The 57,360-nt window shown below is 52.6% G+C and carries 61 protein-coding genes and 1 tRNA gene (2 of these 62 running past the window's edge); 41 read left to right on the top strand and 21 right to left on the bottom strand.

Going from position 1 to position 57,360, the window contains the following annotated elements:
* Positions 1-585: the start of a WD40 repeat domain-containing protein gene (locus tag RCI_RS01435; protein WP_231845000.1), read on the bottom strand. The gene continues 627 nt to the left of window position 1, outside the view; the window shows 585 of its 1,212 coding nt (coding positions 1-585); the start codon lies at positions 583-585; its stop codon lies off the left edge, out of view.
* Positions 586-855: 270 nt separating this feature from the next.
* On the opposite strand from RCI_RS01435, the gene RCI_RS01430 reads away from it, so the two are divergent.
* The 17 genes from RCI_RS01430 (at position 856) to RCI_RS01355 (ending at position 19,255) form a co-directional block, all read left to right on the top strand.
* Positions 856-1,914 carry an aminopeptidase gene (locus RCI_RS01430; RefSeq protein ID WP_012034605.1) on the top strand — a complete coding sequence of 353 codons (1,059 nt, stop codon included), beginning with the start codon at positions 856-858 and terminating at the stop codon, positions 1,912-1,914.
* 354 nt (positions 1,915-2,268) lie between these two features.
* Positions 2,269-4,326: a formate dehydrogenase subunit alpha gene (gene fdhF, locus RCI_RS01425; RefSeq protein WP_012034604.1), complete on the top strand. Its 2,058-nt coding sequence runs from the start codon at positions 2,269-2,271 to the stop codon at positions 4,324-4,326.
* Positions 4,327-4,331: 5 nt separating this feature from the next.
* Positions 4,332-5,576, top strand: coding sequence for a Coenzyme F420 hydrogenase/dehydrogenase, beta subunit C-terminal domain (locus RCI_RS01420; RefSeq protein ID WP_012034603.1), 1,245 nt, complete (start codon positions 4,332-4,334; stop codon positions 5,574-5,576).
* A 15-nt stretch (positions 5,577-5,591) separates the two neighbouring features.
* Positions 5,592-5,825, top strand: coding sequence for a 4Fe-4S binding protein (locus RCI_RS16055; RefSeq protein ID WP_012034602.1), 234 nt, complete (start codon positions 5,592-5,594; stop codon positions 5,823-5,825).
* Positions 5,826-5,847: 22 nt separating this feature from the next.
* Complete coding sequence (locus tag RCI_RS01415) at positions 5,848-6,939, top strand: 4Fe-4S binding protein (protein WP_012034601.1); 1,092 nt, start codon at positions 5,848-5,850, stop codon at positions 6,937-6,939.
* Between the two features lie 2 nt (positions 6,940-6,941).
* Positions 6,942-7,484, top strand: a complete 543-nt coding sequence (gene hdrC / locus RCI_RS01410; RefSeq protein ID WP_012034600.1) for a CoB--CoM heterodisulfide reductase subunit C — start codon at positions 6,942-6,944, stop codon at positions 7,482-7,484.
* The gene (gene hdrB / locus RCI_RS01405) at positions 7,481-8,392 is read left to right on the top strand and encodes a CoB--CoM heterodisulfide reductase subunit B (RefSeq protein WP_012034599.1); all 912 of its coding nucleotides are present in this window, start codon (positions 7,481-7,483) and stop codon (positions 8,390-8,392) included. Before hdrC ends, hdrB begins: the two co-directional genes overlap by 4 nt.
* Before the next feature lie 11 nt (positions 8,393-8,403).
* Positions 8,404-10,377 carry a CoB--CoM heterodisulfide reductase iron-sulfur subunit A family protein gene (locus RCI_RS01400; protein WP_012034598.1) on the top strand — a complete coding sequence of 658 codons (1,974 nt, stop codon included), beginning with the start codon at positions 8,404-8,406 and terminating at the stop codon, positions 10,375-10,377.
* Positions 10,377-10,919, top strand: a complete 543-nt coding sequence (locus tag RCI_RS01395) for a hydrogenase iron-sulfur subunit (protein WP_012034597.1) — start codon at positions 10,377-10,379, stop codon at positions 10,917-10,919. Before RCI_RS01400 ends, RCI_RS01395 begins: the two co-directional genes overlap by 1 nt.
* Positions 10,920-10,942: 23 nt before the next feature.
* A complete protein-coding gene (locus RCI_RS01390) occupies positions 10,943-11,356 on the top strand; it encodes a molybdopterin dinucleotide binding domain-containing protein (RefSeq protein WP_012034596.1) in 414 nt (137 codons plus the stop codon).
* 3 nt (positions 11,357-11,359) lie between these two features.
* Entirely contained in the window at positions 11,360-12,724 is a 1,365-nt protein-coding gene (locus tag RCI_RS01385; RefSeq protein ID WP_231844898.1) for a formylmethanofuran dehydrogenase subunit B, read from the top strand.
* A 12-nt stretch (positions 12,725-12,736) separates the two neighbouring features.
* A complete protein-coding gene (fwdA, locus tag RCI_RS01380) occupies positions 12,737-14,488 on the top strand; it encodes a tungsten-dependent formylmethanofuran dehydrogenase subunit FwdA (protein ID WP_012034594.1) in 1,752 nt (583 codons plus the stop codon).
* A 2-nt stretch (positions 14,489-14,490) separates the two neighbouring features.
* Positions 14,491-15,291, top strand: a complete 801-nt coding sequence (locus tag RCI_RS01375) for a formylmethanofuran dehydrogenase subunit C (protein ID WP_012034593.1) — start codon at positions 14,491-14,493, stop codon at positions 15,289-15,291.
* Between the two features lie 203 nt (positions 15,292-15,494).
* On the top strand, positions 15,495-16,751 hold the full coding sequence (locus tag RCI_RS01370; RefSeq protein ID WP_012034592.1) for a 3-isopropylmalate dehydratase large subunit: 1,257 nt from the start codon (positions 15,495-15,497) through the stop codon (positions 16,749-16,751).
* Between the two features lies 1 nt (position 16,752).
* On the top strand, positions 16,753-17,274 hold the full coding sequence (locus tag RCI_RS01365; RefSeq protein ID WP_012034591.1) for a LeuD/DmdB family oxidoreductase small subunit: 522 nt from the start codon (positions 16,753-16,755) through the stop codon (positions 17,272-17,274).
* A gap of 51 nt (positions 17,275-17,325) precedes the next feature.
* Positions 17,326-17,811: a PH domain-containing protein gene (locus tag RCI_RS01360; protein ID WP_012034590.1), complete on the top strand. Its 486-nt coding sequence runs from the start codon at positions 17,326-17,328 to the stop codon at positions 17,809-17,811.
* Entirely contained in the window at positions 17,801-19,255 is a 1,455-nt protein-coding gene (locus tag RCI_RS01355; protein ID WP_012034589.1) for a PH domain-containing protein, read from the top strand. Before RCI_RS01360 ends, RCI_RS01355 begins: the two co-directional genes overlap by 11 nt.
* Here RCI_RS01355 and RCI_RS16840 read toward each other — a convergent pair.
* The 3 genes from RCI_RS16840 to sepS form a co-directional block, all read right to left on the bottom strand.
* A complete protein-coding gene (locus RCI_RS16840) occupies positions 19,239-20,003 on the bottom strand; it encodes a hypothetical protein (protein WP_158308843.1) in 765 nt (254 codons plus the stop codon). The genes RCI_RS01355 and RCI_RS16840 overlap by 17 nt on opposite strands.
* An 85-nt stretch (positions 20,004-20,088) precedes the next feature.
* On the bottom strand, positions 20,089-20,709 hold the full coding sequence (locus RCI_RS01345) for an endonuclease V (RefSeq protein ID WP_012034587.1): 621 nt from the start codon (positions 20,707-20,709) through the stop codon (positions 20,089-20,091).
* Positions 20,710-20,833: 124 nt separating this feature from the next.
* On the bottom strand, positions 20,834-22,432 hold the full coding sequence (sepS, locus tag RCI_RS01340) for an O-phosphoserine--tRNA ligase (protein WP_012034586.1): 1,599 nt from the start codon (positions 22,430-22,432) through the stop codon (positions 20,834-20,836).
* 158 nt (positions 22,433-22,590) lie between these two features.
* On the opposite strand from sepS, the gene crcB reads away from it, so the two are divergent.
* From crcB to RCI_RS01320, 4 genes are all read left to right on the top strand, one after another.
* On the top strand, positions 22,591-22,968 hold the full coding sequence (gene crcB, locus RCI_RS01335) for a fluoride efflux transporter CrcB (RefSeq protein ID WP_012034585.1): 378 nt from the start codon (positions 22,591-22,593) through the stop codon (positions 22,966-22,968).
* Positions 22,956-23,309, top strand: a complete 354-nt coding sequence (locus tag RCI_RS01330; protein ID WP_012034584.1) for a fluoride efflux transporter FluC — start codon at positions 22,956-22,958, stop codon at positions 23,307-23,309. The genes crcB and RCI_RS01330 overlap by 13 nt, the downstream gene beginning before the upstream one ends.
* Before the next feature lie 44 nt (positions 23,310-23,353).
* On the top strand, positions 23,354-23,677 hold the full coding sequence (locus RCI_RS16050) for a DUF190 domain-containing protein (RefSeq protein ID WP_012034583.1): 324 nt from the start codon (positions 23,354-23,356) through the stop codon (positions 23,675-23,677).
* 428 nt (positions 23,678-24,105) lie between these two features.
* Complete coding sequence (locus tag RCI_RS01320; RefSeq protein ID WP_048197802.1) at positions 24,106-25,302, top strand: WD40 repeat domain-containing protein; 1,197 nt, start codon at positions 24,106-24,108, stop codon at positions 25,300-25,302.
* Positions 25,303-25,336: 34 nt separating this feature from the next.
* Here the strand turns inward: RCI_RS01320 and RCI_RS01315 are convergent, their stop codons facing one another.
* The 5 genes from RCI_RS01315 to RCI_RS01295 form a co-directional block, all read right to left on the bottom strand.
* Complete coding sequence (locus RCI_RS01315) at positions 25,337-26,191, bottom strand: hypothetical protein (protein WP_012034581.1); 855 nt, start codon at positions 26,189-26,191, stop codon at positions 25,337-25,339.
* A 104-nt stretch (positions 26,192-26,295) separates the two neighbouring features.
* Positions 26,296-26,922, bottom strand: a complete 627-nt coding sequence (locus tag RCI_RS01310) for a hypothetical protein (RefSeq protein ID WP_012034580.1) — start codon at positions 26,920-26,922, stop codon at positions 26,296-26,298.
* A gap of 49 nt (positions 26,923-26,971) precedes the next feature.
* A complete protein-coding gene (locus RCI_RS01305; protein WP_012034579.1) occupies positions 26,972-28,009 on the bottom strand; it encodes a hypothetical protein in 1,038 nt (345 codons plus the stop codon).
* 297 nt (positions 28,010-28,306) lie between these two features.
* A complete protein-coding gene (gene gltA / locus RCI_RS01300) occupies positions 28,307-29,707 on the bottom strand; it encodes an NADPH-dependent glutamate synthase (protein ID WP_012034578.1) in 1,401 nt (466 codons plus the stop codon).
* Positions 29,689-30,546: a sulfide/dihydroorotate dehydrogenase-like FAD/NAD-binding protein gene (locus RCI_RS01295; RefSeq protein WP_012034577.1), complete on the bottom strand. Its 858-nt coding sequence runs from the start codon at positions 30,544-30,546 to the stop codon at positions 29,689-29,691. The genes gltA and RCI_RS01295 overlap by 19 nt, the downstream gene beginning before the upstream one ends.
* A 346-nt stretch (positions 30,547-30,892) precedes the next feature.
* Here RCI_RS01295 and RCI_RS01290 point away from each other — a divergent pair, with 346 nt between their 5' ends.
* From RCI_RS01290 to RCI_RS01275, 5 genes are all read left to right on the top strand, one after another.
* On the top strand, positions 30,893-31,927 hold the full coding sequence (locus RCI_RS01290; protein WP_231844897.1) for a CorA family divalent cation transporter: 1,035 nt from the start codon (positions 30,893-30,895) through the stop codon (positions 31,925-31,927).
* Positions 31,928-32,018: 91 nt separating this feature from the next.
* On the top strand, positions 32,019-32,888 hold the full coding sequence (locus tag RCI_RS01285) for a M48 family metalloprotease (RefSeq protein ID WP_012034575.1): 870 nt from the start codon (positions 32,019-32,021) through the stop codon (positions 32,886-32,888).
* A 142-nt stretch (positions 32,889-33,030) separates the two neighbouring features.
* Entirely contained in the window at positions 33,031-34,473 is a 1,443-nt protein-coding gene (locus tag RCI_RS01280; protein ID WP_012034574.1) for a PAS domain-containing protein, read from the top strand.
* Positions 34,474-34,539: 66 nt separating this feature from the next.
* Positions 34,540-34,704: a hypothetical protein gene (locus RCI_RS16835; protein WP_158308842.1), complete on the top strand. Its 165-nt coding sequence runs from the start codon at positions 34,540-34,542 to the stop codon at positions 34,702-34,704.
* A gap of 17 nt (positions 34,705-34,721) precedes the next feature.
* On the top strand, positions 34,722-34,991 hold the full coding sequence (locus tag RCI_RS01275) for a hypothetical protein (protein WP_048197795.1): 270 nt from the start codon (positions 34,722-34,724) through the stop codon (positions 34,989-34,991).
* Here the strand turns inward: RCI_RS01275 and RCI_RS01270 are convergent.
* Positions 34,969-35,784, bottom strand: coding sequence for an HRDC domain-containing protein (locus RCI_RS01270; RefSeq protein ID WP_048197794.1), 816 nt, complete (start codon positions 35,782-35,784; stop codon positions 34,969-34,971). The two genes, RCI_RS01275 and RCI_RS01270, sit on opposite strands and share 23 nt — an antisense overlap.
* A gap of 142 nt (positions 35,785-35,926) precedes the next feature.
* On the opposite strand from RCI_RS01270, the gene RCI_RS01265 reads away from it, so the two are divergent.
* The 7 genes from RCI_RS01265 (at position 35,927) to RCI_RS01235 (ending at position 40,723) form a co-directional block, all read left to right on the top strand.
* A complete protein-coding gene (locus RCI_RS01265; RefSeq protein ID WP_012034572.1) occupies positions 35,927-36,487 on the top strand; it encodes an NADPH-dependent FMN reductase in 561 nt (186 codons plus the stop codon).
* Positions 36,460-38,700, top strand: coding sequence for an amylo-alpha-1,6-glucosidase (locus RCI_RS01260; protein WP_231844896.1), 2,241 nt, complete (start codon positions 36,460-36,462; stop codon positions 38,698-38,700). The genes RCI_RS01265 and RCI_RS01260 overlap by 28 nt, the downstream gene beginning before the upstream one ends.
* A gap of 91 nt (positions 38,701-38,791) precedes the next feature.
* Positions 38,792-39,106 carry a Rieske (2Fe-2S) protein gene (locus tag RCI_RS01255; protein WP_331436983.1) on the top strand — a complete coding sequence of 105 codons (315 nt, stop codon included), beginning with the start codon at positions 38,792-38,794 and terminating at the stop codon, positions 39,104-39,106.
* 10 nt (positions 39,107-39,116) lie between these two features.
* Positions 39,117-39,389, top strand: coding sequence for a glutaredoxin family protein (locus RCI_RS01250; protein ID WP_012034569.1), 273 nt, complete (start codon positions 39,117-39,119; stop codon positions 39,387-39,389).
* Positions 39,390-39,392: 3 nt separating this feature from the next.
* Complete coding sequence (locus tag RCI_RS01245; RefSeq protein WP_048198866.1) at positions 39,393-39,746, top strand: ferredoxin-thioredoxin reductase catalytic domain-containing protein; 354 nt, start codon at positions 39,393-39,395, stop codon at positions 39,744-39,746.
* A 1-nt stretch (position 39,747) separates the two neighbouring features.
* Positions 39,748-40,131, top strand: a complete 384-nt coding sequence (locus RCI_RS01240) for a Rieske (2Fe-2S) protein (RefSeq protein ID WP_331436982.1) — start codon at positions 39,748-39,750, stop codon at positions 40,129-40,131.
* A 259-nt stretch (positions 40,132-40,390) separates the two neighbouring features.
* Positions 40,391-40,723, top strand: coding sequence for a winged helix-turn-helix transcriptional regulator (locus RCI_RS01235; protein ID WP_231844895.1), 333 nt, complete (start codon positions 40,391-40,393; stop codon positions 40,721-40,723).
* A 60-nt stretch (positions 40,724-40,783) separates the two neighbouring features.
* Here the strand turns inward: RCI_RS01235 and RCI_RS01230 are convergent, their stop codons facing one another.
* Positions 40,784-41,254, bottom strand: a complete 471-nt coding sequence (locus RCI_RS01230) for a GNAT family N-acetyltransferase (protein ID WP_012034565.1) — start codon at positions 41,252-41,254, stop codon at positions 40,784-40,786.
* A 74-nt stretch (positions 41,255-41,328) separates the two neighbouring features.
* Between RCI_RS01230 and RCI_RS01225 the strand changes: the two genes are divergently transcribed.
* Positions 41,329-41,565, top strand: a complete 237-nt coding sequence (locus tag RCI_RS01225; RefSeq protein WP_012034564.1) for a DUF2164 domain-containing protein — start codon at positions 41,329-41,331, stop codon at positions 41,563-41,565.
* 81 nt (positions 41,566-41,646) lie between these two features.
* On the opposite strand, the gene RCI_RS01220 is transcribed toward RCI_RS01225, so the two are convergent.
* Positions 41,647-41,731, bottom strand: a tRNA-Leu gene (locus tag RCI_RS01220).
* A 388-nt stretch (positions 41,732-42,119) separates the two neighbouring features.
* On the opposite strand from RCI_RS01220, the gene RCI_RS01215 reads away from it, so the two are divergent.
* The 5 genes from RCI_RS01215 to RCI_RS01195 all read left to right on the top strand — a co-directional run bounded on the left by RCI_RS01215 (position 42,120) and on the right by RCI_RS01195 (position 48,148).
* On the top strand, positions 42,120-43,166 hold the full coding sequence (locus tag RCI_RS01215) for a FecCD family ABC transporter permease (protein WP_012034563.1): 1,047 nt from the start codon (positions 42,120-42,122) through the stop codon (positions 43,164-43,166).
* A gap of 6 nt (positions 43,167-43,172) precedes the next feature.
* A complete protein-coding gene (locus RCI_RS01210; protein ID WP_012034562.1) occupies positions 43,173-44,414 on the top strand; it encodes a heme ABC transporter ATP-binding protein in 1,242 nt (413 codons plus the stop codon).
* 77 nt (positions 44,415-44,491) lie between these two features.
* Positions 44,492-45,289, top strand: a complete 798-nt coding sequence (locus tag RCI_RS01205; protein ID WP_012034561.1) for a TIM barrel protein — start codon at positions 44,492-44,494, stop codon at positions 45,287-45,289.
* A 107-nt stretch (positions 45,290-45,396) separates the two neighbouring features.
* On the top strand, positions 45,397-46,569 hold the full coding sequence (locus RCI_RS01200) for a cation:proton antiporter (protein WP_148266472.1): 1,173 nt from the start codon (positions 45,397-45,399) through the stop codon (positions 46,567-46,569).
* 604 nt (positions 46,570-47,173) lie between these two features.
* On the top strand, positions 47,174-48,148 hold the full coding sequence (locus RCI_RS01195; RefSeq protein ID WP_048198606.1) for a transposase: 975 nt from the start codon (positions 47,174-47,176) through the stop codon (positions 48,146-48,148).
* A gap of 417 nt (positions 48,149-48,565) precedes the next feature.
* On the opposite strand, the gene RCI_RS01190 is transcribed toward RCI_RS01195, so the two are convergent.
* The 8 genes from RCI_RS01190 to RCI_RS01155 all read right to left on the bottom strand — a co-directional run bounded on the left by RCI_RS01190 (position 48,566) and on the right by RCI_RS01155 (position 53,596).
* Complete coding sequence (locus RCI_RS01190; protein WP_012034557.1) at positions 48,566-48,829, bottom strand: hypothetical protein; 264 nt, start codon at positions 48,827-48,829, stop codon at positions 48,566-48,568.
* 252 nt (positions 48,830-49,081) lie between these two features.
* Positions 49,082-49,318, bottom strand: coding sequence for a hypothetical protein (locus tag RCI_RS01185; protein ID WP_012034556.1), 237 nt, complete (start codon positions 49,316-49,318; stop codon positions 49,082-49,084).
* A gap of 252 nt (positions 49,319-49,570) precedes the next feature.
* Complete coding sequence (locus RCI_RS01180) at positions 49,571-50,185, bottom strand: hypothetical protein (protein WP_012034555.1); 615 nt, start codon at positions 50,183-50,185, stop codon at positions 49,571-49,573.
* A 107-nt stretch (positions 50,186-50,292) separates the two neighbouring features.
* Positions 50,293-50,598: a translation initiation factor gene (gene yciH / locus RCI_RS01175; protein ID WP_012034554.1), complete on the bottom strand. Its 306-nt coding sequence runs from the start codon at positions 50,596-50,598 to the stop codon at positions 50,293-50,295.
* A gap of 59 nt (positions 50,599-50,657) precedes the next feature.
* Complete coding sequence (locus RCI_RS01170; RefSeq protein ID WP_012034553.1) at positions 50,658-50,999, bottom strand: YkgJ family cysteine cluster protein; 342 nt, start codon at positions 50,997-50,999, stop codon at positions 50,658-50,660.
* Positions 50,996-51,466 carry a DUF5788 family protein gene (locus RCI_RS01165; protein WP_012034552.1) on the bottom strand — a complete coding sequence of 157 codons (471 nt, stop codon included), beginning with the start codon at positions 51,464-51,466 and terminating at the stop codon, positions 50,996-50,998. The genes RCI_RS01170 and RCI_RS01165 overlap by 4 nt, the downstream gene beginning before the upstream one ends.
* 56 nt (positions 51,467-51,522) lie before the next feature.
* Positions 51,523-52,998, bottom strand: a complete 1,476-nt coding sequence (locus tag RCI_RS01160; protein ID WP_048197791.1) for a HesA/MoeB/ThiF family protein — start codon at positions 52,996-52,998, stop codon at positions 51,523-51,525.
* Entirely contained in the window at positions 52,979-53,596 is a 618-nt protein-coding gene (locus RCI_RS01155) for an E2/UBC family protein (protein WP_012034550.1), read from the bottom strand. Before RCI_RS01155 ends, RCI_RS01160 begins: the two co-directional genes overlap by 20 nt.
* A gap of 335 nt (positions 53,597-53,931) precedes the next feature.
* On the opposite strand from RCI_RS01155, the gene RCI_RS01150 reads away from it, so the two are divergent.
* The gene (locus RCI_RS01150) at positions 53,932-55,503 is read left to right on the top strand and encodes an L-lactate permease (protein WP_012034549.1); all 1,572 of its coding nucleotides are present in this window, start codon (positions 53,932-53,934) and stop codon (positions 55,501-55,503) included.
* 46 nt (positions 55,504-55,549) lie between these two features.
* On the opposite strand, the gene RCI_RS01145 is transcribed toward RCI_RS01150, so the two are convergent.
* Positions 55,550-56,479 carry an NAD(P)/FAD-dependent oxidoreductase gene (locus tag RCI_RS01145; protein ID WP_231844893.1) on the bottom strand — a complete coding sequence of 310 codons (930 nt, stop codon included), beginning with the start codon at positions 56,477-56,479 and terminating at the stop codon, positions 55,550-55,552.
* Positions 56,480-56,613: 134 nt separating this feature from the next.
* Here RCI_RS01145 and argB point away from each other — a divergent pair, with 134 nt between their 5' ends.
* A protein-coding gene (gene argB / locus RCI_RS01140; RefSeq protein WP_048197789.1) for an acetylglutamate kinase crosses the window boundary here: on the top strand, positions 56,614-57,360 show its 5' portion. It continues 126 nt past the right edge of the window; only the first 747 of its 873 coding nucleotides appear in the window; it begins with the start codon at positions 56,614-56,616; its stop codon lies off the right edge, out of view.

Raw genomic sequence — 57,360 nt, 5'->3', positions numbered from 1 at the left:
GGCAGAGACGGGTGATATGAGCTCGTGAGCCCACAGCTGGTTGCCCATTCTGTCCCGGGCTGTGACCGCCCCGTTTCTTCCGCCGGCAACGATCGTGTTTCCGTCCCCTGAAATGGCGACAGCGCTTATCTGATCTTCCGTTTTAGAGTACCAGGTTCCTGTGCCGAAACGGCTGATCAGGTAGACATAGCTGTTCCAGCTGCCGGCCGCAATGTCGTTGCCATTGTCGGATATTGCAATGCCGCTGATGTAATCGTTGACCGGGTAGTCGCCGAGCTCTGAGCCCTCCCTGTCAAAGGTAACCACGTGGCCTCCCCAGAGGTTAGCCGCTACCACTGTGCCATCCGCAGATACAACCACGTTCACAGGTATGTCACTCACGCTTTTCTCCCAGAGCCTGGTTCCGGTGCTGTTGAATGCGATCACTTTGTTATCCCCGGTACCAAGGACGACCAGATCACCCAGGGCCGAAACAGCCACCGATTTAACTTCCACGCCTGCTGCATACGTCCATGCCGGCGATGTGGCCGCGGGAGCTGAAAGTACGGGGGATGTGAAAAGGAATGCCTGGGCTGCCAGGATCATTGCTACCACAACGATGCATTTTACCGGTTTAGCTTCAATACCCTTCGAAATTTTCGTGATTATCACCAGCTGGCGACTATATACCAGACACCTGGCGTATAATTGGCGTTTAAATAAAAAAGATTTTCCGGCCAGCAGAGTCCATACATAGTCAGGACTGTGTGCTTCCGCATAATATGTCTTGATCTGATTATTAATACAGGCAACGTCATATGGTGGTGGATATTATACCATCTATATCGGTGATCCGATTTTTACAGAGGCATAAAGATGAGCAAACTCTCTGATGCGGCCAACGCCGCCATGAAAGAAGTATTCGGCCTGCGCGAAGGCGAGGAAGTGCTGATCATCACCAACCCGGGAGGGGACTGGTTCGAGGTATCTCAGGCTCTGTATGACGCGACGAAAGCGCTCGGCGGCAAGCCGGTGATCATGGTACAGGATAAGCGAGCCCGGATTGAGTTCACCGAGCGGCTGGTGCTGGAAGCGATCCGGGCAAAGCCGGACATCACCATCTCCTGCGGAGAAGCGCATTATGGTTCCGATCCCTTCGGCGTCAACATCGGCTACGTAGGCAGGGATGGCAAGAAGCACGACAACGCTTTCAGAATGCTGATCTACGGCGATCGCCGGATGCGGGGAGTCCTCACTGGCCGGCCGGGCATCAAGGACATCTTCGAGCGGTGCATGAACATCGATTATGCGGCCATGAGAGAAAGGATCAAAGCCCTCTCTGACGTGCTCGACAAAGGCAACGAAATACGGGTGACATCCCCCGGCGGCACCGATGTGACGCTTTCCATCAAAGGCAGAAAAGCTCATGCTGATGACGGCGATCTCCGGCACGCAGGCCTCTTCGGAAACCTGCCCTGCGGTGAAGTCTTCCTGTCTCCTGTAGTGGGAAAATGCAACGGCATCATGGTCTTCGACAGCACGATCACGCTCGACAACGCCTCGGTCCTGCCCGACAAGCCCGTCCAGGTCACAGTAATGGACGGCCTGGTCACAGACGTGCAGGGCGGCGAGACTGCCAGGGCGCTGCTAAACGTTATCAGGAAGGGCGAGCAGATGGCCAGGGACAAAGGCCTGAAAGAGCACGAGAAGAACGCAAGGCACATCGGCGAACTAGGCATCGGCATGAACCCGATGGCAGGCCCGTCGACGAATCTCCTGGAAGCCGAAAAAGCCCTGAAGACCATCCACTTCGCCATAGGGGAGAACTTCGATCACGATGCGCCTGCGCTTATCCACCAGGACTGCCTGATTTTGCGGCCGTCCATGTGGGTGGACGAGAGGCAGATCATGAAGAACGGGGATCTACGGCTTTAATTTTTTTTTTATAAAACCCATTCGGCGGTATGCAACTTCATTTCTTTACGATAATTACCTCTGCGTGCCGCAACCAATTGTAATTACTACATATTATTATAAAAATCTATTTTGATTATCCTTGACGAATTATTGATCCAAATATTACGAAATTTTGAAATTTACTGTGGCATACTATATATACAGTAGCGCTGTTCTCCGATAAATTTTTAGGTTTTTTTGAAATACAAAATAATAGATACTTATAATAATTACTTATTTTTATTATATTTACAGCAAGCGATTGACATATATTTAAGCTAACCTGGTTTTAATCATTTATTTATTAATCGATAAGTATCCGAGGCTTATATAATGGAACTAAAAATAGTTTCCACAACTTGCCCGTACTGTGGTACGGGGTGTGGATTGAACCTTGTCGTGCGTGACGAGAAAGTCGTCAGTGTGGCAGCATGGCAGCGTCATCCTGTGAACGAAGGAAAGCTCTGTCCAAAGGGACGCTATGCCCACGAGTTCATCCACCGGAAAGACCGGCTGACTAAACCGCTCATAAAAAAGGACGGCAAACTGGTCGAGGCATCCTGGGACGAGGCGTACGAGCTGATTGCCACTAAACTCAAGACTTATAAACCTGAGGAAATGGCCTGTCTCGCTTCGGCACGCGTATCCAACGAGGAAAACTACCTGATGCAAAAGTTTGCACGGGCTGTGCTAAAGACTCCCAATGTTGATCACTGCGCCCGTCTGTGCCACTCTTCGACAGTCGCCGGCCTTGCTGCTTCCTTCGGGTCCGGCGCTATGACAAACAACATCCAGGACATCGCCGAATCGAAGTGTGTTTTCGTCCTGGGCAGCAATACCTTTGAGCAGCACCCGCTCATCGGCCGCAGCATCGTCAGGGCGAAGCAGAAGGGTGCCAGGGTCATCGTCTTCGACCCGAGGTACACCCCGACGGCAAAACAGGCCGATCTGTATAAGTCGTTTTACTCCGGCACGGACGTAGCGATTCTCAACGCCATGATGCAGCACATCATAAAGAATGGCTGGGAAGCGAAGGAGTACATCGAGAACCGCACAAAAGACTACGAGAAGCTGAAAGCAGTCGTGATGAAGCCCGAGTACAGCCTGGAGAACGTCTCCGGCATCAGCGGCATACCTGCCAAAGATATCGCGATGGCGGCCGAATGGTTTGCGACGGCACCTTCAGCATGCCTTCTCTACTCTATGGGCATCACTCAGCACACTACCGGCGTGGACAACGTGAAGTCGGTTGCCAACTTGCTGATGCTCACCGGCAACATCGGGAAAGTCGGCGGAGGCGTGAACGCTCTCAGAGGCCAGAACAACGTGCAGGGCGCCTGCGACATGGGTTGCCTGCCCAACGTGTATAGCGGTTACCAGAAAGTGATCGATGAGCCGGCTGTCAAGAAGATGAAGGAGGCCTGGGGCTGTGATGTCGCCGGTGGCAAGATCGGGTACACGGTTACGGAAATGATGGACGTGCTGACCGAGAACCCGCCTAAACTCAAGGCTATCTACATCATGGGAGAGAACCCGATGATCTCCGACCCGGACCTCAAACACGTAGAGCATGCCCTGAAGAACCTGGAATTCCTCGTGGTACAGGACATCTTCCTGACCGAGACGGCACAGCTTGCAGACGTCGTTCTGCCGGCAGCCTGCTATGCGGAGAAGGACGGGACGCAAACCAGCACCGAGCGCAGAGTCCAGAGATGGCATAAGGCCGTAAACCCGCCCGGAGAAGCGAAGGCTGACTGGGAGATACTCTGTGAGCTCGGGCGCAAGATGGGCTTCGAGAAACAGTTCTCGTTCAAGAGCCCGGAGGAAATTTTCAACGAGGTCGCCAGAGTCACCCCATCTTACGGCGGTATGAGCTACAAGCGCCTTGAGCCGGAAGGCCTGCACTGGCCCTGTCCGGCCGCCGACCACCCGGGAACCCCAATTCTGCATACCCAGAAGTTCGCTAACCCCGACGGGCTCGGCGTCTTTACTCCCATCGAGTACAAGCCGCCTGCCGAGGTCACGGATGCGGAGTATCCGTTCATCCTGACGACCGGGCGGTGCATCTGGCAGTGGCACACCGGGTCTATGACCAGGAGATCGGAATCCCTTGAGAGGGAGGCTCCTACAGGCTGGATCGAGATAAACACCGAGGACGCGAAGGCGCTCGGTATCAGGAACAATGAGATGGTACGGGCGATCACCCGCCGCGGAGAAGTGCAGGTAGCTGCCAGAGTGACCGGGGATATCAGGAAGAACGTCATGTTCATGCCTTTCCACTATGCGGAATGCCCCGCCAACGTCCTCACGAACAACGCCCTCGACCCGATCGCCAAGATACCTGAATACAAGGTATGTGCGGTGAGAGTAGAGAAGATCAAGGAGGCGTGATGCAGATGGTTACAAAAGGCGAGTTACTATACACCCAGGCAACTGACAAGGCCGTCCAGGAGCGGGGCGAAACAGGAGGCACCGTTACAGCACTCTTAAAGTATCTCCTGGAGAGCCACATGGTCGACGCGGTCTACGCGATGAAGAAAGGTGCTGACATCTACGATGCCCAGCCCACTCTCATCACCGACCCGAAAGACGTCATCCAGACTGCCGGCTCTCTGCATTGCGGCACCTTACTGGTCCCCAAGCAGCTCAGCAAAACTGTGCTCAACGCAGACCCGAACCTGAAAATCGCTGTCGTGGCAAAGGGCTGCGATACGATGGCCCTGTACGAGATGGCGAAGAGAGGCCAGATCAACCTGGACAACATCCTTATGATCGGAGTCAACTGCGGCGGTACCGTCAGGCCCGCTATGGCCCGAAAGATGATCCGGGAAAAGTTCGGGGTCAACCCGGACACCGTAGTAAAGGAAGAGATCGATAAAGGCCAGTTTATTATTCTAACTGCTGATGGCCAGCACAAGGGTATCTCCATCGACGAGCTTGAAGAACAGGGCTACGGCCGCAGAGAAAACTGCCGCCGGTGCAAGACGAAGATCCCAAGACAGGCCGACCTGGCCTGCGGTAACTGGGGTATCGTCGGGGACAAGGCCGGAAAAGCCACTTTCGTGGAAGTCTGCAGCGATAAAGGTGCGCAGGCACTGAACAAGGCGGTAGAAGCTGGTGTAATCGAAGTCTCTGCAGCGCCTCAGAAAGGGGTTGAAATCCGGGGCAAGGTTGAGCAGGCGATGCTCAAGCTGGCCGACAAGTGGCGTGCAAAGGACTTTGCCAAAGGCGGCAACGGTACCGAGCGCCTACAGGCTATTATGAAAGAGACTTCCCGGTGCATCAGGTGCTACGCGTGCATCGAGAACTGCCCTATCTGCTACTGTACAGAGTGCAGCACTAAGAAACCTTACCTGGTCACGCCCGGCGAGGTACCGCCCAACTTCATGTTCCACATGATCCGGTTCATGCACGTCTCCGACTCCTGCATCAACTGCGGCCAGTGCGAGGAGCTCTGCCCGATGGACATCGAGAACTCCCGCCTGATGCACTCGATACAGGCCGACCTCGAAGCGATGTTTGGCTATAAGCCCGGCGTCGACATGACCCTGCCAGTGCTGGCTCTGGTCAAGGAGCCCGAGGAAAGGGAGAGGCTGGCAGCTACAGGGACCGACCAGATCTTCAACATATTCAAGGACTGAAGGGCTGGTGCAAACGTGACGACAATATCATTAGATATCCAGAACAGGACCTGTACTGGTTGCAATAATTGCGTTGTCGCCTGCCCGGTCAATGCGCTGGAGTTGACGGTTGCCAACCCGGTAACCAAAAAGAAGACTTACAACGTCTTGAACGGCAAGGCTGTCGTAATCGACGACGAGGTCTGCAATGGTTGCGGCATTTGCCTTGAGGTCTGTCCGCAGCGTGCAATCACGCTCACGACAGCGTAGGAGTTATCAGGAGTAAGAAATCATGTTTCCCAGTTATTCGAAGAAAACAGAGAACAATAAGCAGGTAATCGAACAGAGGCTGCTGACCCAGAAGTTAAATCTGGCTGTGGACCTGGATCGGTGTACCGGTTGCGGAGTCTGTATTGACGCCTGTCCGGAAGAGGCAATTACCGAGGGCCCGATCGGCGCAGTAAGCCGTGGCAAGGCTAAGGTATCCAAGGTCGATGTCGACCCGAAGAAGTGCTCTTTCTGCGGTGTATGCAACATCCTTTGCCCGTTCAACGCCATCAAGCTGTCCGTAGACGGCGTAGAGAAACTCCCCATTCTGGAGCAGCAGGGCTTCCCGGTGCTTGAGAAGAAAGCGAAGATCGACGATGAGAAGTGCTCTCGCTGTGTGCTGTGCGAAGAGGTCTGCCCGAGGGACGCCATCAGGAGAGACGTCGCCAAGGTTGACCAGGGCCACAAGGCTGCTTCGACCATGAAGTACGCGATCGACTACAAGCTCGACGATGCGAAGTGCACCAAGTGCGGCATCTGCGCAGAGGCCTGCGACGCATTCAAGATCGAATACAAAGAGCCGACTCCACTGACAGTAAAGAGGATCGGCGAGGTCAAGTTCGACGAGAAGAAGTGCGACGCCTGCAAAGTCTGCGTAGAGATCTGCCCCGAGGATGCAATCTCCATCGAGCGCAAGATCATCGAAGAGCCCAAGCTCAGCGGCAAGGTCGCCATCGACACTAACGAGTGCGTCACCTGTACGTGGTGTCAGGTCATCTGCCCGAAGGATGCGGCGAAGGTTGAGAAGGTCTTCGAAGGCGAACTCACCATTAACACCGCCAACTGCCCGGCCGGCTGCTCTACCTGCGTAGACGTCTGCCCGTGCAACGCACTGTACCTGCCCGTAGTCGAGGAAGCAGGCCACAAGCCCGGCAAGCTCGCCTACAACAAGGACTTCTGCATCTACTGCGGCGCCTGCATCAACGCCTGCCCGGCTGACAGCACGATCACCATGAAGAGGAACAAGATCAACGTCACCGGCGAGAAGACCAACCTGTACAACAAGATCGAGGCCAAGCTCTTCGCAGAGAAGACCCCGAAGATCAAGGAGGCCTAAAAATGGCTGCATTAGAATCACAGGTAATAAACCTCAACAAGGGTTTAATCAACTTCACCCACGAGGTAGAGAAACAGGGCGGAGAGAACATCGGCGTCTGCTACCAGTGCGGTACCTGCACCGGCAGCTGCCCCCAGGGCAGAAGGAACGCCCTCAGGACCAGGAAGATCATGAGGATGGTTGCCCTTGGTATGAAGGATCAGCTCCTCCGGGATGATTCCATCTGGTACTGCTCGACCTGCTACACCTGCACTGACAGGTGTCCCAGGCATGTCAAGCCCACTGATGTTATCATCGCGCTGAGGAATATGGCCACCAGGGAATTGCTGGTACCGAAGAATTTCGTGCAGAACATGACGTTCATCTCGCAGACCGGCCATGCTGTGCCGAACAATGACGCTAACAGGGCTCTGAGAGTTAAGCTCGGCCTGACGGCAGAGCCGCCGACGACAGCCACGCACCCCGAGTACATCCCGGGCATCATGAAGATCATGGAGGCTACCGGTCTCATGGCTATCAAGGCTCAACTGGAGGCTAAGAAATGAGTCACTCAGCATCTAACAAGACATCCTTATACTTAGGCTGTATCGCTCCGAACCGGTACCCCGGCATCGAGGCTGCAACCTTGAAGACCGCTAAGAATCTGGGCCTGGAGTTCGCTGACCTCGTCGGCGCATCCTGCTGCCCCGCCCCCGGCGCGTTCGGCAGCATGGACGTCCTCACCTGGGAAGCCCTCGCAGCAAGAAACATCTGCCTGTCTGAACAGATGGGCCTCGACTGCACCGTCGTATGCAACGGGTGCTACAAGTCCCTGTACGACGTGAACGAGAAGCTCAAGGAGAACCCTGCTGAGAAGGCCAAGGTCAACGAGCTGCTGAAGCTTGCGGACATGGAATTCAAGGGCACAATCGAGGTACGCCACTTAGCAGAGCAGCTCTACAAGGATGTAGGGATCAAGAAGATCAAGGACTCGGTTGTCACGCCCCTGAACGGCATCAAGGTCGGCGTCCACTACGGCTGCCACATGCTCAAGCCCGCCAGGGAAAGAAGATTCGGAAGCCCCGCGTTCTCCACGGAAAGGCCCACCTTCCTCGATGAGATGGTCGAGGCACTCGGCGCCACCTCGGTGGACTACAGGGAGAAGATGATGTGCTGCGGTGCCGGTGGCGGTGTCCGTGGCTACAAGAAGGACTACGCGCTGGACATGACCAACGAGAAGCTGAGGAACATGCAGGAAGTCGGCGTCGACGTCATCGTAGATGTCTGCCCGTTCTGCCACCTGCAATTCGACCTCGGCCAGGTAGAAATCAAGGAGAAGTTCGGCGACAGCTACGGTATTCCTGTACTGCATTTCTCCCAGTTGTTAGGCCTCGCCCAGGGCATGAGTCCCGAGGAACTCGGCCTGAGCGCGCACCAGATCAAGGTTGACAAGTTACTCGACAGGATTGTGTGAGGGGATAAGATATGGCAAACGGTAAAGAAAACAGAGTAGGAGTCTTCATCTGTCACTGCGGTACCAACATCGCCGGCACCGTCAACGTGAAGGCTATCGCCGAATACGCGAAGACCCTTCCGGGCGTTGTCATCGCTAACGATTACCCGTACATGTGCTCGACCCCCGGTCAGGAAAAGATCAAGGCGGCCGTAAAAGATCATAAGCTTGATGCAATCGTGGTTGCAGCTTGTTCGCCCCGTCTGCATGAGCCGACCTTCAGGAAGGCAACCGAGCTGGCAGGCTTAAACCCGTTCGTCTTTGAGATGGCGAACATCCGTGAGCAGTCCTCGTGGATCCACATGAAGGAGCCTGAGAGAGCAACCGAGAAGGCAAAGGACATCGTCCGCATGGCAGTCGCCAAAGCCAGGCTGCTTGAGCCTTTGCAGACAAAATCTGTACCCTGCGAAAAGACCGCAATGGTCATCGGCGCAGGCATCGGCGGTATCGAAGCAGCCATGAAGCTCGCAGACTCGGGTATTCTCACCTATCTGATTGAGAAGGAACCGACTATTGGCGGCTACATGTCCCGGCTGGACAAGACGTTCCCGACCCTCGACTGCTCCCAGTGTATTCTATCCCCGAAGATGGCAGAAGCTGGCAGGCACCCCAACATCAAGCTTCTCTCGTACTCCGAAGTCGATAACGTAGAGGGCTTCATCGGCAACTTTAAAGTGACCGTCCGAAGGAAGGCGAGAGGCGTCATCGAGGATGCCTGCAACGGCTGCGGCGACTGCGCAACGGTCTGCCCTGTCACCAGGCCTAACGAGTTCGATGTTGGCATGGGCCCCAGGAAGGCAATCTACATCTGCCACCCGCAGGTAGTGCCCCTCAAGTACACCGTCGACTTCGATTCTTGCGTCAAGTGCGAGCTGTGCGTGAAGAAGTGCGGCGATAAGAAGGCCATCGATTTAGAGATGAAGGATACCTTTGTCGAGCTGAAGATCGGCTCCATCATCGTGGCAACCGGCTTCGATCTCTATGAGATTGAGAAGAAAGAGGAGTGGGGCTACGGCGTCTACGACAACGTCATCACTGGCATCCACTTCGAGAGGCTCATCAACGCTGCAGGCCCGACTGGCGGCAAGCTGATCAGGCCCAGCGACGGCCAGAAGCCCCACAACGTAGGCTTCGTGCTCTGCGCAGGCTCCAGGGATCAGGACTCGAACAAATATTGCTCCAGAGTTTGCTGTATGTACTCGCTTAAGCACGCCCACCAGATCATGGAAAAGATGCCCGGTGTGACGCCTTACCTGTTCTACATGGACATCAGGTCCTTCGGTAAGGCATACGAAGAGTTCTACTACAGAATCTCTGACGAGGGCGCCAAGTTCATCAGGGGCAGGGTCGCCAAGATCCAGGAGCTCCCGAACAAGAACCTGCTGGTCCAGGCAGAAGACACTCTGCTCGGCACCCCGATCAACATAGAGCTCGAAATGGTAGTCCTCGCCTCCGCCATCGTACCCAAGAAGACCACGGAGGCTCTGAGAAACAAGCTCCTCGTATCTAGAAGCTCGGACTTATTCCTGCTTGAGGCTCACCCCAAGCTGAACCCGTTCTCGACCTCGACCGACGGTATCTTCCTCGCAGGCTGCTGCCAGGGACCGAAAGACATCCCCGACACAGTAGCTCAGGCAGCTGGTGCAGCTGCAGCAGCGGCAGTACCCATCAACCAGGGTAAAGTTACTCTTGAGCCGATTGCTGCCAAGGTTAACGAAGAGATTTGTGCTGGCTGCGGTGTCTGTGAGAGGCAATGCCCGTACAAGGCTATCACCATGCTAAACCTCGAAGGCGGTGTCCGGAAAGCTAATGTGAACGATGCGATGTGCAAGGGCTGCGGTACCTGCGGAGGCTCCTGCCCTGGCGGTGCAATCAAGATGCAGCACTTTACCACACCCCAGCTAATCGCTCAGATCGATGCGCTCCTGCTCGGAGGTGAGCAGTAATGTCAACCAACGATAACACTAACGGTGAGTGGAAGCCCAAAATTTTGGGGCTTGTCTGCAACTGGTGCTCCTACGCGGGCGCAGACCTTGCAGGTACCGCCAGGATTCAGTATCCTTCAGACATCAGAGTAGTCCGGATGATGTGCACAGGTCGAGTAGACCCTCTCTTCATAGTAAAAGCGTTCATGGATGGCGCTGACGGCGTGATCGTGTCGGGCTGCCACTTCGGCGACTGCCACTATCTCGAAGGTAACTACAAGGCTGCCAAGAGGATGTTCTACATGAAGAGAGTCCTCCGGTCGCTCGGCTTCGACGACCGGCGGGTGAGGATGACCTTCGTCTCGGCATCGGAAGGCGCCAAGTGGGCGGAAGTCGTCACTGACATGATCAAAACCATCAACGAGCTTGGTCCCAGCCCGATACGCACCAGGGCGGCAATCGGAGAAGCCATCAACTCGGGCTCCGCCAGCGACGATCTGGCAGAGATCGCAAAGATCGCCGCCGGCAAGAAAGTCGAAGTCGCCCCGTTGCAAAAGCTGTAAGGCGGGCGTAAGGAGACCCGAAGATGACTAACTCGATAGAAGTAAATCTTATATCAGGCCGGACCGTCTGGCAGGGTGTGGCAATCGAAGGCCACAAGCATGACGACGGTTACATTAAGGCCTGTGGAATATGTGAGCTTGATGTCGCTGACATGAAGAAGCTTCACGTGTTCCCGGGCCAGACCGTAAAGGTAACATCCGCTTACGGTACTGTAATCGTCAGGGCGGTCAAGGCAACCCAGGGCCCGCACCCTGGGCTGGCCTTTATTCCCATGGGGCCGTGGGCTAACCAGGTCATCAGTACAGAAATGTACTCGACCGGGATGCCCAGCTTCAAGGGAGTCAAGGTCACGATCGAGCCAGCGCCCGGCGAGACAGTCGAGAACGGCATAAAGCTGCTCCAGAAGATGACTCTTATCCAGAAGCAGGAGGGGTAAACTTTGTTAATACCAGAACAGAACGTGGTGACTACTGAAAGCCGCAACCTGAAGGTAGTCACGGATGTTGTTTGCCCCTTCTGCGGCACGTTGTGCGACGATATCAAGGTGATTATGGACGGCAACCGGATCGTCGACACGCTTAACGCATGTGTGATTGGCAATGAGAAGTTCAAGTCTGCTCAGGCAGGCCACAGGATCCTCGCCCCGATGGAGAGGGAGGATAATTCCGCAGAGTTCGCCCCCGTATCCTACGATTACGCAATCGAGAGGGCAGCCCAGATCCTGGCAAACGCCCGCAGACCGTTAATGTACGGCTGGTCCTCTACCTCGTGTGAGGCGCAGGCAGTCGGCAACGAACTTGCAGAAGTATGCGGCGCAGTCACCGACAACACCGCGTCCGTCTGCCACGGCCCCTCCGTGATGGCCATCCAGACTGTAGGCGCTCCGTGCTGCACTCTCGGTGAAGTCAAGAACAGAGCAGACCTCATCATCTACTGGGGCTGCAACCCCGTACACGCCCACCCGAGGCACATGAGCAGGTACACGACCTATCCGAGAGGCTTCTTCACAGAGAGAGGCTTCAAGGACAGGACTATGGTCGTCGTAGATCCGAGGCCGACTGACACCGCGAAGCAGGCGGACATTCACGTCCAGGTCGAACAGGGCAAGGACTACGAGCTTCTAGACGCCCTCAGGACTGTCATCCGTGGCGAGGACATCCCCGACGTGGTAGGCGGCGTCAAGAAAGAGGACATCAAGGCACTGGGAGATCTGTGCAAGTCCAGGAAGTTCGGCGTCTTGTTCTTCGGAATGGGTGTTACCCAGTCCATCGGCAAGCACAGGAACATCGACATTGCGATTTCTTTCGTGGCCGACATGAATAAGTACACTAAGTTCACCCTCGTCGCTATGAGAGGCCACTACAACGTGACCGGCAGCGGCCAGGTCATGAGCTGGCAGAGCGGCTTCCCGTTCAGCATGGACTTCTCCAGAGGCTACCCCAGGTACAACCCGGGCGAGACCGCGGCGAATGACATATTGCAGAGGCAGGAATGTGACGCAGCCTTAGTGATCGCATCCGATCCTGGCGCACACTTCCCGGTATCGTCCATGAAGTATTACGCCCAGATCCCGACCATCTGCATCGACCCGCACGAGACCCCGACGACCGGCATCAGCAAGATCGTCATACCGTCGACTATCGTAGGTGTCGAGGAAGAAGGCAACGCTTACCGTATGGATAACGTGCCCATCCGCTGCAGAAAGGTCTGTGACGCTCCGGAAGGCATCCTCTCCGACAAGGAAATCCTGGAGAGAATCCTGGCGAGAGTGAAGGAGATCAAGGCAGAGAAGAAAGGACAGTGAGAGGTATAGATCATGTCTGCAAAGCCACTGAAAGTTCAAAATGAGGTACTCATCAAGAACGGGTATGTATACGACCCGTTAAATGGCGTCAAGGGCGATGTTAAGGACATCGCTATCCAGAACGGCAAGATCGTTGAGCCCTCCAAGCTGTCCACTAAGGCGAAGGTCATCGATGCTAAGGGCAAAGTAGTGATGCCCGGCGGTGTCGACATCCACACCCACGTAGCAGGCCCCAAGGTCAACGTGGGCCGTATGTACAGGCCCGAGGACAAGCTCCACGACACCATGGAGCACCGCACAGACTTGCTAAGGGCAGGCGGAGGCTTCTCCGTCCCGAGCACCTTCGTCACCGCGTACAGGTACGCCAAGCTCGGCTACACCTTCGTCAATGAGGCGGCCATGCCGCCCCTTCTGGCAAGGCACACCCACGAGGAAATGCACGACACCCCGATCCTGGACCAGTCAGCCTTCACACTGCTGGGCAACAACTGGCTCGTGATGGAATACATCAAAAAAGGCCAGAAAGACAATCTCGATGCTTTCATCGCGTGGATGCTCAAAGCAACTAAGGGAAGCGTAATAAAGATCGTCAACCCCGGCGGAACGGAAGCCTGGGGCTGGGGTAAGAACTGCACGGACATCGACGACCCCGTACCGTACTTTGAGGTTACTCCCAAAAACATTATCCAGGGCCTGTGCGATGCCAACGAAAGGCTTGGTCTGCCGCACTCGATTCACCTGCACGGCAACAACCTCGGCCACCCTGGCAACTATACGACGACGCTCAAGACTCTGGCCTTAACAGAAGGTATAAAAACCAACAAGAAGTCGGGCAGAAACCAGAATCTGCACTTCACCCACGCCCAGTTCAACTCCTACGGGGGAACTGCGTGGAAAGACTTTGAGTCTAAAGCGGACCAGATTGCCAATTATGTCAATACGCATGACCACCTGACCATCGACGTAGGCTTCGTCACTCTCGACGAGACCACGACGATGACAGCAGACGGCCCGTTCGAGTACGTCCTCCATTCCACCAACCACCTGAAATGGGCGAACTTAGACGTAGAATTAGAGACTGGCTCCGGCGTAGTGCCGTTTATCTACGACTCCAGGAACCACGTCTTCGGTATCCAGTGGGCAACCGGTTTAGAGCTCGGTCTGCTTGTCAAGGATCCGATGAAGTGCTTCCTGACTACTGACCACCCGAACGCAGGTCCGTTCACCAGGTACCCGGTCGTCGCAAGCTGGCTCATGAGCAAGAAGGCCAGGGACGCCAAACTCGCAACCCTCCACAAGTGGGTCGGAGAGAGAACTAAACTCAAAGACATCAGCAGAGAGATGACTCTCTATGAGCTCGCCCAGATGACCAGGGCAGGCCCCGCAAAGGCGCTCGGCATGTCCAGGAACAAGGGCCACCTCGGCATAGGCGCAGACGGCGACGTCTCCATCTACGATCTGGACCCGAAGACCACCGACATCGGCCAGCAGCCGGAAGTACTCGTCAAGGCTCTCGAAGGAGCGGCTTACACCATCAAGGGCGGCGATATCGTCGTCAAGGATGGCGAAGTCGTGTCTGTAGACGCTCCGAAGTACACTATCTGGTCCGATGCAGACGGCTTTAACAACAAGGAAGTCATGAACGATATCGTGGAAAAGTTCCTGAAGTACTACTCGGTCACCCTGAACAACTACCCGGTGCAGGACGTCTATGCCCCGCATCAGCAGGTAATTAAGGCAGGGCCGCTGGCAGGAGGCAACTAATCATGGAAAAAGTTACCTTAACGCCAAACGGGGAAAAGTACCTCGTGCTCGAAGCTGAATGTATCACTCCGGACAACTTCGCGGGCAGGACTCTGGAAGAGATCGCTGACATGCAGGTGTGGGAGGGTAACACCACCCACCGCCTCGGCAAGTTCTTCGACATCAGCGGCACCACTGCCGCTACAGCCGAAGAGCAGGCCATCGTCATCAACGGCAGCGTTCCCAGAGTCAAGTACATCGGCTCGAAGATGGCCGCCGGCGCCATCCTTTGCAAGGGCGACGTAGACATGTACTGCGGCGCCTGGATGAAGGGCGGCAGCATCCTCGTCAAAGGCAACGCCGACGCCTTCGCAGGCATCCAGATGGAAGGCGGCGACCTCGTCATCGAGGGCAACGCCGGCAACTACCTGGGCGCAGCATACCGTGGCGACTGGAGAGGCATGAAAGGCGGCAACATCCTGGTCAAAGGCAACGCAGGCTGCGACATAGGCGAATACATGATCGGCGGCACTATAACGGTGCACGGCAACGTCACCATCAACGCCGGCATCCACGCCGGCAGAGCTGTCGGCGCAAAAGAGCCCGGCGGAAAGATCATCATCCACGGCAACGCCGAAAGCAGAGTCGGCGCCCAGATGACCCGCGGCACCATCTACGTCCTCGGCAAGATCGGCAACATGATGCCAGGCTTCGCCCTGAAGTCCACCGAAGAGGTAGAATTCGACGGCCAGAAGATGCTGTTCAATGTCTACACTGGTGACCGTGCAGAGGCCGGAAAAGGCACGCTGTACGTGAAAAGTTAAGAGCTTCGATTGATCGTTGGCGGACATCCCTTCCGTGGATGTCCTCCCTTTTTTTAATGGCAGAGCCGGACAACCAGGGCTTTACGGTTGCTTACGCCTACACGTAACCCGTATCCTTAAACTTCCGTCCCGCCTCTGGCCGGACATGAAAAAACTTATAATCTAAACCTGCAATAGCATCACACACCTTCAGGTGAACCTAGATGGGCAAGACGCTAGCAGAGAAAATTTTGTCCGCAAAGAGCGGGAAGGACTGTGCGCCGGGCGACATCGTCACTGTCCCCGTCGACTTCGTATTTTCACACGACGGCACAATGCCGCTGGCTATCCAGCAGATGGAGAAAGAATTGAACACCCGAAAGGTGTTCGATCCTGAGAAAGTGGCGGGGGTTTGCGACCACGCGTCTCCGTCTCCCAGCGAGCAGGTCTCCAACGTCCAGATCTTCATGAGGAAGTTCGCGAAGGAGAACAACATGCCGTACTTCTTCGAGAACGGCGATGGTATTTGCCACCAGATCGTAGCCGAGAAGTTCTCCGCCCCGGGCAAGATCATCATCGGCGGCGACAGCCACACCTGCACCCACGGTGCTCTCGCAGCGTTCGGCACGGGCATGGGCTCCACCGACGTCGGCGCCATCATGGCGTACGGCACCACCTGGCTGCGCGTTCCCGAGGCATTCAAGTTCGACATCAACGGCGAACTGCCGAAATACGTCACCTCTAAAGACGTTTTCTTGCACATCGTCAGGGAGATCACCGCAGACGGCGCGACTTATATGAGCATGGAATTTATGGGCGACACGGTCAAGAACATGTCCGTCGAGTCCAGGCTGGTCATGTCCAACATGGCCATCGAAGCGGGCGGTAAAGTCGGCCTGTGCGCCGCGGACGAGAAGGTACGGCAGTTCCTGGCAAAGTACGGCCGCGAACACGAGTACAAGCCTCTCGCCGCAGACCCGGATGCCCACTATGCCAACGAACTGCAAGTCGACGCCACCAAACTCGAGCCCCTCATTGCCTACCCCCACAGGGTAGACAACGTCAAGCCGGTATCTGAGTTCGCAGGCATGGAGCTCGACCAGGTATGCATTGGTTCCTGCACTAACGGCAGGCTGGAAGACCTCAAGGTCGCAGCCGAAATTCTCAAAGGCAAGAAAGTTCACAAGGACACCCGCCTCGTGGTTTACGCTGCCAGCAGAGGAGTAATGCTCGAAGCCATGCAGGCAGGCTACATCCAGACTCTTGTCGAGGCCGGAGCAGCGGTATGCCCGCCGGGTTGCGGCTTCTGCATAGGACGGACCGTAGCACTGGGCGACGGCGAGAAAGTGCTGTCCACCCAGAATCGTAATTTTAAAGGCAGGATGGGCAACAACAAGTCTGAAATTTATCTCTCTAACGTGCCTGTGGCGGCAGTCAGTGCCATATATGGCAAGGTAACCGACCCGAGGGAGGTGCTCTAAAATGGCCCTGAAAAATATCAGATCTCAGGTTCTCAGGATTTATCCTCCTGACACCAACACCGATGAAGTCATCTCGGGCAAGTACAAGTACGACGAGCTCGACCTGAAAAAGCTGGCCGTCCACGCGTTCGAGTCCATCGACCCGACGTTCTACACGGATGCCCAGAAAGTGAAGAGCCCGATTCTGGTCGCAGCGAACAACTTCGGCTGCGGCTCCTCAAGAGAGCAGGCACCCCAGGTCATCATGGCGTGCGATGTATCCTGTATCATTGCAGAATCCTACGCGAGGATCTTCTACAGGAACGGGTTTAACATCGGCCTTCCTCTCATAGAGTGTAAGGGTATCTCGAAGGCAGCAAAGCAAGGCGATGAACTCGAAGTGGACTTTGCTAAGAACCTGGTAATCAACCACACCACGGGACAGACTTTACCTATGAAACCGATCCCCGAGTTCATGCAGCAGCTCTTAGAGGCCGGCGGCCTCATGCCGTACTTGAAGAAGCAGCACGAGGGCAAGCAGTAAACCGCTTGCCTCCGCCCATTTTTTAGCATCATCTTTGTAGCGGTATCTGTCATGCGCGAAGAACCCGAGCACCGGCTCGACAGCCGTGCGGTGAACTACTGGCGTTTAGCCGGAGTAATCTCAGCAGTCATCTACTGGATTGTAGTGGTGTCATACTGGTACGCCTCAAGCCTCTGGCAGGTGCTGCCAGAGTGGGTAACTGCTGTACTTGCCGTACTGGCCTTGATCGGATCTGTCTATGAAATTTTGATTGTGCCAACTGTAAGGTGGAATACATGGCGATACGAGATCAGCGACATGGAAATCTATCTTCGGCACGGCGTAGTCGTCAAGCACCGGACTTTGATCCCCATGACCCGGGTCCAGCATGTGGATACCGTCAAAGGCCCGCTGCTGAGGCTGTTTGGGCTGGCGACAGTGACCATCGCTACCGCGGCCGGCACACACGCGATTCCTGCCCTGTCAGACAGTGTTGCGGCAGCGTTGCGGGATCGGATCGCAGAGCTGGCGCGGGTGACAGAAGAACATGATGGATAAGCCGAGACGCCTGCATCCCGCAGCCGTCCTCACTCTCCTGTTCAAGAACGTCTACGGGCTGATTCAGGCATTTTTACCGATCGCCATCGTCCTGCTCGCCAGAGGAGACCTCACCGCGTGGATCAGTTATCTGATCCCTGTAGCTATCGTGGCTTATTGCGCCTATACAGTACTGGCATGGTGGAGGCTCGTCTACTACGTCAGGGGTCACGAGCTTTACATGGAGTCCGGGGTAATCACCACTAAAAAGCGTACGATTCCTTTCGAGCGCATCCAGGGAGTGCAAATAAACGAAGGCTTAATACAGCGGCTCTTCGGCCTGGTCAGCCTCGAAGTTCAGACCGCTGGGAACGATAAAAAGGCGGAATTCTCCCTTTCAGCGCTGACACGCCGGGATGCGGAAGAGCTCAAGGCTCTGATCGGTAGCGGGCACATCGAGGAGAGCGTTGTGGAGCATGAGAACCTGATCGTCGAACGGCTGTCGGTAAAGGCCCTTTTACAGGCAGCCACCACGTCGAACGGCATCGGAGTAATCTTCTTTGCGATCATCGCCCTGATGTCCCAGCTAGACGATTTCATCCCGGGGATGAACATCTTTCTGATCATCGTTGAATACCTGATACACCAGGCCAGCAGCGGCTGGTTGTCGATCATCATCCTGCTCGCTGCCATTCTGGCATTGTCCTGGCTATTATCTGTCGCAGGCTCTATAATCCGGCTTGGCGGCTTTACTATCACCAGGCTGGAAGACAGGATCATCATAGACCGGGGTATTCTCGACCGGAGGCAGGTTACCCTTCCCATCAAGAAGATCCAGGCGATCACCGTCACCGAAAGCCTGCTAAGGCAGCCGTTCGGCCTCGCCTCGGTGGAAGTCATCAGCGCAGGCTATGGCAGCAAGGCAAACGAGGCCAAAATTATATTCCCCCTGTTACCGAGAAGCCAGGTAAAGCAATTCCTCGACCGTGTGCTTCCCGAGTTTTCGGCCGACCTTTCAGTATCCCCGCTACCTTCGAGAGCACTGCCCGGCTACCTGGTGCCTGGTATCGCCATAACCGCAATAATCTGCGGGATCATCTACTTAGTACCATGGGCTTACCTGCTTGCACTGATAGCCATTCCTATCCTTATACTAACGATCTTCCAGTACCTGGATGCCGGATACCGTCTCGATGACAGAGCTCTGATCATCCGGTCAAGGCTTCTCGGGAGAAAGACTCACATTATACCGGTTAACCGGATACAGTGGATCGGGTTATCGGCTAATCCCTTCCAGGCCAGAGCCCGGCTGGCTCGCATTCGCATAGCTTTGATGTCACAGATAGGCGGAACTGTTATCGATCTAAAAGGGCTGGATATTCGGAATGCTACCGCTATCTGGCTAACATTATATAAAAAAGACCGGCCAGTCGGCCGGCAATATTCTTCTACTGAGAAACCGTAAATTCCCAGTCGCTGTATTTATCGTCAATCACCTGTATCAGGTACGAGCCATCCTGCAGCACATCCTCAGTTACCTCCGCTGGGGTATCCATGTCCTCGTAAAGGCTGCGATCAAACGTGACAAAGATACCTGTGGTGGCATCGTAAAGCTGTGCCTTGACCTTGCCTGATACGCCTTTCAGAGTCACCGTTCCCTGGTTCAGGGTAATGGGGCCCACGACACTGCTGCCGGTTCCTTTGTATGTCTTAGGCGTGGTGTCAGGCGTGGCTGCCAGGGGCAGTTTGGTGAAAGTGACCACGTAGGGGTTGGAAGCCTTGATCTTGATGGGGTTTCCACCCTGGATGTCAGCCGGGGTAATGGACAGGTGCCAGCCGTCGGGCCTGGCAGGGAACATGTTTTCGGTTGCCTGTACAAAGTAGTTGCCGGCATCCACTTCAACTTCATCCTTATACAGAATCTCTACGATGTAGCCGCCAGATTCGAGCTTCGGATCGACAGTGCCGTCCTGAGAACCTGTAATAGTAACCTTATCTCCAGTCGTGGTAACCGTCGGGGCTCCTGTGACGACCGTTTCCGTGGTTCCCTGGGCAGTCGGAGCCGGGGTGCTCGTCGGCGTACTGGTACCAGTGCCGAAGCTGGTGCTGGTATTGATTTCCGTGCTGCCCGACATCGTGCATCCGCTGACCGCACCGACCACCAGGACGATAGCCAGTGTGCTGACTAATAGTAATAATATTGGTTTATTCATAGTCATACCCTCTTTTAATTTTAATGTATAATACTACGGTGAGATATACGTTAGCTAGCAAGCGTCAGCTGTCAGCACATCGCCACTATCTCAAAGTATTTTTCACTCCGGTCACGTATTCGTGAGCCAGCCGGGTCGGCTCGGGAATCCTGCCAGACTTCATGCACTTTTTTACTAGCTCGACGCTGGTCTCGAGAGAAATTCTGTGGCCGGGCGAAACGTAAATCGGCTTCTTAGAGCGTGGAGAATAGATCAGCTTTCCCGTACGTTCGGCTCCCTGGTATACGTAGCCATCGTCTCCGATATCGCCGCAGAGAAAGCTCTTTCCGACACCTATCGAGGGCATCTCCAGCCTGACCCCGATCTGGGTGGCAATGCCGCACCGCCTGGGATGATTGGTGCCAAAGCCGTCGATCATCAGGACGTCTACGACGGTGTCCAGTTTTTTAAAGGCGCTGATCATGGCATTCGCCTCCCGATAAGCCAGTAATCCCGGGATATATGGAAAATCGAGTTTCAGCAGCACGTGGGCTTTCTCGATCGGCTCCAGCGTATTCAGATCGATGACTACCGCTCCGCCGATGATCAGATCCTCATAATATGAACAGTCTATGCCAGCGACGTACTTCAGTTTTCCAAAAGCATCGTAGAATACGGCTTTCCTGGCCAGACGCTCCTGCTCACGGTATAATTCTCGGACTTTCACGTAAGCTCATATATTCGGCTTATATATAGTCATTCTCGGGAACGATTGTATTTAAAATAAGTCTAACGCAACCGCTTATAAGAGTTTGTGATTAAAAAATATGTAGTGCCCGGAGGCACTGTTTTTACTCGATGAGCTCAGCCTTGATGCTGGTAAACACAGGACCGCGGAAGTCTATCTTGTGTTTCTTGCCCTGGATGTACCTTAGCGCAACGGGGTCGACCTTAACGTAGACATCGCCAGGTGCTCTGGACATCTTGACGGTGGTCTCGTACACGCCTTCCTCGATGTTCCGGGCTGCTGCGTTAGCGATGGCATCGATGTTCCTGATGCCGGTGGGGGCGCCTTTCTCGGCCACTTCGGCGAACTTGGGATTGTTGAGAGGGATGCCAAGGAGGTCGCCTTTGTAAACGTAAGCCTCGTTCATGATGGCGCCGCCGCAGAGCTTCTTGCCTTCTTCTTTCTCTTCGAGGTAGACTTTGATTTTCTTGCCGTTAATAGTGCCTTCCCACACGTCGAACCTGCAGGGGCTGGGCGCAGAGCCATTTCGTTCTACAGTAGCGATGATGGCCATGGCGATGTCATGCCCTTCTTTCGTCTGCGGGTGCTTCTCCATAGAGATCATGCGGGCGATCTCTGCGTCGGTCAGGTCCCACTCTTCCTTGAACTGGGGGTAAACCATGTCCCTCATGTCCTTCGCCTGGTGCAGAATCATGGCGAGGCGCTCCACGCCGAGGCCGAGGTTCATGACGGGATAAGGAATGTCATACTGTGACAGTGCTGTAGCTGAATATATGCCGAAGGTAGCGATCTCTACCCATCCATCCTTGTACTTGGTGTTGCTGCCCTTCAGCGCAGGGTGGTAACCATATACCTCGATCTGGGTATCTGGTGTATAGTATTTGCTGCGCTTGTCGTCGGGCTTGAACTTGAACTGGGAGAAGCCGAACTGTCTGAGGAGGCCTGCTGCGACAGCTTTGCCGTGCTCGACTGTCACGTCAGGGTCCATGATGACGCAGGATGCGGAGTGATATGCCCTGAGACGGTCGGCATTCTCTTCCTGCTCCCTGCGGAACACGAGGTCTACGGAAAACAGCTTGAGCGGTGTCGTACGGCGGTCGACCATGGCACCCAGTGTAATGAACCAGCCGGAAGTCATGTGGCTGCGCAGTGTCTTGCGAGAGCAGACAGGCTCGAGCTTCTTGAATTCAGGGAAGACGTGGTCGATCATGACGGCCACTTTGGAGTCCTGGATCTGGAGTCCTGCTGATAGATCTGCCACCAGATCGTCGCCCTCGATCTCGCCCTTCTTGTACTTGTGCAGGATCTCCCTTATTGTTTCTTTGTCCGAATCCGTCAGGGAGCGGCCGAAGATCTGCTCGATCTGGGCAAAGCGCTCGTCGGAGATGCCGACGTTGGGCCTGGGGAGGCCGCCTATATAGTAAACTCTGTCAAGGACTGCCAGCGCCTCGTAGTTGAACTGGCGGAAGATGTCACTTTCCTCGATGATGATCGGGTTGACCATTTCTTCGAAGCCGAGGTTAATGTAAGCTTCCCGGAGTTTGTTAAGCGTGTCGTAGACCGGGTGAGCCTTCCCTGGCTCATTGTGTATAGTGTAATCTTTTGTCGAGTCCGGCTGCGCGACGTACTTGCCGCTGGTGCTCCAGGCCCTGTCAAAGTCTTCTTTCGTCTCCAGCTTAACCTGCTCAGGATCGAACTTCATAGAAAATGGCCTCTGTGATATGGTTTTGTATAATGTAAGTAAAGCTAATATTATATAGGATTTGTGTTAACGGCCTGCATCGCCGAAGAACGAGCCCGCCCCGGGGAATTTGATCGCGGAATACTTTTTAAGGAGACTGATCTATTAAGAGGCTGTTCATGCGAGATATAGAGCTATACTTACTGGTTGCGGCAGGCGGGTTTGCCGGGGCGTCTGCACGGTACTTGATCAACGGCCTGGCACCATCTATGCCGGGTATTCTTCTCATCAACGTCCTCGGCTGCATGGTGCTGGGCTTCCTGCTCTACGCATCGCTCTTCACCGGGATGTTCAGCCCGACCGTGCGGGCTGTCTTCGGCTCGGGCTTCATCGGCGCCTTCACGACGTTCTCGACTTTCAGCGTCCAGACACTGCAGGCATCTCCCGAGATCGCCATTCTCAACGTGCTCGGCAACCTGTTCCTCGGGCTCGCCGGCGTTCTTATCGGTCGTCAGGCGGCGATGCTGCTGGCGAGGAGGCCCGGATGGACCAGCTAATTCTTGTCGGTGCCGGAGGGGCGATCGGCTCGCTGCTTCGCTTTCAGATCTCCCGCATGCAGGCTCCCCGGGGTATACCGCCAGGGACCCTGTTCGTGAACGTCACGGGGAGTTTCCTGATTACGCTCTTCATCGGCCTGAGTGTGACAGGGGAGACGTACGATCTCCTCTGTACGGGCCTTCTCGGAGGCTATACGACCTTTTCCACCTTCGGGTTCGAAACCTTCCGCCTGATCGAGAGCCGGGACTATAAGGCCGCAGGTGCCAATATTCTCTATAACGTGGCCGGAAGCCTGCTGGCCGCCTACACAGGGTTTAAAGTGGCGGGCTTGATACTGTAACGATTGGTAATGTTAAATACCTGTAAAGTACATGGGGATAGCTAATGTTCACTAATGGAATGCTACTTCGAATATACGTCTCGGAGACCGCCAGGATCCACGATCAGCCGGCCTACAAGTACCTCGTAGAGTACTTCCGGCAAAAGGGCTTCCCTGGCTGCACCGTCTATCGCGGGCTCATGGGCTTCGGCCACGAAAAGGACATTAAAAGCTTCGACGTCTTCCGCCTGTCCCTCGACCTCCCAGTAGTAATCGAGGTCGCCGACACAGCCGAGCGGGTCATGGAAGTCCGCGACGAAGTCGACAGTCTCGTCCAGCATGGTCTAGTGATAACACAGCCGGTGAGTATGTCCAGAAAATTACCCTGAGACTTCTAACTGTCTAACCACAGAAACCCACAGAGTACTGGTTTTACCACGGAGACGCACAGAGGTTCACAGAGTACTGGTTTTACCACAGAGGCACAGAGACGCACAGAGGTTCGCGGAGGTTTATCTAATAAGCAGGGGCGTGCCGAAATTTTTCAGTAAAACATAGGGAGTCAACCCATGTGAGTCAAGTCTCTGGATCAGATATTACAGAAAATTGCAGCACTCTTTATAATTAAAATAAAAAATCTCTGTGCGTCTCTGTGTTTCTCTGTGCCTCTGTGGTGAGCCGTTTCTCTGTGGCGAATAAGACGGGGGCGTGTTGTCGTGGTAAGACTTACTTACCATTATTTATTTACAGTACGGCACCGGCATACTTATTATGCCTCAGGTCTACAAGAATAGTAAAACTATTCAGAGGTAGGGGAATGCAGCCGGAAAAAATTTTGAAAGCGGAGTGGAAGCGCCAGGCGCACGGGGCGATCACACACGTTTACATGACCCCTGACGGCTCGTACATCGGGGCTGCCTCGGAAGATCACGACGTTTACCTCATGGAGTTCGGGGGTAAGCTTCTGTGGGCTAACACCACCGGCGACGATGTGGCATTTGTCAAGGTTTCTGACGACGGGGAATACGTCGTCTCTTATTCGAAGGACAGCATCATTTCGTTCTTTAACAAGCGCGGAGACCAGCTCTGGACGTACCGGGTTGGCAGGCGCCTGAATGCACTGGATATGGACCCCGAAGGTTCGCTGGTCGTGGCCGGATACGAGGACTGCTCTGTCCGTGCTCTGGATCGGAGCGGTAACGTCACGTGGAGTCGGACGTTCAGAAAGCCAGTGACTTCCGTTTGCGTTTCCGGCAGCGGCAGCCTGTTTCTCGTAGGGACTGCAGAAGGCCGGACGTACATGTTCACCTCTGATGGCCGGCTTCGATGGGAGTTCATCACCAACTCGCCAGTGGTCTATGTCTTCACTTCTTATGACGGCGAGTTCAGCTACGTGCTGGAGATGATGAACAATACTCTGCACTGCCTGAGCGACAGGGGCAATGAGCTTGCCAGCAGTACTTATGCGGGAGAGATTAACGATCTTTCGATCACCGACGATGGCCGCTACCTCGCTATCGGCTTTTCGAACTCACAGGTCTACTTTACCGACAAGAACCTCAACCTGCTCTGGAAATCTATCGTGCCCGGCCCTGTCGTGCGCCTTAAAGTGTCGGACGACAGCAGCATGGTCTTCGCCACTACTGCTACCCACGGAGTGTACGTCCTGAACAAGAAAGGCGATCAGCTGCTCACATTCCAGTTTGAAGACGTGGCCCTGGGGCTGTGGTGCAGCAGCGATGGTAACTATTTCGCCGCCGGCGCAAAGGATACCATATACCTGTTCGGCATCAGCCGGTATCTCCAGTACATCGCCAGGGAACAGGTGAAAGTCCTGAAGCTGATGGAAGCAGACAAGCAGCGGGCGCTACGAGGCAAAGAAGGCCAGCATATCGAACCACGGCCAGGCCTGGCGGGAGGGCTCAGCAACTCCTGTGCCCGGTGCGGTACCCCTATCCTGAGCAGCAGGACCTTCTGTAACTATTGCGAGATGCTCAACAGGCGTGGTAAATAAACTATGGAGACTCCGGGCATCCTTTGATTTTCTTTTAAAACAGCGTCTTTTGCCGCCCTTTCTTCTCCTGCTCTTTCAGGACTCCATCGAGCTCGTGCATATTCACGACAAGCCCTTCCCTGCGGTAAAAGATAGAGTTGATGAACCACTTCCGGAGAAAGGCGTAGAATTGATCTCCTCTGATATTCGGGAGGTTGCACTCCCGGAGCACATCGGCGCTCAGGGGCGGTAAGCGCTTCTGGTACTCGCTGGATTTGAGCATTGTAAAACCGTCACCATCTTCCCGGAAGATGCCTACATATGAGGGCAGCCACTTAGGCATTTTCTGCCGGCTTCCAAGAACCAGCCAGATGTAGTCCGCCAGCATGGCGTAATGGGGAAGTTGCTCTAAGAACCTGTTGACGTCATCGTGGTCACTCTTGAACTCGATGAGGTGCAGGCCTGCGCTTAGGCGGAGGCCAGTAGAGAAAGACTGTTCGGCGCTGATCCGTTTTACAAGATAATCGCACCGGTGCTCTGCGGCGTCGCAAGAGATGTACTTCTTGATGGTCTTACGATCTGCCATCAGGGCGTTCAGCTCTCTTTCGGATACGACAGTTCCCGCGGACTTATCCCTGAACCCTTCCAGCAGGCATTGCTCATCGTAGATCGGCTCGAAGTTCGCCAGGAAGTGCTTCTTGCGGTCGGCGCAGGTGCCGTCCAGTAAATACTTGTTACAGGCCCTCACAGCGCTGACCGGGGCGCTTTCCGTCAGGCCTTCAAAAGAAGTCTCTTCGGGCACGTAAACGGCGAGATCGAACATGCCAAAGCGGGCTTCCTCTAAAACGTAGGGAGTCTCTTTCAAGAGGATTTCCCTCATTCGGCGTTTGAGGACATATTCGACTGTCATAGCAATTTTATCTGTGGTTGAAAGGGCAACTTGGAGAATACAGGCTTTCGTTAATATTAATTGACAAAAAAGTTACAAATACTTTTGTATAGCCCCTATCTTGCTCATTGATCTGTCATATATTTATCAAATACTCCCAGATTAGTAATTTTAAAAGTAGTTGTAAATTCTACTACATATGAATAATTTTTATCCATATAAGTACCATTACGAATCACAGTCCGAGTTTGAATTATGGGGGATGTCCATGTTTCACCAGGGCTTAAAGAGATCATTGTATTGTTGTATGATAATTTTGCTATCCCACTCTTATTTACATTTAATATTTTTAGCCCGTTATTCACATTATGTGGGAGATCATAAACCCCATGGACAATAAGACTAGTTCTCAAGTGCTCAGGCGTATTTTCGATCTGATAAATCCCCCATAATATATTCAAACTGTTATTTATCTCAGGATAATCTGGAGGAAAATTGCCTGATTTATTATAATATATTTGTGCCATAGGCCGATTATATAAAAATTTTATTGGTAATGGGGCATCAGGTGGAACGGGGTTATTACCCGATATGATTTTACCATCATCACAAATTTCTTCTTCGATAGCAACATATTTATTGTCAGGTAGCTGATCTTCTTTTATAACTATATTAATATACATAATACTTATAATAAATATCATAATAAGCGATAGTGCTATTATGCCATAGATAAGTCTTTTATTTACCATATTATCACCGATTTTTAATATTATTAATAAAAAATTTATTATTTAATATCTATGGATGTGCTGGGTATGGGGTGGCGGGGTTATATCTTGTCATATATAAGTTTACCTTCCCATTGGTATTAAACAGGTAATCGTAGAAGTCATAATACCACGCATTTGCAGTACCGCCAGTAGTTAAGCTATTAATTTCCCCGTTTATTAGGTTAATTATTCTATTATTATAGTCATAACAATAGAAATCCGAGGCGGCTTTCCAAGATACACTAGGCGGTAGGTCGTTATCATATCCATCGTGATAGTAATACTTCTCTATTGCCATATCAGCTAAATCACATTGTTGTGTATGGGGCGTATTAAACGTACGATAATATTGATCACCGGTATTCATATCCAATATACCATATGTTATGCTATTAAAGTCTCTACTTCCAGCTGCATTATTTGCCTTAATCATTAGGGAGTATGTATGATCTGAAGGATGATCCCAATGATCGACAAAATTATAATCGACCATGATATTAAACCTTATATTATTTCCATCCCTAATCATTTGAATACAATTTTCTTGCCGTTGGTTGTTTACAGGATAACCATACAAATGCATTACATACTCATCAAAGTCTCCAGCATTTGCATCCTGCAAATTATTCAAATTATAAACCCTAGCACCACAAGAAGATACATATTTGCTGTTAATTCCAAACACCATATATATAATATCCCAGTTTGAATTATAGCTGGGATTTACCTGAAGACCAGAGCTTTGAATACTCATCAAGCCGTTTGTTGTATTGGTGTCTTGCTGAATAGGTAGCGGTAATTCAGGGTATATTTCAGTGTCATTTGGTTTCTTTGCTGGAGTTGTATCGATTATCGCTCCGGGAATAACTAATTTATCGGTCTTTCCAGATAAAAATTCATGTGTAGCCTTATCTACAACTGCAGGATCTATTTTTAATTTTTTTTCAACCATTTCATCCGAAGTTGTATTTGTTGCCACTGTCGGTACAACGGTTAGTGCCATGAGCAACATTAGGGCAGTAGGTACGCAAAGGATTTTACTCCAATTAATCATATCGTTCCTCATTTAGTCTTTAAAAGCATGAGCGATCATGCCAAGTTTTTAAGGAGGCAAGCAGGTTAGTTATAAATAACATTGAACACTAACACTTTCTTGCCTTTTGGCTATGGGTTACAGTTACTCTTGGACGGGTGCTGTACCCATGTATCATATTTTTGGACTTTAGCTAGGTAATAGCTTGCTTACTATTTATATCTTACTCAATTGAATTTTAAGTAATTTCATCAAAATAAGCTTATATATGTCTTATTAGTCGTTAGCTTTTGAAAAAAAACGATTAAAAATAGTTCGATATAAAATTTACTATCTTTTGCACTTTGCTTTAATATATTCGTCAATCGCCTCTGCAGCTTCCTTTGCCTGACCCATGGCGCTGATGACTGTGGCCGATCCGGACACTGCGTCGCCACCTGCAAATACTCCCTCTCTGGAGGTCATGAACGAGTAGCCGTCCACTTCCAGGCCGCCGTGGCCGTTGGTCTTGAGGCCTGGGGTCGTCTTTACGAGCAGGGGGTTCGGCGAGGTGCCGATGGCGATGATGACTGTGTCGACGTCGATTACGGTCTCGCTGCCTTTGACCGGTACAGGCTTTCTGCGGCCTGAGGCATCGGGCTCAGTCAGCTGCATTGTGATGACTTCGATGCCTTTGACCCAGCCTTTTTCATCTCCGACCACTTTCGTCGGGTTGGTGAGCAGTTTGAATTCGATGCCTTCTTCCCTAGCGTGGATGACTTCCTCGCGCCTCGCGGGCATCTCCTCTTCGCCCCTGCGGTAAATCAGGTAGACGTGGGCTCCGAGCCTTCTGGCAGTCCTTGCCGCGTCCATGGCGACGTTGCCGCCGCCGACGACAGCGACCTTGTTGCTCTTCTTGATCGGCGTGTCGTGCTCGGGGAACTGGTAGGCCCTCATCAGGTTGACTCTGGTCAGGTACTCGTTGGCCGAGTAGACGCCGCAGAGGTTCTCGCCGGGTATGCCCATGAACACAGGGAGGCCGGCACCGCTGCCGATGAAGACTGCGTCGTACTCTTTCAGCATTTCGTCGATCGTGATAGTCTTGCCCACGATCTGGTTGAGCCGGATCTCTACGCCGAGGCTCTTGACGTAGTCTACTTCTTTTGCCACGATGTCCTTCGGCAGCCTGAACTCGGGGATGCCGTAGGTCAATACTCCGCCTGCGGTATGCAGCGCTTCGAAGATGACGACCTTGTAGCCCATCTTAGCCAGTTCGCCGGCTGCCGTGAGTCCTGCGGGGCCTGAGCCGATGACGGCGACTTTCTTGCCGTTCCATTCAGGGATAACTGGCTTTTCACCCTGTTTTTCATGCTCGGCGGCAAACCGCTCCAGGCGGCCTATGGCTACGGGAGTCCACTTCATGCTCAGGATACAGAGCTTTTCACACTGGGATTCCTGGGGGCAGACTCGGCCACAGATGGCCGGAAGGCTGTTCTTAGCCTTGATTGTCCGGGCCGCGTCTTCAAATTTGCCCTGCTTGATCTCGTCGATGAACTGCCGGATGTCAATGCCTACCGGGCAGCCTTCGATGCACATCGGAGTCTTGCACTTGAGGCAACGTTTGGCTTCTGCAAGTGCTTCTTCTTCGGTGTAGGTGCTTGCAACCTCGTCGAAGTTTTTAATACGCTCTGCCGGCTCCTGCTCTTTCGGATCGATCCGGTGACGCCTGTCGATTATCTCCTTGTCAGGCATAGTGGCACCCCGTTTTTCTCGTGCTGGTATCTCTCAGTCGACACTTTTTCCTCTTCGCCATACATCCGCCCTCTGGCCATCAGGCCATCAAAATCTACGAGGTGGGCGTCGAACTCCGGGCCGTCGACGCAGGAGAACTTAGTCTGGCCGCCGACGCTGACCCTGCACGAGCCGCACATGCCTGTCCCGTCTACCATGATCGGGTTCAGGCTGACTATTGTCTTGATCCCGTGAGGCCTGGTGGCATTAGCAATATTTTTCATCATGATGAGCGGTCCGATCGCGATCACTCTGTCGATCTTTATGCCGGAGCTGATCAGGTCGGCGAGGGGCTGGGTGACAAAGCCCTTTATTCCCTTCGATCCGTCGTCCGTAGCCACGTGCAGCTCATCGCTGACTGCCCTGAGCTTGTCTTCCCAGAAGAGGTATTCTGCGCTTCTTGCACCTATGATTGAGATCACCTTGTTGCCGCGGGCCTTGAATTCTCTGGCTATGGGGTAGATCGGGGCGATGCCGATACCGCCTCCTATGCAGACGACGAGGCCGTTTTCGATAATTTCGCTAGCATTTCCCAGCGGGCCCGCCACATCGTGCAGGTTGCTACCTTCGCAAAGGGAACAAATTTTGCCCGTAGAGCTGCCGACTGGCTGGATTACCATCGTGATGGTCCCCTTTTCCCTGTCATAGTCGGCTATAGTAAGGGGTATGCGCTCTCCCTTTTCACCGGCTCTGACTACGACGAACTGTCCGGCCTGCGCTTTTCGGGCTACGTCCGGAGCCTCCACTACCAGCTGAGTGGTAAAGGTGGCGAGCTCTGTTTTAGAGACAATGTTATACAAGTTAAGCTCCTTCCGGGTCTTTTAATTCATGCAGTCAATACCATGTGTGCCTTATATATATTTTGGATACTGGCTGCTTAAGTGGTCAAATTAGAGTCCCCTGATTTTATATACTTTCTACTATACTTTCTATTGGCAGTCAGGCACATGCTGCCCATGAAGTAGATATTGACAATAATTTATATAAATGTATCTATACTGTGTTGCCGCACCTTGGGCCTGTCGGAATACGGCTAAGTATTTGTCGGATAAAGACGCATTGATCCAGAGTTGCGAGGGGGAAGTGTTTACGGGGAGCCAGATTTCTCAGGCAGTTCAGGTGACTGCCGGCAGACCGAAGATGCCAATGAGCACGTGTGTGCTGTTGCACCACGACGGCCAGGTCGAGCGAATCACAGAGAAATCTCTAGAGGAGTACCTGAGCCTGATTCCCTCGGCAAGCGTCGCCTGGGTGGACTACACTTCGCTCGACCTGGATCGGGATCTGGAAAAGATCATGGCGACGATGGGCTTTACCCAGATACCTCCCACCCTGCTTCAGTCAGGCTTTTTCTCGTCATATGAAGATGCAGACACAGAGCTTGGCATCCGGATGCCCTCGGTCACCGTAAAAGACTTCGACGTGAAAGTCCGGCCCCTCATCATTCTCCTCAGGGATAACTTCATCATGACCGTCCACGACCAGGACATCGTCCGGCTGATCAAGCTGTTCCGCTACGCGCCCACATTTATGAAAAAGATCACCGCGGAGTCCAAAGTCGATAAGATCACCCTGATCCTCGAGCGCATCATCGACGAGAACAACGACCGGAACTTCGAGTACCTGCGGGAGATCGAGAAACACGGCGACGACATCAGCAGGCGGCTGATCGACGAGGACTATAACAAGAAGCTGATCGCCCGGGAAATCTATGAGATGAAGCATATCCTGATCACGTATATCGATGCGCTATGGGCTTCTAAGGACGTAATCGAAAACCTCCGCTATGGTGATGCTGACCTGCTGACAGACGATGATAAGCTGCTGGGCAGGATCGGCATCCTGTCGGATAACATAAACAGACATATCGAGCTGTCGGAGCAGATGTCCAACGTGCTGGCCTCCGGCCTGGAAGTCATGCAGAGCATCTACAATAACCAGCTCCAGCAGATGAATAACAGGTTCGCGCTGGTCACCGCTTATCTCACCGTGCTGGGTACGGCCTTTCTCGTGCCGAATACGATTGCCACTATCGTCAGCAGCCTGGGATGGGACATGGCCGGTGCAGAATGGTACCTGCCATTCCTCCTCGGATCAACGATCGTTGCCACGCTGATCTCGATCTTCTGGGTCTGGCACGTCTGGAATAGCAAGAAAGATGACGATATTGTGAGGAAATAAAGGTTACTTATCTTTTTCTATTTGCATTTCTGATCAGAAAGTATTTAGCCCTGACTTTTTAATTAGAATCCCAGTAAGAGTTGATGTTCCTATGTCTATAGACTGGGGATTTACCATCCGAAAGTTCATCGTGTACGGCACGTTGTTTGCACTGTTCGCTCTGGCTATCCTGATAATGGCCGCGCTCGGTGTGGAGCCATGGCTTATAGCAATCCTGTCAGGCGGCTTCCTGTTTGTCCAGTACTTCTTCTCGGACAAGCTCGTCCTCTGGTCCACAGGGGCGAAAATCGTCAGCGAATCGGAAGCGCCGAGGCTGCACATGATGATTGAAAGCCTGTGTACCCGGATGAACCTCCCGAAACCGAGGATCGCCATCGTATCCAACGATATGCCCAACGCTTTCGCGACCGGCAGAAGCCCTAAAAAGTCTGTAGTCGCAGTCACGACTGGCATCCTGGGCCGCCTGAACGAGCGGGAGCTGGAAGCCGTGTTAGCCCACGAGCTGTCCCACGTCAAGCACAGGGACATGTTTGTGGTCACCTTCGCCAGCTTCATCGTATCCGTCCTGAGCTGGGTCGTATACATCGCTCTCTCCATGGTTATGCGGGGCGAAGACCGGGACAACTTTGCAGCCACCATGGCCGCCTGGATGGTCTCCATGGTCTTCTCCAACACGATCGGCCTCATCATTATCAACACCGTATCCCGGTACAGGGAGTACGGGGCAGACGAGGGCGCCGCTTACGCTACCGGAAGCCCGGACAACCTGATTAGCGCTCTGAAAAAGATCTCCGGGGCGAGATACTCCGGCGACGACGCCAGAGGCCTCGAGGCTGCCAAAGCCCTGTGCATCTCGTCGACTTCGGGCTCTGCGCTGATGGAGCTCTTCTCCACTCACCCGCCGATGGAAAAGCGGATTGCCAGGCTGGAGCAGATCAGGACAAAAATGCGCGGGTATTAAGAACTGGGGAAGTGCCGGGAGGCACTAGACCAGTTTTCCTTTTTTATTCACTTGTCAGGCTGACAATTATCACCTGATAGCCTGTACTTTACGTTAATACATTTCAAATAGTATTTACTTTTGCCAGTACCAATTTCTCTAAATGATTGCGGAAATAAGCGGCGCTATGTGTGTAGTAGACCTCGAGGGCCGCGTGATATGGGCCAGCCACGAGTTCGACAGGTGGTTTTCCCGGGACGGCAAAAGGGCTATAGGCAAGACGATCGACTCCCTGGTTCCCGGCCTCTACAAAGAATGTCCCAAGAGCGTCGTCATTTCACACGTCGACTATAACGGGCTCAAGCACTTCCTTGAAGCCCGGTGCGAGACGACGTACGACGACGAAGGCAAAGAGATCAGCAGCCTGATCTCTTTCAAAGACGTCACGCTGCTCCAGCTGCTGCTCAACATTTCCGTTCTGACTATGTCTACCTCGACACCTGTAGCGCTGCTCGATCAGGCTATAGGGGCCATCAGCGATACCTTCGGCTACAAAACAATCGCAGCCATGCTCTATAAAGACGGCTTTCTCGAGCTGGCAGTCAGCAGAGGCTATAGTCCCCGTTTACAAAACCTGTTTACCAGGCAAAAGGTATCTCCTGAGGAGCGGGGCTTAGCCGGACGTAGTGCGTATACGCTAAAAGTGATCACCAAAGAGATCAAAGAAGGCACAGTATCCCCTAAGCTGCTGGAGGAGTCCCGCAGGCTCGACATCCGATGGGCGACGACCATACCTTTGACTGATCGCGATGGCCTGCTCGGGGTTCTGGCGTTCTCCACCTCAACTCCTCCTGCTACGGACGAGATCGACCTGCTGAAAACTGTCTGCAACCAGATTACTGTCAGCCTCAGAAAAATTTTATTCGAGGAAGCGCTGGTCAAAGCCCGTAACGAACTCGAACTATACGTCGACCTGATGTGTCACGACATAACGAACGCTATCCAGATTTCGCTGGGATACCTGGAACTGGTCGAAAGCGATGCAAGCACGACGAACTATGGTTATGTAAGCTGTTCTATGAACGCGCTACATAAGATAAACCGACTGATCGGTACAGTAAGGACGCTGCGTAGCGCTCCCGGCATGATGCTCAAGGACGTCAACCTGAAAGACGCAGTCAAAAGCGCTGTAACCGTCATAAAATGTAGTCGCTCTGCTGAAGAAAAAGGGGTGTCTATTGACATCGATAATGTGTCCGATCTTACGGTCAGGGCAAACAACCTGCTCAAAGATGTCATATATAACCTGATCGATGCGACAGTAAGGCGCGTCCGGTATCGTGGCTCGATCTGGATCAGGACCGAGCAAAAAAACCACGATTGCAGGCTCATCATAGAAGACAGCGGCCCTGGCATGATCGAGATGCCCGGAACGAGGCCTCATGCGGAGGTACCTGCAGTCAGCCTGCACGAGACCCCCAGCATCAGTATGTATTTCGTATTCAGCGTCGTCAAAAATTATGGTGGCACAGTCGAGATCGAAAGCAGGGTGCAGGGCGAGCTTGAGCAGGGTAATCGAGTTATCATTAGCCTGAAGTGTGCGTAGCTTCGAGGCAAAACCATAACGTTAAATACTCTTTATTTCAATAGCTCTTCCGGATATACCATGACTATGATGCTCAGGATCCAGTGCAGGGACTGCGGGAAAATAAAAGTCGCAGAGTTTAACTCACCGATTCTGCCTCTGATCGATGGGTCCTGCTGTGCCGGTACCGCCGAGGACTCCAGGAAATGCGAATGCGGCTGTGAAGCGTTCTACGTTATTGACAACGCGTAGTGGCGGGGTGTAATTAAATGAGCATAAATAAAATCGTCCTCCGGGTAGGCCGCCGGATCGCCAGGTGGCTGAGAATGTTTAAGATGAGCATACTGCTGGCAGGCGTCATCTTTTTCATCCTCATGTACCTGGACATACCCGGTTTTCAGGCGAGCGATACGGACAAAGTCTTCGGTTCTATTGTCCTTGCCCTGGGCTTAATCAACTTCACATACTGGACGTTCCTCAACCGCCAGGCTGCACAGGCTCAGGAGAAACGAAGAATCAAGGGCAAGCGCAAGCCTTGAATTCGGCTATGGTATCGATCACCCTCTGGCCATACTTTTCTATTCTTTTCCTGCCGAACCCTTTGATCCTGCCGAGCTCTTCTATTGATACCGGCTTCTGGCGGACAAGCTCCAGAAGTATCCGGTTATCGTAGATCGCCGGCAGATACTTAATTTCGCTTTCCTGGGCCAGCGTTTTTCTCAGGGACTTCAGCGACACTTCCAGCCGCTTCTCTTCTTCAGTGAGTTCCGGGCCCGGTATTTCCCGCTTTTCTGGCAGCGGTGTAAACAGGCCCTGGAAAGAGATCATCTTGTCGAAGACAATCGAGAGTCTCTCATCTCTGCCAGAGGCCATCAGGCCGATTTTCCCCTGGCAGTCGTATGGCTTTATATCGCTGGCACGACTCATATAGCAGACAGGGTTGACCCCGGACGGGCCATGAACGATCAGGCTGTTATCCGGCTTGATGAGAATAATATATTCTCCTTTCCTTGCTTTGGTCGTCCTTCCTGTGTATTCGATGCTGGCCAGACCTTCCCCGAGGCAGAAACAGCCTGCAGATATGCAAGATCTTATGGCACTCAAAGTTCCGGTAACGTCTTTTCTCTCGTCCAGGTTCTCGTACCTGTCGCTGCCGTATTTCTCCAGGTACCGGGTGATCAGGCTGTACATTGCAGGACTAATGCCATGCTCGTCACAGTCGGCGATCATTTTCAGGTCGGCTTCAATCTCGCTCATCGGGACGTTGATGCCCATCCGCATCAGGATGTCTTTCATGTTAAGCAGCACTTTAAACTGCGTATCATTCATCATACATAGTTCCTGTCTCCGTTTTGGCACATGGGAGACAATGAGTAAGTTTCATATTTATGCATATAAGCTGGATGATATAGCGTTATGAAAGTATTATTTGTACAGAAAGAAATATTATAATATTGGGACCTGTGGGATTTATATGGCAACAAATATCCGGATATTTGGCTTTGCAGGCAGCTTAAGAAAAGGCTCTTATAATAAGGCGCTACTCAGATGTGCCCTTGAACAGGTGCCTGCCGGGGCAGAGCTTGAAATCTTCGATCTCGGGGAGATACCTCCCTATAACCAGGATCTGGACGACCGGATGCCTGACGTAGTCAGGACGTTCAAATCGAAGATCAGGGCTGCAGACGCAATTTTGATCGCCACTCCGGAATATAACTATTCAATGTCCGGCGTTCTAAAAAACGCCATCGACTGGGCTTCCCGCCCTATCGGAGACAATTCTTTCGACGATAAGCCGGTCGCAATCATGAGCGCTTCTATAGGCATGATCGCGGGCGCGAGAGCCCAGTATCACCTGCGGCAGACCTGTGTATATATCAACATGCACCCTTTGAACCAGCCTGAAGTCATGGTGCCATTCGTGGAAGATAAGATTGATCATAACGGCCATGTAACCGATGAAAAGACGCGGCGGAAGATAAAAGAGCTGCTCGAGAGCCTTATCGTGTGGACGAAACGGCTGAAAAGGTCTTGAACAGCGAGGCGATATCAGGAGGTATCTATATCGCAGTGACCAATATAGAGGAAAGGGGCCGGCCAGCTACAGATCCGTATAAGAAGCATACGCAGTCCAATAACATTACTAACGAACTGGTCATCCGGCAGGATAACCTTACCCTGGTCACGCGGGATAACGGCGAAATACCAGTAGCCGATAACTCCGGCTATGGGCTATATTATAAAGACTGCCGGTTCCTGAGCGGATACCAGCTGAAGATCATGGGCGTGTCGCTTACTCCTATTCTGTCAAACGACGAACGGGGCTATCAGTCCCTTGTTGTCATGACGAACCCCGAGTTCCTCGATTGCAGGGGAAGGACGATCGACAAAGAGACTATCCTCATCAGCCGAAGTACTGTCATTCCTGGCTGTGTTGTCGAGACCATCACCGTGGAGAACTTCAATCCCTCGGAGGTTACGCTGAACATACTCGCGGAGTTCGACGCAGACTATAACGATATCTTCACTATCCGGGGCATCACAGAACCGGCAGGGGGAAAGCTGTTGCCAGCCAGGTACGAAAACGGAGAGATGCGTTTAGCCTGCCTCGGTAAAGATAATCACCTCCGGGAGACGATCATCCTCTTCGACCCCGTTCCCATGGTTGTAGCCGGTAAGACTTGTTCTATACAGCTGAGCCTGAAACCGCACGAAACCCGGGTAGCCAAAGTGCAGATTTTCGCCAGAGATGCAGGCCCCGGTCAGGAGGATGTGGCAGAGCCCGTAGACATCGGCCGGCAGATGAATAAGATCCTGCGATCCTACATTGCTGCCGTAGAATGCTGTAATAACATACCAACCAGTAATAACATCTTTAACAGCATCGTGGAACGTTCTCTCGCAGACCTCACCATGATGCGCATGAGCCAGTATGGCCATACCTATCATTCAGCCGGGGTACCCTGGTACGATGCACTGTTCGGCCGGGACAGCATCATTTCCGCGCTCCAGCTGCTACCGTATGACGTGGAACCCGCCCGGAGCACGCTGCTGTTGAACGCGAGGTACCAGGGCCGGGGATACGATGACTGGACCGAAGAAGAGCCCGGAAAAATCCTTCACGAGCTCCGGGTCGGGGAGATGGCTAACCTTAACATGATTCCCCAGCAGCCGTACTATGGAACTGTCGACGCAACCCCGCTGTTCTTGATACTGCTGGTGGAGTACATTGACTGGACCGGCGATATCGGGATGCTGAAGCAGCTGGAATCAAATGTCGATGCCGCCATCCGCTGGATAGACGGCTGCGGGAACATCGGCGGAAGAGGTTTTACCTCCTACGCTGTCAAATCCGATCTCGGCATTTACAACCAGGGCTGGAAAGATTCCTTCGACTCGATCAGCCGATCCGACGGCACCCTGGCAAAAAAGCCGATAGCGCTGGCGGAAGTACAGGGCTATGTGTACATGGCTAAAAAGCGGCTGGCACCTCTGTTCAGGCTGATCGACAGGGCAGCCGACGCCCGCCGGCTGGATCGTGAGGCGGATGATCTGAAAGAGAGATTCAACCGCAGGTTCTGGATGAGCGACCGCAATTATTTCGCGCAGGCCATAGATGCAGACGGCATCTGCGGCGTGATCTCTTCTAACCCGGCGCAATGCTTGTGGACGGGAATACTGGACAGCAGGTACGTGAAGTCCTTCGTGGCCAGGCTTTTCGAGAGCGACATGTTCACCGAATGGGGCATCAGAACGCTATCCTCCAAAGAGCGGCGGTACAATCCTCTCGGCTATCACAACGGCACCATCTGGCCTCACGATAACTCCATCATCGCTATGGGCCTGAGAAAATACGGCTTCGTCAACGAGCTCTCCGTAGTCTTCACAGGCATGTACGAAGCGGCCCGGCTATTCACGAACTACCGGCTGCCGGAGTGCTTCGGCGGCTTTCCCCGGTCAAAATACAGCCTGCCTGTCAAGTACCCGGTCGCATGCAGCCCTCAGGCATGGTCTTCGGGTGCCATACCACACATGTTGACCGCATGTCTGGGACTGGTTCCTGACGCGCTGAATAACCGGCTGACGCTGAGCAAACCTCACCTGCCTCCGTGGCTGGATAAGGTACAGTTCAATAACATCAGAGTAGGGGATACGCTGACCAGCCTGGATTTCAGGCGGATTGAAGATAAGACCATGGTCAACGTGACGAGAAAAGAAGGTGACCTTAACGTATTGATAGAATATTAGGATTGGATAGTAAAACCGCGCATAAAAATCCTTCATTTTATCAATACATAGTCCGTAAAATCTACCATAGAATGTTAGCGGAGGCCTTGCTATCTCCTCTCACCCTTCGTGGACCTATCTGATGGACGAAATACAGCTGCCTGAAGATACTATGACGGTAGCCTTTCCTTTCGGCATACCTGTGCTGCTGGTGAAAAAACAGGGCACTGTATACGCATTATCCAATAAGTGCGCTCACATGGGCTGTACGCTGTCCCGGGGCACGCTGTGGGGGTATACAATACAATGCCCGTGTCACGAGTGGTCTTTCGACATACGGACAGGGACCTTCATCACCGCAGGCCAGATCAGGATACCTGTTTACGAGACAAAGGTCGAGAACAACAAGATCTACGTGAAGATATAGGGGGCATCATATGGTCAAAATCTCTATGTATACCTTGAGCACCTGCCCTTTCTGCCGTAAGACAAAGAAATATTTCCGGGACAGGGGCATACAGTTCGATTATATCGACTACGACACTGCCGACGAAAAAGAGCAGGAGCGGATAGCCGCTGACATGATGAAACATACCGATCATATAGCGTTCCCGTTCGTCCGCATAGGCGATACGGTCGTCATAGGGTTCAACCCTGACCGGTACGAGCTGCTACTTAAGTCGGAAAAGAGTCCGGCGACAGCCTCATAGGTGATGGGCTTGGACGTCGAGGCCAGAAAAAAAGCCCTTCGCTTTCAGTTCCAGCCGATCGTCGATCAGCTTGGGTACAAATTCACCCCTGACGAGGAGACGGTCGACTTTTGTCTCGAGCAGGAAGTGCGGCTGGAGCAAAAGTATGGCATACCTTACTGTCCCTGCCAGGGGCTTACTAACGATCATAAGGAAAACATGAGAATTGTCTGTCCATGCATTCCCTATCACAAAGAGCACTTCGACTACATGAAAATGTGCTGGTGTGGCCTGTACGTCCTGAAGGAAGTCACAGATCCTGAGCCGCTCAGACAGATTCCCTACGACGAGTTCCTGAAAAAGACCGGGAGAGGATAGCCTGTACAGAGAAATTGCGAGAACCGACGATATATTGCCCGGCGGCATGAAAGCCTGCGAAGTCGAAGGCCTTGAAATCGTGCTGTGCAACGATGGCGGTAAATTCTACGCCTTCCAGCGGCGGTGTGGCCACATGAATGCTCCGCTGGACATGGGAACTGCAAATGGGTACATCGTGACCTGTCCCTTGCACAGCGTACAATTCGACGCTAGCACCGGCAAAGCCCTGAGCGGGATTGTGCCCTCTTATAGTGAAGAGCCAGTTCCGAAGTCGATGGCTGGAAGCTTTGCATGGCTGGCACAACTGATGACCCATGTCAAGATCCATGATCTACGGACCTTTGCTGTTAAAGTTGAGGACGGAAAAATTTTCGTGGATATCTGAAACAGTGGCCGCTAGCAGCAATTCCAATAGATTTGCCTTTTCAATAAATTATTTGGATTTATCGTAATTAGTTTTTTCTATTTACTTTTTGTACAATTTGTCAGTACATAGCCGTTGTACTCATATTTATACACCCGGTTGCTATGTAAGTTATTGTGGCAGCAGGAAACTGGCACTAAAAGTCGCAAGCTATATACCCCCCCAAACTAACGCTGCTTAGCCGGCTTCCAGCTGCTAAAAAAATTATGCTGGTATGCCTATGGAAATATTGAAGACAATCTCATACGCCGGAACAATGGAAGTCCTGGCATCGGTCGTAAAGGGCCCGAAACGCTTCAGCGATATCATGTTCGAGACCAAGCTGAACCCGGGAATCCTGAACCGTGTCCTCAAGACCCTCATAACCAACGGAATTCTCGAGAAGTGCCCGAATGACGAGGGCTACAAGCTCACCGAGAAAGGAGTCAAAGTTTCCGTATACATTCTCAAGATCCTCGAAGTCTCTAACGCTAACGAGACCCCGGAGAACCTGAAACTGATCAAGGCCATGACTCTGAACCTTGAACAGGCCAGGAACTCAATATCTGCTTAAGGTGGGCCAAACGGCCTACCTGCCCACATTTCTTGGCCAGAGTTTTTTAACATACGCCCGTCAGGGCCTGATTTTTTCGTAATATCTGTTAAGCGGATGCGCCCTGTAAGAGCCGAAGGGCGGTATCAGCCGGTACCCCAGCCGTTCATACAGGCCGAGAGCTTCGGGCTGGTAAATGCCAGTTTTGAGCCGAAGCGATTTTACACCGTGTTCCCACGAGTACTCCTCAAGGTGCTTCAACACTATTTTGCCCAACCCCTGTCCCCGATACTCAGGCCTGATGTACATTCGCATGATCTCCCCGTACTCTGTACCCTGGAACCTGACTCCTCCGCAGCCCGCAGGAATGCCGTTAGAGCGAATAATAAAGAATGCCACGCCTTCTCTGACCATCTCCTCCGGCGTCAGCCCGTGCTCGCTGTCATGGGGGTAAAGGGGTGCGATGTACCTGCTGAGCTCAGCGATAAGCGCAAGGCTATCCGGAGTATCGGGCCGCTCCGGCGTAATCGTTATGGGCACGTCATCAGTCATGATACGTTACAGTTAATGCAAGGCGCTGCATTTATAAAATAGTGCTGATGTAGTTTAATCAGAGAAGGTTCAGCATGAGAAACAAACCCGGGATTAAGCTGACGAAAGAGAAGAGGGCTGAGATGATCTCTGCGATCAAGAGCTATTACTCCGCGGAGCGGGAAGAAGAGATCGGCGATCTGGCCGCAGGGCTGCTGTTAGATTTTATTATCGAAGAGCTGGCACCTGAGTTCTATAATCAGGGTGTTCAGGATTCCTATAACTTTATGGAAAAGCAGCTTGAGGATTTGCTGGCGATTCAAAAGCAATAGCTAATTGTCAATTTAGTATGCTGAATACTGAATCAAATAAGCCACTAAAACAATACCTGACTAAGGAAAATCGGAGAATAGTGCTGGGACCCGGATTCGAACCGAGGAACCTCTGCAGGAGCAGATCTTGAGTCTGCCGCCGTTGACCGGACTTGGCTATCCCAGCGTTGTGGTACAATAAACCGTATGTGTATTCCTGATATCTTGTATAAAAAGATAACCTGTGCTCTTAATGGCTATCTACTCCAGGGCCCGGTAATCTGCCGAACATATCCTCTCATCGAGATCCTTTTTTTGAATATCTCTGTGCGCCTCTGTGCGCCTCTGTGCATCTCTGTGCCTCTGTGGTAAACCGTTTCTCTGTGAACCTCTGTGCCTCTGTGGTGAATAGTAAGTCTCTGTATCTCTGCGGTGAACAGTCGATGCGGACCAGGTGGTTACCAGTTCTACATATATAGTAATTCTGGCAAGCCCATGCCGGTAACGCTTTTATACGTAAACGCATAAGTAATAAACAAAACTTGATAACTATCAAGTTTAGTTGCGGTGTTTGAATGGAAGTCAGTGTTACCCGGTGGGCGGGTATTTCTTTAGTTCTCTTCATCGTCATGATCCTTATCGCCGTCGTGGCGACGGCTGTGGGTCCGGCGAATATCAGCCCTGATAAGGTTGTCATGATCATCCTGTCTAAAGTGCCCGTAGTGCAGGATTACCTTACGAAGGTCTGGACTGTCGGGGAAGAGGCTATCGTGATCAACGTCCGCCTTCCGAGAGTCATACTCGGACTGCTGGTAGGCGCTTCGCTGGCTGTTGCCGGCGTGACTACTCAGGGCATCTTCAAGAACCCGATGGCTGACCCATACATTCTTGGCGTCTCCTCTGGTGCCGCTTTTGGGGCGTCGGCGGTCATCGTCCTCGGGGTTAGCGTGTTTCTGCAGTCGATCAGCATCACGGCTGGAGCGCTTGCCGGGGCGCTGATTGTCTCTTTCCTCGTCTTCAACATCGCCCGGACACGCAACCGGATACCTGTAGAGACTTTGCTGCTCTCGGGTATCGCCGTTTCGGCGTTCTTCTCGGCTATCACCTCTTTCCTGATGTACATCTCCGGCAACAGCCTGAACCAGATCGTGTTCTGGGTGATGGGGGCGCTCTGGAGCAGCAACTGGGATGACGTCCTGATCCTGGCTCCGTTTTTCGTGGCCGGGTCGCTGATCGTCTACGCTTATTCCCGCGACCTGAACCTGATGCTGCTTGGGGACGAGAGCGCGGCGCACCTGGGATCGGACGTGACCCGGGTCAAGTATATCCTTCTGGGAGTATCTTCGCTAATGGCCGCTGCAGCAGTGTCTGTCACGGGCATTATCGGCTTTGTCGGCCTTATTATCCCCCACATCATGAGGCTGATCGTCGGGCCCGATCACAGGGTTCTTATACCTGCCTCGGCACTTGTAGGTGCGATTTTCCTTGTTCTCGCGGACACGTTTGCGAGGATGGTCATCCAGCCCACGGAAATGCCCGTAGGCATCGTGACAGCCCTGATCGGAGCCCCGTTCTTCGTATACCTCCTGATCAGGCAGAAGAAGACACTGAGGGGGGTGTGATCTACCGTGCTCGATGTCACCGATCTGTCATGTAAATATGGCAATGCCAGAATCCTGGAAAACATCTTCTTCACCACCCGCAAAGGGGAATGCATCGGCATCATAGGGCCCAACGGTTCCGGCAAGTCCACGCTGCTCAAAACCCTGAGCAAAGTCATGAAGCCTGCCTCGGGCTCGATTGTAGTCTGCGGCAAAGAGCTGAAGGATATTTCCATGAACGAGCTTGCCCGCAGCATGGCTGTCGTGCCGCAGGATACGAATGTCGACTTCAACTTCAGCTGTCTCGACATCGTCCTCATGGGCAGGCATCCCCACCTGGGCAGGTTTGCCGTAGAGGGCAAAAAAGACTACGACATTGCCCGACAGTCTATGGAGCTGACGAATACCTGGCACCTCAAAGACCGGAACATTTCAGAGCTCAGCGGCGGCGAGCGGCAGCGGGTCATCATCGCCAGGGCGCTGACTCAGGAGCCCTCAGTTTTGCTGCTGGACGAGCCGGTGTCACACCTGGACATCAACCACCAGATCGAGATCATGGAGCTGATCCAGCACCTGAAAAACGACCGGGGCCTGCTGGTCATCGTCGTGATCCACGACCTGAACCTCGCAGCCCGGTACTGCGATCGCCTCATCCTGCTCAACGAGAACACCATCCAGGCCGCAGGCACTCCCTCTGAAGTGCTCACCCGGGAGCACATCCGCAGAGCCTTCCGGGCAGACGTGCTGGTACGCCGGCACCCTATGACCGGGACTATTTATATCACCCTGCTCAATTCGATCACAACGACGGAGCCAGAGTCTGATGGCAAGACCATCCACCTTGTATGCGGAGCAGGCACTGGCACACAACTGATGTACCAGCTTAAGACCGCGGGCTACAACCTCACTGCAGGCGTACTCAATGTCCTGGATACAGACCATGAGACCGCCCTGCACCTGAACGTAAATACGATAGTCGACGCACCATTCTCGCCCATAACTCCGGAGTCGTATGCGGCTAACGTGGACGCGCTGAAAGCAGCCGATTACGTCGTCCTGAGCGACGTCCCATTCGGCTGGGGCAACATCAAGAACCTCGAAGCCGTCCTCGAAGTGTCGGGCGCCAAACCGGTCATCTTAATCGCCGGCTGGCAGAATCGTGACTTCACTGGCGGCAAAGCAGGTGAGCTGATACAGGCCATATTGAATAAAGGGGCTGTCGAGGTCACGAGCGCTGATGAGGTAGTAAGAAAACTTGCAGAAATCTGAGAGGCTTCGAAGTTTTTTATGCAGCAGCACACTTAAAGCCATAAAACTCTCATTATAACCGCAGGCGTGTTTAACTTATGATCAGGATCGGCATTGCAGGCATCCCTCACGGGGCGAAGGGAAAAGGGACTGAAGCGGGTATCAGGTATCTGCGAGAGCTTGGCCTGGATGCCATGGAGATCCAGTTCGGGAGGAACGTTTATATGACCCCCGAATCGGCAAAGTCTGTAGCTCCTGTGGCAATGGAAGAGCGAGTCGAGCTATCTGTCCATGCCCCGTATTACGTGAACCTGTCCAGCAAGACGGAGAAGACGATCGAGAAAAGCAAGGACTGGATTATAAAGTCGGCCCGGGTGGCGGCTGCTGCTGGCGCTTCGATGGTGACGGTCCACGCCGCGAGGGAAGAGAATCCGGACCTGGTGATAGCCGGCTTCAGGGAGATCGTTTCAGCACTGGCAAAAGAGCATATCTCCGTGCCTCTGGGGCTGGAGACAATGGGCGATCTCGGGGAGTTCGGCAGCGTTGACGATGTCCTCGAAGTCGTACGAAAGGTTCCGGGTACCAGTATCGTGATCGATTTTGCGCACATATACGCAAGGACCGACGGCGGTCTGAAGTCGGTCGAGGACTTTTCTGCTGTGCTGGACAGGGTGGCAAAGTCTGGTATCAACCATTATCACATCCATTTCTCCGGCATCGAGCACAAGAACTGCCGGGAAATACGGCATTTGCCTCTCGACGGTAAGCCGGATTTCTCGCTGCTGGCGAAGGCACTGGTAGAGTGTAAAATTGATGCAACTGTCATTTGCGAGTCGCCTCTGCTTGAGGAAGACGCGCTGAAGATGAAGCAGATTATCGGGTCGCTCGAGGCGTGACGGCTTCGCAGAACACTGATAAGTTTAAATAGAAATAAGCCTCTCTTCCCCTTGGGATCGGTTGGGATGCCTTGATAGATGCTGGCTTTTTATTAGCTGTGCTGGCAATGTTATTAGTCGGCAAAATACTGGGCGACTTAGTGAAGCGGCTAGGCTTCTCGCCGCTCATCGGCCAGATGCTGGCGGGTATTATTCTCGGTCCTATGCTGCTCAACCTTGTCCCAATCAATCACGAGATTGAGTTGCTGACCACCCTTGGCATTCTCTTCATGATGTTTTACATGGGCCTCTCGATCGACATCGAGAAAGTCATGGGCCAAAACGTCTACGGGTTCGTGGTGCTGTCAGTATTTGGAGGCACGCTCACCTTTTTTGTCACAGCTACAGTGACCGCATTATTAGGTTTCTCCCTCAATACCGTATTACTCGTAGGGATCTCCTTCATCTCAACCTCGACGGCCATCGGCTTCATGGTCCTGAACGAAATCGGGGACATTCGCAGCAAAGTCTATAAAACCGTCATCGCCGTGGGCATCTCTGACGACATCTACGCGATAGTTGCGCTGGCGCTCTTCACTTCGTATCTGACTACCGGTGTGGACATCAGATCAGCCTTTATGCTCTTCCTCCTCGTGCTCGGCTTCATCATCATGGTGCTCGGCTTCGGCAAGTCGATAACGAGCAAGCTTATCAACTATGCCCGGAGGACTCAGGATGACCAGTCTATCATCGCGTTTTCGATCATACTGCTCTTCCTCGTGGCGTTCCTGAGCCAGAGCGTGGGGATTGCTTCAGTAACCGGAGCTTTCCTGGCTGGCACCATTCTGGCCAGGTCACCACTGTCCTTCAAAGTGATCACGCCGAAGATCGAGGCTATTACCGAAGGCTTTTTCGTGCCTCTCTTCTTCGTCATCACCGGCGTCAGGATCAACATCTTCGAAATCCTGTCCTCGGAGAGCGTGGACCTGATGATAGCGAGCATACCGATCGACGTCGTGCTCTTCCTCGGGCTGCTGATGGCAGTCATGGTCAGCAAATATGTCGGCACTTACCTGGCGACGACCTTCATGGGCGGCTATAAAGATTCGGATCATCATAAAATGGCCATATCCATGATGCCTATGGGAGAATACACCCTCGTCATCGGGCAGATTGGCTTAATTACGTACATCGGCGGAGCGCCTATCCTGGGTGAGTCGACTTACTCGGTACTGGCCTTGATTGTGCTGGTATCGTCGATCATAGTGCCTATCATGCTCAGGGCAGCATACGGGAAGTAAATGCTATTTTTATTAATCGCTTGCACCTTGTATCTTGCAGGCTGTCTCATAATTCATAGTGATTGCCTAATAAGATAATCCGCTACCCAAATGTGTAATCCGATCGTGCTATGATATACGCCTTTTGAACGCCTGTCATGGCAGGCGTTCTAGAAGGCGATATGCACACTATCGCTGCGCTGTGCGTTCTCTGGTTGCCCGGGTTCGGTGAAACAGCAACACGATCGCTGCGCTGTGCTGGGACACAGATTTAACAGATTGTACAGATTGCACAGATGAACAGAATAGATAAACAATTAATGACTGGCTTTACCCGCTTGATTCGACGACCATCTGTGTAATCCAGTATCCCCGTGTTTGTGGTGTTGGTGGTTGGGTTGCTGGTGGTTTGGGGGGTGGAGTAAAGTGAGGTATTTGTGTGGGGGCGGGGTTATCTCATGGTTTGTGGTAATAACGTATGAGACAGCCTCTTCCGCCCTCAGATGTGAATCATAAGTGTGTTGGTTTAAAGTCTTTATCTCGGGTGTTTAATGCATACTTCCAGTTCAGTAGGGCTGGTTGGTATTTCCTCCTATTGATCTGGTGTGCGTTGGAGAAGACTAGTATGGAGGATTTGTCTGAAAAATTGTTTTTCAGCAGCGATCAACTCTTTGTATTCTTGGGGCGGATGAGTATTGAAGAGATCACTTGCGGGGTGAACCTGCTTCTGTATCATTCTTTCAAGTTGTTATGGAAAAGAGCGGTTCAGTATTGTCCGGATATCGTGGATTCACCGGTCCTCTTGGCTATTGATACTACGGATAAACGGTATTATGGAGTCGATAATGAATATGTGCATCGTACTTTGAAGATGGAGGGGCGGAAGAAGAAACGGGTTAGTGTTCTCCGGTATGCCTCGATCAGTATCGTGGCGAAGAACTTTAAATTCACTTTGGGGGTTACGCCTAAAAAGAGGGATGAACCCCTGGACCGGGTGGTGGAACGACTTTTAAAGTTGGTCCCGGAGGAACTCAGTGTTTTCGCAGTGCTCATGGATAAAGGATTCTACCTGAGCAGTGTTATGAAAACAGTGGACAAGCAGGGTTACAAGTACATTATACCGGTGAAACAGTATGGTAGCATGTCCCTCCTGTACCGGTTGTTAGAGCTTACCGGAGTGTCTCATTGGAAGTACACGATGCGTGGTGGGGAGTCTTTGGAGTACACGTATGACGTGTACCTCGAGGATCTTGGAATTGAAGCGTACTGTGGCTTCGCTACCAACCTCCCGGTAACCAGGATGAGTTTCACAATTCTTGCTGAAGCGTACACTAACCGTTGGAATATCGAGAACGGGTATAAAGAGACTAAGGAGTACACGATAAAAACAAACAGTCGGAATCACGGTTACCGCACCTTAGTATTCGGTTTAAGCCACCTAATCCTGAACCTGCACGGCATCATGAAAAAGACACATCAAAAAGCAAAGATCACTGTTAACCAGATGAAAAACATGCTGAAACAATTTTTGGAAAGAATTTTACAACTACCTAAGAGACCAGACAACATGATCTCAAAACACCTAAAAGTTGCCTGGTAACAGCCAACCGGATAGCTCAGGCTATCAACAAAAACCTATTAAACCCCCAATTTTTAACACCGACTCGTAAATAAGCCCGCCCCCGGATAAGCACACCAATCCCACCCCACACAAACCACACCCACCCAACCACCACCACACACCACGTGGATACTGGTAATCTGTATAATCTGTACAATCTGTGTCCGAGCACAGCGCAGCGATCGTCATCACATCGCCCGCATCGGACGCCTGCAATTGCAGGCGTCCCGGCGGGCGAATTTACAGTATAAGATCGTACTGTTCCTACAATATGGATAATTAGTTCCTTATTGTATAACGAAAACGGATTATGAGATAGCCTGCGTGACCTGATGGTGCCGAAGGCACGTCATTTTTCAAAAAATATAGGTTGGGAACACCGTTTTTACCAGTTTTTCATTTGCGGCTGCTGCGTTCGGACATCGCGGCCTTGCCACGCTGGATCAGCTCACGGACTTTCTGACCGCCCTTTTTGCCAATCTCTTCGTAGAAGCCTTCTCCATAGCGCTCTTTAGTAGTCGTGCCACCTTTCTTGCCGCCTATCTTGCCTCCTTTCTTGCCAATTTCTTCGTAGAAGCCTTCCCCATAACGTTCCTTGGTTGTGGACCCGCCCTTGTGGCCGGCTTCTCTTACTGTCATCTCTGTTTTCTTTTCAGCCATATCTAAAAACACCCCACTCTATGCCATATTATCTCTAAAATTTCATACATTTTTAATCTTGTCCGATATTATAACGTATAAAATTGCCCGTTGTGAGATTTATTACATCTGTTGGGTAAAATCAGCTGTATATGGCTTAATCTGATGCTTTTCTGGCTAATTATGATTTATTTCTACATATTTTTCTAGTTCATGATTTAGTATATCATATAAAATTAAAATGGTTGTTACCGGTCGGCTAAGCAAGCACCATTATTTTCGGGCGCTCTTTCCCCTCTCGATTAGCTCTTTGACCTTCTGTCCGCCCCTATGGCCGATGTCTTCGTAAAAGCCTTCTCCGTATCTTTCCTTGGTCGTCTCTCCGCCTCTTCGGCCGCCTTTCCTGCCGATCTCCTCGTAGAAGCCTTCTCCGTATCTTTCCTTGGTCGTCTCTCCGCCCTTGCGGCCGGCTTCGCTGACGCTCATCTCTCCTTTTTGTTTGTTCACCATACACTCACCTCAAACTGTACCTGCCGGCATATTAAGCCAGCATTAGTCGAAAATTACGTCTTTGGCTTAAACGTCGTTTTGGTCCTTTACCAGTGCTAAAATAAGTTATGAAGACGTGGAATTTTTAAGGTTGCTAGCGGATAAAACGGGGGCGCGGGGTCCACTACAATAGTCGATTAAGAGTTGTAACAATAAACCAGGATTGCCGGCCATTGTGGCGATCCTTATTGTAGTTTTACCATTAACAGGATATTAACGGGAGGTACGCATCGACCTTACTCTGCTGTAAGATTTCTGCACGGTCCAGAGCTTCGGTATTTCTCTGGCGTACCGGCTTCTTTTGAAGAGGCGATGGATATCTGCCCTGCTGTACTGGCCGGTCTCGAAGATCTTCCTGAAGTTGCGGTCGAACCTGAGGCTGAACTTGATTTTGAGGTCGTCGCCGAGGTAGTCTCTCACAATGCGTTCTTGCCGTTTTCCCGCCGAGTCTTTCCATGTTGAGCGGGTTCGCATCTCCGCGGGCCAGTCTTTATCCTCCGGCTCCCTGGACCAGGATTCGCCTTCGTCGTTGAACCAGACGTGGTCGTACTGGAGTATGAGCCCGATCCAGTCTTTCAGCGGTGTCCGGGCGAGGAGTTTCTGGGGGTCGCCCATCTGGCCATGGCCGATGTCCTGGGGGCGCCATGTCCAGATGATCTCGTAGAACGCACTCCTGAAATCGCTCCGGCCTTCGCCGATTTCTCTGCCAGTGGTGTTCTGGTACTCCTCGGCCCGGCCGATGACTTCCAGGGCAGTCATTTCGAGGTCGAAGTCTGCCATGATCATGCAGAGGGCTAAAAATTCGCTTGCAGGCATTCCATAGGCCATGTTGTGTGCTCCTGTTTACCTGTCACCCGGGGCCCGCATGGCATGCTTCGATAGTCTACCATCGGTGAGGCTCCCTGGTGCTTTAAAAAGCAGAAATGTGGAGTCAGTTATTTGATCTCGATGAGGTCTTTGGAGAACCCGTAGCTGATCAGAAGATTCCTGACACCTTCCCTGTGATCGCCCTGTAGCTCGATCCGGCCATCCTTGATGGTGCCGCCGCAGGCGAACTTGGTCTTCAGCTTCTGAGCCAGTTCTTTTATGTTCACGTTTTTATTATCTATACCGTCGATCACTGTGGTCAGTTTCTTAAAACGCCTGGTGTTCGTCGAAATATAGATCTTTTGTCCTTCCTTGGCAAGGTCTTCGCAGATGCAAATATCTTGCGGTAATCCACATTTGTTGCATATTTCCATATTGTACTCGCTACCATGTATCAATTATAAGCATATAAATATTTTTAGTAGTCCGGTGCTCAGGCATCTTCAAAACTGTACCCGCAGTCCCAGCCTGTCTCAGCAGCATAGTCGTCGTCAGGATACCTCTTGCAGATCTCGGGCTTTCGATCCTGTATCGCGCAGGAAAACTTGCCGTCTCCGTTATCCACCAGGTATTTGCACTGGTTTTTGATCTGGAGTTCCACGGTGCGGGCTCTGAAGTCTTTGATGCTGGCCTGCACATTCTGGTGGCAGTTGATCCACTGCAGGTAGTCTGTAAATTCGAAGTCCGTCACGCTGGCAATCTGTACGTCGATGATGAAGTCCCTGCAGCAGTTGCCGCACTGCTTACAGCTACCAGTTCTCTTTTTTCCATTCATGATCTTTCCCTCGGCGCCTTTTCGTCGCCCCTGGAATAGATTTTTTTCACCAGGTTGAGCCACCTTCGGCCGTCCTGAACTTTGGCTTTTTTGGCTTCTTCCTGGGCCGATGACCTGGGCTCGTGGATTCTATAAAGGGTATCCAGTGCCCTGTCTATTCCCAGTATAGTATTAAACAGCTCTTCAGCTTCCCGCTGTGTCATATCCTGTGCGGTAGCTATTGTGCTTACCAGTTCCCTGCGTTTTTTCTGGAGCAGGGCTGCAGTCCTGTCTGCTTCTTCCTGCTCTTCGGGCGTGAGGTTGCCCTTTTTCTTGAGTATTTCGAAAACGTATGTTCTGAGCCTGATCGTTTTTCCATCTATCGCTACACTATCAGGTATTGTCGCACCCGTGGATGCAAATTCCTTCTGCAGTCTGATGATATAGTTGTCTCTTTCGATTTTTGATAACAGCCTGTCTTCTTTCATTACCAGTGCGGGGTAATGTGCTACTCAGGTAAAAATATTTGGTCTGATAGCGGAGATCATGGCGTCCCGGGCTCTTCGCTTATCATCTTTAAACATGCCCTGCTTTGCTTTTTTTCTTCCCCGGCGCCAAGTATGCCCCTGCTTCCGCAGTTGGGGCAGGTATCGCACCTTTCGAGGCTCAGTCTGTCGATGATCGGGGATCTCCCGCTGTATATCAGGTAGCTGTAATCAGGCCGGCCCCTTTCTGTCATCATGTCTACAAATTCCTGTACTGCCAGTGATGCTATTATGGCGTTCAGTGTCATCACGGCGGGAGCAGGCGTCAAATCCGTGCCCCTGACATAACCGGCGGCAGCCAGGATATTTCTTTCTTCCTGGCTGAGCATGCTCATTGCCGCCTGTTCCTTGTCGATTAAGCCTCCGCATTCCAGGCAGCCTGTGACTGATGGGATTACTACGCGTACCTGACCGCCCATCTCGTCCAGGCTACCCTCAGTTACGAATATCTCTGTGCCTGTATCTATCAAAGGTATGAAATAGCGCAACGAGATCTCGTTCAGCGTGAGGCGCGCCAGATCATTATCAACACAGCCGAAGATCACTGTACAGGCTTTCAGCTTATCCTTAAAGTCGGCAACAGGGCCTGCCAGAGATGTAATTTCCGCGTTCTTGTTCACCTTCTTCAGGTGGGCTGCGGCTACCTTTACTTTCTTTTTCCCCACGTCTGTACTTATCGCGTAAGGAAGCCTGCTGAGGTTCGATTCCTCAATATCGTCAGGGTCTACGAGGACGAACTTTTTCACGCCTATCCTTGACAGAATCTGCAAGACTACGGAACCAGTACCTCCGAGGCCGACTATGCCTGCAGTCGTCGCTTCGATCCTGCGCTGGCTCTGACTTCCCCAGAGCCTCACCTGTCTGTCATATACTTCTGCCAGTGGTTCGGTTGCCCCGGGTTTTTGTACCGGCAAAACAGTTTTTAGGCCGTGCCTGGTCATGACCGCTATCGAGGCTTTTTCCGGCACTCTGAGGGAATCGGAATCCCCGTCGTATTCCAGCGCTGACAGCCCTTCGGACCCCATTACAATCATGCCGAACCGTATCCTGCACGATTTCAGGAACCGCCCGTTATCGATCCCGTTTTCGAGATCGACCGATGAAAAGCTTGGTGCCGGTGCATCCACGTGGGTGTGGATTTCTATAATCGCGCTATTGCTCTCCCCTGCCTCGGCGAGCACTTTCTCAAGGTACTCGCCTGAAGGCGTTACGCTCACGCTGGAATGCTCGATCAGGTTTCCCTTTTCCGGAATAAAGACCTTTTTTACCAGGTACGTATGAGAATTATCTGACAGGTCCGTTTTTAGCCCGCACATGGCCAGAGCATAGCCTTCGAGTTTTTGTGCCTCCATCGCTTTAAACTGTCCTGTGATCTGGTCATAGATGCTGGCCGGGAAGATGATCTTGAAACTTTTACCACTCTTACGCTGCTTTTTGGAGGTGGCCACGCGGAACTTACGGGTTTCTGATGTCAATATGAGTCTCTCCTGCGGACTCGTTGAGCGGGTCGGCCAGCATCAGGTCCAGGGTGACCAGAAATGTCAGCAGGTCATCCTTTGTCGAATTCCATGACATGTGGCCGGTGCAAAACCATGCCCAGGTTCGCCCAAACATGTTGCGGGTGAGCGCCTCGTAGTAGTTCGGAAGCCGCTGATTCTTATATTCGAGGCCGGTTTCCATGTATACCCCGAAAATGCTTGCCGGGGGTAAGTACGGAAAGCCGCTCACGTTGAACAGTATGTCCGTACTGTTCCTGTTGTAGCCTTCCGGCAGCCCGTAGCCCCGGATCAGAACCCAGTTGAGCGTCCTGTCCACTTCAAGGTCAAAAAAGGAGGATAGACGTTCCAGCTCTTTTGTAAGGCGGGAATCGTCCATCGAGCCTTTGGTAAACGATCGGCCGACGACAAATGCGTCTCCCTCACGTACCTTGATCTCGCCGTGCACAATCTGGTTCGCACTGCCCGTTGATCTGGCGAGTATATGGCCTCTTTCCAGTCCCACGATAGTACGTATTTCCCCTGTGCTCGTCGTTTCAGGTACCTTTACTTTCCTGCCGCCGACCGTAATCGTCACCAGATCCTGTGCCTCCGAAATGCGATCACCTCCAGTACCTAATCCAGTTTACAGGCATCTGGGCTTTTACAAATTACATTTATTATATTCTGATGATATATTTATCCCGCCGCAAAAGCCGTTATTTTACATTTCTGTGGCACTATGTCGTCTTCAACAGGTAATTCATGCACTTTACGGCTCTTCTACCGGGACATCGTAACATAATTTTTATATACAGGCAATGAGTATTGCTATGCTATAGCATGACAGTTGACATGTCATAGCATGACAATTGGCATGACATAGCATGTCAATAATGATATTCAAAAATTCTAACCTGGTGGTTTAACCATATGGACCAGATTCTGGCATTTATACTGGCAATCTTACCTATCCTGGTAATCTTCGTAGGGCTCGTGTTCCTTAAAAAATCGGGGACACTCATGGGCATCGTCGGCTGGCTGCTGACTGTCGTACTGGCGGTGCTGTTCTTCAACACTACCCCGGAGATAGCGATCCAGGCTTCAATTGCAGGTGCTCTGGCATCGTTCGGCATATCTCTCATGGTGCTGTTCACGATCCTTCAGGTAACGATGATGGACGTAACTGGCGCTATTAAAAGCATCACTCAGTTCATCAAGTCGATCGCAGCAGAGCGGTACGAACAGATCATGATCCTGAACGTAGGCCTCGGTACCTTTCTCGTAGCCATCGGAGCAACACCAGTGACTATGCTGCCACCCATCATGATCGCCCTGGGCTTTTCGCCGGTAGCAGCCGTCGCGTTACCCTGTCTGGGCTATGATCCGCTCACTTCTTTCTCGCTCCTCGCAGTACCTATCACACTTCCGGCTCAGGTCTTCGGCTTCGACGTGCTGCCCTGGGCCATGAACATTTCGCTGTTCCTGCCGGTCGTATCCACCGGCCTGGCGCTGGGCATGCTCTGGGTGGCAGACGGCATCCAGGGCCTAAAGAAAGGCATGATCCCGGCGCTTGTGGCAGGCCTGACTCTCGGGCTGTCCACTATCGTTTTCGTGAGGATCCTGCCAGACGTCAAGCTGGTCGGAGTCAGCGCCGGCCTCTGCGCCATTGTCATGCTGCTGCTTCTCAGGATTGTACAGGGTAAGCCCATCCTGCTGAAGAAAGAGGAGCGGAAAAAGATCGCTGCAGATGGCGGCTCCATGATGCCGCTCTGGAAAGCAGTTGCTCCATGGGCTGTCCTTGTGGTCTTCTGCGTATTTATCAGCATACCTGTGGTCACTACCATCCTGCACGACGCCACCAACTCGTTTAACTACATCGACATCGCCGCAGGGAAACCCGGCGACATGAAATGGCTGGCACAGGCTTACACCTGGGTGCTGGTCAGCACGATCATCACTGCACCCCTGCTCCTGAGAACGAAGGCGGAGGCGGTCAACGTATTAAAGCTCTGGATCAAGCGTGCCTGGAGCCCGACTCTGGCTGCGATGGTCTTCTTCGCCATCGCCTACGTCATGGACTGGTCCGCCCGCAGCGTATCCGGTAATGGCCTTACTGCAGCGTCCGACATGAACATGAACGTCGTCATCGGCGCTACTCTGGCCGCCTACCTCGGAGTCATGGCTTTCCCGCTGGTCAGCCCCATGCTAGGCCTGTTCGGCGGCTTCGTCAGCGGCAGCGAAGCATCCTCTAACGTGATGTTCCACGGCATCCTGAGCAAGGCTACAAATATGCTGGGCCTTGACTTCATGCAGGTCTACGCAGCCCACGCAGTCTCGGGTGGTATCGCCTCTGGCATTGCGGTCGCCAAGATCGTCAACGCAGCGGCCGTCATCGACAAGATCGGTATCGAAGGGGAGGTCATAAGAAAATCTGCGGCCGTCATCTTCCTCCTGACCATCGTAGTCGGGTTAATGCTGTCCGCGTGGATCGTGCTCTTCTGAGCCGGAGAGAAAAATGGATAAGACCATGCGCTAAGCGCATGGCCGCTTATTTTTTAGATTTTTTCTTCTTAATGTATAACGCAGCGCTCACGGCAGCGCAGGCTCCTTCACCTACAGCCTTGGAGATCTGGTGGATGCCGCCCGTCACATCTCCGGCGGCGAAGACTCCGTCTATTTTGGTGTGCATATCAGGGCGGTCGACGGCTACGTTGCCTTTTTCGTCGACATCGAGGCCGATCTCTTTCGCCAGCACTGAGTTGGGCGTGCCTCCCTCGATGAAGACTCCGTCTACCTTTAGTACCTGCTCGGGCCCGTTTTTCACTGTATACCTTAATCGCTCGACGTACTGGTCGCCTTCTATCGCGAGAACCTTCGAGCTGAGGACGATCTGGATGTTGGGCATGGCGTCCAGTTGCTCTGCATAAGTCACGGATTCCCGCTCCGGTTTGGGGCTGAGTATGATAACTTCCCTGCATAATCCTGCTAGGTATATCGCAGACTTGGCTGCCTGGTCGCCGTGACCTAATAGTGCCACGGTCTTGCCTTTATAGAACGAGCCGTCGCAAACTGCACAGTAAGAGACACCTTTGTAGCTGAACTCTTTCTCCCCGGGGATGTTCAGCTGACGGTAGCGTGATCCGGTGGCCAGTATGATGCTGTTTGTTTTGAACTCGCCATTTTCGGTGACCAGGGTGAATGTGTCCCCCTCATGAGTGACCCTGCTGATCAGGGCCGGCACCTGCATGACGTTATATCTGCCCAACTGGCTGTGAAATTTTTCTACCAGCTCTATGCCCTGGATAGAGTCGAAGCCCGGGTAGTTTTCCACGCTGCCTGCTTTGGCCAGCTGTGAGTCGAAGATGTTGCCGAAGAGTATGGTCGACATGTTCGCCCTGCCGCAGTACAGGGCTGCGGTCATGCCCGCGGGTCCTGCGCCGATTACGGCCACATCGTAGATGGTATCAGTCATGATCATCACTTCAAACCGCTAAATAATATATTATCCTTTTTTCATCATGATAAGCCTTGCTTCATATTGCAGTACCAGCACCAGCCTATAATAAATATTTATTACCGATCGTGGATAATACGTCTAAGGTGCATAAACTAATGGAACTTGCAGAACTGGCCCGGCTTCCCCGGCGCAAAGAAGTCGAGGGAGCCGTCATCGTGATCAAGGTCGGCGGCCACGCGATGGTAGATCCGGCGGCCCGCAGCAGTATTATCAAGGACATCGTAACGTTGCGGGAACTTGGCGCACTGCCGGTGATCGTGCACGGCGGCGGTCCGGAGATCGATGCGATGGTGAAGCGCATGGGCATGACGCCCAGCTTCGTCGCAGGCATCCGGGTGACTGATGACGAAACCCTGGAGATCGTCCGCATGGTGCTCGTGGGAAACGTCAGCCCCGACATCGTCAGCCTGATCATGCGGCACGGTGGCAAAGGCGTGGGCCTGCTTGGCAGTTCCGGAAGCCTCCTCATTGCCCGGAAGAAGCCGATGGAGAAGGTGAAAGTTGACGGCAAAGAGATAATGGTTGACTATGGCTGGGTCGGAGATACAGAACAGGTGAATACCTCTATCCTGATGGACCTGCTGGACAAAGGGTACATCCCGGTGATCTCTCCGATCGGCTACGATCGGGACGGCCACTGCCTGAACCTGAATGCAGACACCGTGGCAGGCGATATTGCCTCGGCGCTGAAAGCCGGCAGTCTTGTGTCGCTGACAGATGTCAACGGCGTCATGATGGATCCATCAGATAAGAGCACGCTGCTGTCTCACCTGACCGAGAAAGAGTGCGAGGATCTTATCGAAAGAGGCATTATCTCCCGGGGAATGATACCGAAGATCCGG

It is taken from the genome of Methanocella arvoryzae MRE50, assembly GCF_000063445.1.
Lineage (GTDB): Archaea > Halobacteriota > Methanocellia > Methanocellales > Methanocellaceae > Methanocella_A > Methanocella_A arvoryzae.
The sequence above is the reverse complement of the archived record's forward strand: the minus strand, read 5'-3'. Positions and strand labels throughout refer to the sequence as shown.

Coding starts and splice junctions, on each gene's coding strand:
- RCI_RS01370 (WP_012034592.1), top strand. CDS start 15,495: ATGGGCAAGACGCTAGCAGAGAAAATTTTGTCCGCAAAGAGCGGGAAG.
- RCI_RS01215 (WP_012034563.1), top strand. CDS start 42,120: ATGGAAGTCAGTGTTACCCGGTGGGCGGGTATTTCTTTAGTTCTCTTC.
- fdhF (WP_012034604.1), top strand. CDS start 2,269: ATGGAACTAAAAATAGTTTCCACAACTTGCCCGTACTGTGGTACGGGG.
- RCI_RS01375 (WP_012034593.1), top strand. CDS start 14,491: ATGGAAAAAGTTACCTTAACGCCAAACGGGGAAAAGTACCTCGTGCTC.
- RCI_RS01190 (WP_012034557.1), bottom strand. CDS start 48,829: ATGGCTGAAAAGAAAACAGAGATGACAGTAAGAGAAGCCGGCCACAAG.
- RCI_RS16050 (WP_012034583.1), top strand. CDS start 23,354: ATGTTCACTAATGGAATGCTACTTCGAATATACGTCTCGGAGACCGCC.
- RCI_RS01310 (WP_012034580.1), bottom strand. CDS start 26,922: ATGGTAAATAAAAGACTTATCTATGGCATAATAGCACTATCGCTTATT.
- RCI_RS01235 (WP_231844895.1), top strand. CDS start 40,391: ATGGAAATATTGAAGACAATCTCATACGCCGGAACAATGGAAGTCCTG.
- RCI_RS01330 (WP_012034584.1), top strand. CDS start 22,956: ATGGACCAGCTAATTCTTGTCGGTGCCGGAGGGGCGATCGGCTCGCTG.
- sepS (WP_012034586.1), bottom strand. CDS start 22,432: ATGAAGTTCGATCCTGAGCAGGTTAAGCTGGAGACGAAAGAAGACTTT.
- RCI_RS01170 (WP_012034553.1), bottom strand. CDS start 50,999: ATGAATGGAAAAAAGAGAACTGGTAGCTGTAAGCAGTGCGGCAACTGC.
- hdrC (WP_012034600.1), top strand. CDS start 6,942: ATGGCTGCATTAGAATCACAGGTAATAAACCTCAACAAGGGTTTAATC.
- RCI_RS01165 (WP_012034552.1), bottom strand. CDS start 51,466: ATGAAAGAAGACAGGCTGTTATCAAAAATCGAAAGAGACAACTATATC.
- RCI_RS01400 (WP_012034598.1), top strand. CDS start 8,404: ATGGCAAACGGTAAAGAAAACAGAGTAGGAGTCTTCATCTGTCACTGC.
- RCI_RS01390 (WP_012034596.1), top strand. CDS start 10,943: ATGACTAACTCGATAGAAGTAAATCTTATATCAGGCCGGACCGTCTGG.
- RCI_RS01145 (WP_231844893.1), bottom strand. CDS start 56,479: ATGATCATGACTGATACCATCTACGATGTGGCCGTAATCGGCGCAGGA.
- RCI_RS01285 (WP_012034575.1), top strand. CDS start 32,019: ATGTCTATAGACTGGGGATTTACCATCCGAAAGTTCATCGTGTACGGC.
- RCI_RS01395 (WP_012034597.1), top strand. CDS start 10,377: ATGTCAACCAACGATAACACTAACGGTGAGTGGAAGCCCAAAATTTTG.
- hdrB (WP_012034599.1), top strand. CDS start 7,481: ATGAGTCACTCAGCATCTAACAAGACATCCTTATACTTAGGCTGTATC.
- gltA (WP_012034578.1), bottom strand. CDS start 29,707: ATGCCTGACAAGGAGATAATCGACAGGCGTCACCGGATCGATCCGAAA.
- RCI_RS01320 (WP_048197802.1), top strand. CDS start 24,106: ATGCAGCCGGAAAAAATTTTGAAAGCGGAGTGGAAGCGCCAGGCGCAC.
- RCI_RS01250 (WP_012034569.1), top strand. CDS start 39,117: ATGGTCAAAATCTCTATGTATACCTTGAGCACCTGCCCTTTCTGCCGT.
- RCI_RS01315 (WP_012034581.1), bottom strand. CDS start 26,191: ATGACAGTCGAATATGTCCTCAAACGCCGAATGAGGGAAATCCTCTTG.
- RCI_RS01180 (WP_012034555.1), bottom strand. CDS start 50,185: ATGGCCTATGGAATGCCTGCAAGCGAATTTTTAGCCCTCTGCATGATC.
- RCI_RS01270 (WP_048197794.1), bottom strand. CDS start 35,784: ATGATGAATGATACGCAGTTTAAAGTGCTGCTTAACATGAAAGACATC.
- RCI_RS01355 (WP_012034589.1), top strand. CDS start 17,801: ATGATGGATAAGCCGAGACGCCTGCATCCCGCAGCCGTCCTCACTCTC.
- RCI_RS01280 (WP_012034574.1), top strand. CDS start 33,031: ATGATTGCGGAAATAAGCGGCGCTATGTGTGTAGTAGACCTCGAGGGC.
- RCI_RS01195 (WP_048198606.1), top strand. CDS start 47,174: ATGGAGGATTTGTCTGAAAAATTGTTTTTCAGCAGCGATCAACTCTTT.
- RCI_RS01205 (WP_012034561.1), top strand. CDS start 44,492: ATGATCAGGATCGGCATTGCAGGCATCCCTCACGGGGCGAAGGGAAAA.
- RCI_RS01275 (WP_048197795.1), top strand. CDS start 34,722: ATGAGCATAAATAAAATCGTCCTCCGGGTAGGCCGCCGGATCGCCAGG.
- RCI_RS01415 (WP_012034601.1), top strand. CDS start 5,848: ATGTTTCCCAGTTATTCGAAGAAAACAGAGAACAATAAGCAGGTAATC.
- RCI_RS01265 (WP_012034572.1), top strand. CDS start 35,927: ATGGCAACAAATATCCGGATATTTGGCTTTGCAGGCAGCTTAAGAAAA.
- RCI_RS01290 (WP_231844897.1), top strand. CDS start 30,893: ATGAGCACGTGTGTGCTGTTGCACCACGACGGCCAGGTCGAGCGAATC.
- RCI_RS01430 (WP_012034605.1), top strand. CDS start 856: ATGAGCAAACTCTCTGATGCGGCCAACGCCGCCATGAAAGAAGTATTC.
- yciH (WP_012034554.1), bottom strand. CDS start 50,598: ATGGAAATATGCAACAAATGTGGATTACCGCAAGATATTTGCATCTGC.
- RCI_RS01225 (WP_012034564.1), top strand. CDS start 41,329: ATGAGAAACAAACCCGGGATTAAGCTGACGAAAGAGAAGAGGGCTGAG.
- RCI_RS01185 (WP_012034556.1), bottom strand. CDS start 49,318: ATGGTGAACAAACAAAAAGGAGAGATGAGCGTCAGCGAAGCCGGCCGC.
- RCI_RS01360 (WP_012034590.1), top strand. CDS start 17,326: ATGCGCGAAGAACCCGAGCACCGGCTCGACAGCCGTGCGGTGAACTAC.
- crcB (WP_012034585.1), top strand. CDS start 22,591: ATGCGAGATATAGAGCTATACTTACTGGTTGCGGCAGGCGGGTTTGCC.
- fwdA (WP_012034594.1), top strand. CDS start 12,737: ATGTCTGCAAAGCCACTGAAAGTTCAAAATGAGGTACTCATCAAGAAC.
- RCI_RS01305 (WP_012034579.1), bottom strand. CDS start 28,009: ATGAGGAACGATATGATTAATTGGAGTAAAATCCTTTGCGTACCTACT.
- RCI_RS16835 (WP_158308842.1), top strand. CDS start 34,540: ATGATGCTCAGGATCCAGTGCAGGGACTGCGGGAAAATAAAAGTCGCA.
- RCI_RS01365 (WP_012034591.1), top strand. CDS start 16,753: ATGGCCCTGAAAAATATCAGATCTCAGGTTCTCAGGATTTATCCTCCT.
- RCI_RS01200 (WP_148266472.1), top strand. CDS start 45,397: ATGTTATTAGTCGGCAAAATACTGGGCGACTTAGTGAAGCGGCTAGGC.
- RCI_RS01230 (WP_012034565.1), bottom strand. CDS start 41,254: ATGACTGATGACGTGCCCATAACGATTACGCCGGAGCGGCCCGATACT.
- RCI_RS01245 (WP_048198866.1), top strand. CDS start 39,393: ATGGGCTTGGACGTCGAGGCCAGAAAAAAAGCCCTTCGCTTTCAGTTC.
- RCI_RS01150 (WP_012034549.1), top strand. CDS start 53,932: ATGGACCAGATTCTGGCATTTATACTGGCAATCTTACCTATCCTGGTA.
- RCI_RS01420 (WP_012034603.1), top strand. CDS start 4,332: ATGGTTACAAAAGGCGAGTTACTATACACCCAGGCAACTGACAAGGCC.
- RCI_RS16840 (WP_158308843.1), bottom strand. CDS start 20,003: ATGAATAAACCAATATTATTACTATTAGTCAGCACACTGGCTATCGTC.